A 57185-nucleotide genomic window follows, 5' to 3' on the forward strand; every position below is an offset into this window, starting at 1 on the left:
ACACCCGCAAACACTCCACCCGCACCGAACACGCCCTCGAAGCCCTCGGCGCCACCACCATGGCCCTCATGTTCGCCACCATGACCGCCTAAGCCCACCTACCCAAAAGGGTCGTTTTAAACCATCCCGAATTAGCGTTTCCCCTGCCCGGGAATGACGGGACCATGGAAGTCAAGCCCCTCTCTGGACCATCTCAGGAGCTAGAGCTCACCCAGACCACACCCTTTTGGAAAGGCAGTCCGATGCTACATACCTCAGATTCTTACCTTGATGCGTGGATGGGCCGGGAGGCCCTCGCCGAGGCTATGATTCCGGTGATCGGCCAGCTGTACCGTGAAAACAACGTGGTGACCAGCATCCATGGCCGGACTTTGGTCAACAAGTCCACCATGAGCATCCTGAAGGCCCACCGCTTCGCGCGCCGGATCAGCAAGGACGAGCTGCCGCTGGAGGAGACGGCGCCGCTGCTGAACACGTTGGCGCAGCTGGATCTGGGTGCCGCTGCCATCGATATTGCCCGCCTGAACCAGAAGTTCAAGTCCGACGGCGGAGGCCGGACGCTGGAGGAATTCCTCCGCGCCGAACTGGCCGAGATTGTGGGCAAGCGTGGCGCGGGCGGCCGCGCCAGCACCGACGTCGTGCTCTACGGCTTTGGCCGGATCGGCCGCCTGGTGGCGCGCCTCCTGATTGAACAGGCCGGCGGCGGCCACGGCCTGCGCCTGCGCGCCATCGTGGTGCGGCGCGGCTCCGACAACGACCTCACCAAGCGCGCCAGCCTGCTGCGCCGCGACTCCGTCCACGGCTCCTTCGAAGGAACCATCCGGGTGGACACCGAGGCCAACACGATCACGGCCAACGGCGTCCGGATCCAGGTCATCTACTCGGACAACCCCGCCACCATCGACTACACCGCCTACGGCATCAAGGACGCCCTCGTGGTGGACAACACCGGCCGCTGGCGGGATGCAGACGGCCTGTCCCAGCACCTGCTGAGCAAGGGCGTCGCCAAGGTCCTGCTCACCGCGCCGGGCAAGGGCGAGCTGAAGAACATCGTCCACGGCATCAACCACCGCGACATCACCGAGTCGGACAAGATCGTGACGGCAGCGTCCTGCACCACGAACGCCATCACCCCGGTCCTGCAGGCGCTCAACGACAAGTACGGCGTGGTCCACGGACACGTGGAGACGGTCCACTCCTTCACCAATGACCAGAACCTGATCGACAACTTCCACAAGGGCGACCGCCGCGGACGCTCCGCAGCCCTGAACATGGTGATCACCGAGACCGGCGCCGCCAAGGCCGTGGCCAAGGCGCTGCCGGAACTGCAGGGCAAGCTCACTGGCAGCTCCATCCGGGTCCCCACCCCGGACGTGTCCATGGCCATCCTGAACCTGAACCTGGAACGCGGCACCACAAAGGACGAGGTCAATAACTACCTGCGGGAAATGGCGCTGCACTCGGACCTGCGCCAGCAGATCGACTACATCGACTCCCCCGAGGTGGTCTCCACCGACTTCGTCGGCTCCCGCCACGCAGGCATTGTGGACGGGCTCGCCACCATCTCCAACAACAAGAACCTGGTGCTCTACGTCTGGTACGACAACGAATTCGGCTACAGCTGCCAGGTGGTCCGCGTCATGGAGGAAATGGCCGGCGTGAACCGGCCGTCATTCCCCGCGGCGGATGTCGTTGAGGAGGCCATGTCGGTTCTTGCCGCCATGGAATCCGCCGCTCCCACGATCTGAGCCGCGACATGAAAATTGGAATCCTCACCAGCGGTGGCGACTGCCCCGGGCTGAATGCGGTCATCCGCGGTGCCGTCCTCAAAGGCATCGCCATCCACGGCCACGAATTCGTGGGGTTCCGTGACGGCTGGCGCGGAGTGGTGGAGGGCGACGTCATCGACCTCCCCCGGACCATGGTCCGTGGCATCGCCAAGCAGGGCGGCACGATCCTGGGCACCTCACGCACCAACCCGTTCGAGAACGGCGGCGGCCCGGACGTCATCAAAGCCCATATGGACCGGCTGGGCATCGACGCCATCATCGCCATCGGCGGTGAAGGAACCCTCGCGGCCGCCCAACAGCTCACCGACGCCGGCCTGAAAATCGTGGGCGTCCCCAAGACCGTGGACAACGACCTCGATGCCACCGACTACACCTTCGGCTTCGACACCGCGGTGCAGATCGCCACCGAGGCCATCGACCGGCTCCGCACCACCGGCGAGTCCCACCACCGGTGCATGATCGCCGAGGTCATGGGCCGGCACGTCGGCTGGATCGCCCTGCACGCCGGCATGGCCGCAGGCGCCCACGCCATCCTCATCCCGGAGCAGAAAGTCAGCATCGAGCAGATCACCAAATGGGTGACGGAGGCCCACGACCGTGGCCGTGCCCCGCTGGTGGTGGTGGCCGAGGGCTTCGTCCCGGAGCACATGGAGAGCCCGCACTCCGAGCGCGGCCTGGACACCTTCGGACGTCCCCGGCTCGGCGGCATCGCCGACCAGCTCGCCCCGGAAATCGAAGCCCGGACCGGCATCGAAACCCGCGCCACGATCCTGGGACACATCCAGCGCGGCGGCGTCCCGTCCGCCTTCGACCGCGTCCTGGCCACCCGGCTCGGCATGGCAGCCGTCCACCTGGTGGTGGAGGGCCGCTGGGGCACCATGGTGGCCCAAAAGGGAACGGACATTGAACACGTCGGCTTCCAGGAGGCCCTCGGCAAGCTCAAGACGGTTCCGCAGAAGCGCTACGACGAAGCCGCGGTCCTCTTCGGGTGAGAGTTTTTGTACAGATAATGGGCGTTCGCACCCGTTTTGCGGCCATTATCTGTACAAAAACTCCTTCGGCACGGGATGCTTCACAATGGAAGGCATGACCCTCACGACTTTTGCCCTCATCCGCCACGGCCAGACGGACTGGAACGCGCAGCGCCGGCTGCAGGGATCCAGCGATATTCCGCTGAATGACGTCGGCCGCGGGCAGGCGCGTGCAGCCGTCGCCGCGCTGTCCGGGCAGGAATGGGACACGGTGGTCTCCTCGCCGCTGAGCCGCGCAGCGGAAACCGCGGAACTGATCGCAGCAGGCTTGGGGCTTACGGTGGCACGGCACGTCCCGGAACTCACCGAACGCAGCTTCGGAGACGCGGAAGGGCTGCAGGCAGGACCGGAACTGGAGGCGCTGCGTATCCCCGGCGGTTTCCGCGGTGCGGAGAGCGACGACGAAGCGGGCTCCCGCGGACTGGCCGCCCTGGAGGCACTGGCCGAGGAGTTTCCCGGGCGCCGGGTGTTGGTCGTGGCGCACGGCACGCTCCTGCGCCTGACGCTGAGCCGGGCCACCGGCAGCACGCTGCAGAGCATCGACAATGCCGTGCTTAATCTTGCCCACCACCACGCCGTTGACGGCTGGCAGCTCGAATACTTCAACGGCGAACGGGTGGTGGACGCCGTCCGCAGCTAGCGGATGTTGAAGCTGCCCCTGTCCCCCGCGGCCCGACAGGACTACCTTTTTTATTGGCCGGGCAAGCAACAGGAGCTCCGGCCAATAAAAGGGTTTCTACTCAACAGGTTTCTACTCAATGAGGAGTGGGACGGCCATGAAGGCAAGAACCATCATTTTGGGGATCACCATCCTGTTGCTGGTCGCTGGCGGGGCGGCATTCTTTTTCAACAATTCGCGGAGCAGGGCTGCTGACTACAATCCGCAGATCCAGCCGGCGGACTTCACCACGAAGATAACGAACAAGTACTTCGCCCTTCCGGTCGGCAAGAAGCTGACCTACGGGGCCGGCGACAACAGGATCGAGATAGAGATCCTCGCCGAGACGCGGAAGATCGAGGGCGTCGAGACCGTCATCTATCTGGACAAGGAATTCAAGAACGGGCAGCTGGTCGAGGAGACCAGAGACTACCTGGCGCAGCACAGGAACGGCGACGTCTGGTACTTCGGCGAGGACGTGAACAACTTCAAGGACGGGCAACTGCAGGATCATTCCGGCAGCTTCCTTCACGGGCGGGACGGGGCGAAGGCCGGCATCTGGATGAAGGCCGAACAGCGTGTGGGCGACACATACCGGCAGGAATATTACCTGGGCCATGCCGAGGACATGCGGGACACCATCGCCACCGGCCTGACCGTCACGACGAAGATGCGCACCTACAGGGACTGCGTGAAGGTGGACGACTGGACCCCGCTGGAGTCCAACTCGCGGGAACACAAGTACTACTGCCCCGAGGTGGGTTCGCTGGTCCTTGTCGAAGAACCAAACGGAGCGCGGTCCGAGCTCACAAACATCGACCTGCCCTGAGTCTTCCTTCAGGTGCCGGACGCTCTGGCCGGGCCGGCCCTGCCGGGCCGCCCTGCCGGACGCTCTGGCCGGGCCGCGACGTGAAGCGTATTCTGGAGGCACGCTTTTTTGGGGTGTGAACCGCATGGTACGCAAAGGCTTGGCATCGCGATCCCACTCGGCCCTGGCGAGGATGCTGGGGTTCGTGGCGATCAGTTGCGTCATCGGCGCCCTGATTGCAGCCTACTTCCTTCCCCAGATTGCGGCCGCCGGCGCCGCCGTCAGCGGCTCGGTCAACTTTTATAAGGGCCTCCCGTCCGATTTTGCGGTGCGGCCGCCCGCCCAGACCACAAGGATCCTGACGTCGGACGGGAAACTGATTGCCTCCTTCTATGAGGAAAACCGGGTCCGGGTCCCGCTGAACAAGATGTCGCCGTACATCAAGGACGCCGTGATCGCGATCGAGGACAGCCGGTTCTACGAACACAGCGGCGTTGACCCTGTGGGTGTCCTGCGGGCGCTGGTGACCAACGTTTCCGGCGGTGACCGGCAAGGTGCGTCCACACTGACCCAGCAGTACGTCACCAACGTTGCCAATGAAGCCAAAATCACCTCCGGCCGTGAGGATGAGGTGGTCCTCAGCGGGGAGAAGACGATTGGTGACAAGGTCCGGGAAATGAAGCTCGCCATTGAGCTCGAGAAGAAATTCACCAAGGACCAAATCCTCGAAGGCTACCTGAACATCGTCTTCTTCAACCGCAGCGCCTACGGCATCGAGGCGGCGGCGCAGCACTTCTACAGCGTTCCGGCGAGCAAGCTCAACCTCCCCCAGGCCGCACTGCTGGCCGGGCTGGTCAACAGCCCCAGCCTGTACGACCCCGTCACCAACCCGGAGAACTCACTCAAACGGCGCAACCTGGTGCTGGACGCCATGCTGCAGCAACGCATGATCACCAAAAAGCAGCATGACACCGCAGCCGCCACCGGCGTTGGACTCAAGCTCCGGGTTTCCCGGCAGGGCTGTGCCGCCGCGACCATCGCCCCGTATTTCTGCGACTACGTGTCCCACCTGATCCTCAACAACCGGGCCTATGGGGCAGACACGGAAGCCCGGGAGCAGAAGCTGTTCCGGGGCGGGCTGACCATCACCACCACGCTGGACAGCCGGCTGCAGGCGGCGGCCCAGTCCCAGGTGGACTCCACCGCCGGAGCCAACCCGGCCAAGTGGGGGGCTTCGCTGCTGACGGTCCAGCCGGGCACCGGCAAGATCCTGTCGATGGCCCAGAACACGGTGTTCCTTCCGAAGGCGGGCAAGTTCGATACGCAGCTGAATTTCAACGTGGACGCCAAGGATGCGAACGGCAACGACCTCAACGGCGCGGGCGGGTTCCAGCCCGGGTCCACCATGAAGCCGTTCACGTTCGCCGAGTGGCTGCACCAGGGGCGCAAGATCACCGAGGTGGTGGACGCCACGCGCCGGGAGTACCCGCTGGGATTCCGCTGGCGGGACTCGTGCGCCAAGGTGGTGGGCGGCTACAGCAGCAGGCAGCGCGCGGCCGGCCTTGAAGCCGCCGACGATCTGCAGAACGCCTCCGAGGGCTACTACCGCAAGATGCCGGCAAACTACGGCCTGTACAACTCCATCAACACCGCCACCTTCGCCGAGGTGGCCCAGCTCGACATCTGCGGCATCCAAAAAATGGTGAACAGCCTGGGCCTGCACAGCGGGCTGGACGGGACTGACATCAACATGCACCAGCTGGGCAATGTGCTGGGCGGAACCGCCGTTTCGCCGCTCGTCCTGGCCACCGCCTTCGCCACCTTTGCCGCGGACGGCAAATACTGCGCGCCGATTGCCATCCAGCGCGTCACCAACTTCGCCGGAAAGACACTGGCCAGCCAGCAGCCGTCCTGCCGGACCGCAGTGGAGCCGGAGATCGCCCGCGGCGTGAACTCCGTGCTGCAGGACGTGCTGAAGAAGGGTTCAGGCGTCTACATCAATCCCAAGGTCCAAAGCCGGGTCCCCGTGGCGGCCAAGACCGGCACCAACAACAGCAACGGCGCCACCTGGGTGCTGGGCTATACCAGCGGCATCGCCACGGCATCCTTCTTCGGCGACGCCCTGAACGGCCAGAAACGGCCAGGCCGGAACATCACCGTCAACGGCAAGCACTACGACCGCATAGACGGGTACATGATCGCCGGGCCGCAGTGGGCAAACTACATGCTGAAAGTCGCCAAGCTGTACCCGGCCAAAGCTTTCCCCAAGCCGCCGGCGTCGATGATCGGCAACGGGCCGCCCAAGTAGCACCCGCACCGGCATCCTTAAGGTAGGGGTCACCGGCCTACTCGAAGTGCGTCTCCACGCCTGAGGCCGACAGCCTGCTGAGGAGTTCCCCGGCCACGTCGCGCAGCTTCTGGTTCCGGTTGCTGGAGACCTTGGCCAGGATGTCCATGGCTTCCTTCTGCGAGCACCTGTTCTGCGCCATGATCACCCCGCAGGCGACGTCGATCGCGGTCCGGCTTTGCATGGCGGCCTCAAGGTTCTGCGCCCGGGTCTGGGCGGCGCCGAGACGGACCGACAGGTGCAGGGTGCGGCTGGCCAGCTCGCCAAACTCGACTGCCCTGTCGAAAAGTTCCGGCGTGAAAATGCCGGGCGCCGGTGCGAAAAAGTTCAGCGCCGCGCTGGCCCCCTCCCCGATGTCTAAAGGGACGCCCAGGGTGGAGTACACGCCGTGCCCGGCGAGCCGCTTCTGGTACTCCGGCCACCGGTCGTCTGTATTGACGTCGTTGAGCAGTTCCGGGGCCATAGTCAACAGTGCCCGGATGCAGGGGCCGTCGCCGACACGCTGCTCGATGTGGTCCAGTTCCACGGCGCGGGGGCTGCTGCCGGCGACTGTGGCCGTGTGCCGGTGCCGCTTCAATGTCACGGCACATTCAATGCCGACGCCTGCCAGGCCTGTGAGCGTGGCTGCGGAGAAGCCGGCGAGCCCATCGAGGAAGATGTCAACGCTTTCCGCGCCGATCAGGATGTCCTGCAGCTGCAGAACAGCCGAATCTTCGTTCGCTTCAGTCATTCCACAATGCTAGACGCCAAAAGCCCGTTTTCGGACTGCCCTGCCTGCACCAGCTGCATCCGGACACCGGCATCCCTGAACAGCGTCACCTGGGCGGGGTCTGCGCCGGTGTCCGTGACGAGTGTCCAAGGCAGGGCGAGTTTCGCCCAGGCATGGAACGGCCGCTTGCCCAGCTTGCTCGAGTCGGCCAGGACATAGACCGTTTCGCCGCGCCGGGCCATGAGTTCCTTGAGCCTGGTCTGCGCATGGTCCGCCTCGCACAGACCGTCATCGGCAGTGACGGCGTCGGCGCCCAGGAAGACACGGTCGAAGCTCATGCGTTCCAGGGCTGCCTCCGCCAGCGGACCCACGAACGTCTGGCTGACGCCCCGGAGCCGTCCGCCGAGGCAGTCCACCTGGATCCCCGGCGACTCCGCCAGCTCCTGCAGCGTATTGATGCCGGGGGTGGTGACCGAGAGGTTCTCCCGGGCGCGCAGTGCGTGTGCCAGGGCACCGACGGTGGAGCCGCCGTCGAGCAGGATGTTCTCGCCGTCCTTCACCTCGGCAGCGGCCCAGGCTGCGATCGCGTGCTTCTGCTCAAATGCCTCGCCGGTCCGCTGCCGCAGGGACGACTCCGGGTGCGCACCAAGCGCCACAGCCCCGCCGTAGGTCCGGGCCAGCTTCCCCTCTTCGTTGAGGTGGGCGAGATCCCGCCGGATGGTGGAGGCAGTGACGCGGAAATGCCGCGACAGCTCCTCCACGGACGCCAGCCCTGTGGTGACGGCGAGGTGGTAGATCTCTTCGCGCCTGGCTTTGGCGGTGGTCATCTGTGGCTCTCCTTTGCTGTCACCATCGTAGGGGTCCGGTGGCGGGGCGTCTTAAAGCGGGGCGTCTTACAGCGAGGCGCCGCCGCAGATCACGTAGTTCTGTCCCGTGATGGATTTTCCGTGCGGCCCCAGCAGGAAACCGGCGAGCGCGGCAACGTCCTCGGGGTCCACCAGCCTGCCGAGGGCAGGCAGCCTCGGCGGGGTGGCCGCCCGCCCCGGGTCGGCCAGCATCGGGGTATCCGTGGGCCCAGGCGACAGCACGTTGACCGTGATGCCGCGCGGTGCGAGCTCCTGTGCCCAGGTCCTGCCCATGCCCATCAGCGCCGCCTTCGTGGCGGCATACTGGCTCTTGCCCGCCGCGCCCGTGGAGGTCCGGCTGCCGATCAGCAGCACCCGGCCGCCGTCGGGCATCCGCGGCACCACCTCGTTGGCCAGCGCACTGGCGGCCCCCACGTGGACGGCAAACATTCCGGCGAGTGCCTCCGGGTCCAGCTCGCCCAGCGGCGCGGTGCGCTGGTAGCCGGCAGCGTGGACCAGCGCGTCGGCCGGTTCAATGCCCGCGGCCGTTTCCGCCAGCGACGCCGGGTCGGACAGGTCCGCCTGCAGCCACCGGAAGCCAGGCCCCAGCGAGGCCTCGCTCCGGCTCAGCCCCGTGACGGTCCAGCCGTCGGCCAGCAGCCGTTCAGCGATCGCCTTGCCGATTCCGGAGCTGCACCCGGTGACAACCGCGTGGCGGGTTCCGGTCACTGCGCGCCATTCCCTTCAGCGCCGTCCCCTTCACCTGCGCCACCGGGAGTGGTGCTGCCCTCATACGCCCACTGCGGATCCACGCGGACGTACTTGATGGCCTGCCGGAAGTAGGTGTACGCGATGTTCAGTGCACCGTCCGGGCCCTGGTGGATGGACGGGTAGGAGTACTCCCGGTTCAGGCCGTCGCGGGAGTTGTTGGAGAGGCAGTAGCCGTCCCCCACGTCGAGGTTGCGCCGGATGGGCCAACTGCGGCCCGAATCCTCGGAGATGGCCAGCGTCATGGGCGAGCGGGGCGTCCCCCAGAAGGCGCGCCGTCCGCCGTCGTCCGCTGCGGCGCTGGCAGAGGGTTCCGTGAGCTGGCCCTGTTCGGCGGCCAGGCCGTCGTCGTCGATCTCGTCGTAGAGCGAGAGCCGGCGTTCGGTGTTGGCTTCCGCCCGGCTGTGGTTGTAGACCAGGGCCAGGCGGCCGTCGGCGAGCGCCGTGAACTGGATGGACGAGTTGTTGTTGGGCAGCTCGGTGGGGACGGGCTCGCTCCAGGTGGTGCCGTCGTCGGTGGAACGGGATTCATAGATGGAGTCTGCCCAGCGGCTGCGGAACAGTGCCAGCAGCGAGCCGTCGGCCACCGGCTGGATGTTCATGTGGACGCAGCCCAGGCTGCCGGGCAGGATGCTCTCGCTCCAGCTGGCCCCGCCGTCGTCGGAAATCATGACGGCGCTGTCGTCGCTGTTGCCCACCCACTTCTCCCCCGGCGTGGTGATGCAGCGGAAGATCGGGATGATCAGGCGGCCGGACGGCAGCTGCACCGGCAGCTGCCGGACAAACACGCCGCCTGTTTCGTTGGCCGGGAACAGCGTTTCCACCGGACCCCACGTCCGGCCGCTGTCCGTGGAAGTACGACGGCGGACCTCGGCTGTGTCCTGGTTGCCCGCCTTCTGTGCGGTGTACAGGAGCCAGAGGGAGTCCGGTGCCGTGAACAGGATCGGGTTCTGCTCGGAGCGGGTGGAGTCGTCCGAGAGCTGCTGCGCCGGTGACCACTGGCTGCTGCCCGGTTCCAGGGTGGAGAACCAGATGGAGATGTCCGGCACGCCTTCCTGGGTGCCGCCGAACCACACGCAGCCGAGGCGGCCGTCGGGCAGGGTCAGGAGGTTTGCGGCGTGGCTTTGCACTGTGGGCGCCGGGAGGTAGGCGAAGTCGGCCCCGTCCGCGCGCTTTACGGCGCCGTCGGGGGTGATGCTGCTGTACCCGGTGTTGGTGGTCTGCATGGCCTCAGCCCTCCTTGGTGCCGGCATCGGCGCGGGCCGCGGCCAGGTGCGCCTTGGCGGCCAGCTCGAGGTGGGTCAGGTCAGAGGCGACGGTGGTGAAGGTGTAGCCTTGGCACAGCCGCTGGGCCGCGATCTCCCCGGCGGCCGTGTGGATGCCGGCCGCGATGCCGGCGGAGGCAGCCGCATCCGCGATGGTCTCCAGCGCCGCGTTGAACTCGGCCTCGATGGCGGGATCGCCGGGAAAGGCACCGCCGACGGCGATGGCCAGGTCCGACGGGCCGACGTAGATGCCGTCCAGGCCGGGCGTCGCGCAGATCTCCTTGACGTTGGCCAGCCCCTCGGGCGTCTCGATCATCGCGAAAACCATGGTGGCCGCGTTGGAGTCGCCCGGCACGGGGCCGATCCGCAGGGCCGAGCGCATGGGTCCGTAGGACCGTCCGCCCAGCGGCGGGTACTTGGCGGCGGCCACTGCAGCCGCGGCGTCCGCGGCGTTGTTGACCAGCGGGACGATGACACCGACGGCTCCGGCGTCGAGCGCCTTGCCGATCGCGGTGAAGTCGTTTGCCTCCACCCGGACCATGCCGACGGCGGTGTGCCCGGCGTCGATGGCCATCAGGCCGTTCAGCACGCCCGAGTACCCGAGCAGGCCGTGCTGGGCGTCCAGGGCCACATAGTCATAGCCGAGCCGGCCGATGCGTTCCGTTGCCACGGGCGCATCCAGCACCGCCCAGTAGCCAACGGCCTGCTCCCGGGCGCGGATCTTGCGGGCGAATTCAATGGCCAGGTCCGATGTCATCTGTATCTTCTACCTTCAGTTCGTGGGTGGTCTTGGCGTTGTCCGGGGATTCAGCGGTTGTAGGCGGGCATGGGGCCGCGGAGACCGGAGCCGACGGCGTCGCAGGCGGCGGCGGCGTCCTCGGGCAGCGGTCCCTTGGCCACCGCCGCGATGTTGGCACTCAGCTGCTCCACCTTGGAGCCGCCCAGCAGCATCGAGCCGACGCCCTTCCGGTAGGCGAGCCAGCGCAGCGAGAGCTCGGCGAGGGTGATGCCTGCCTGCTCCGCGATGCCGGCAAGGGCGGAGACGGCGTCAAACAGCTGCTTGTCCCAGTAGCGCTGGGTGTACATGGCAGCCAGCTTGGAGTCACCGAAGCGGCCCTCGGAGGGCGTGTCCTCGAAGCTGTGCTTGCCGGTGAGCAGGCCGCCGCCCAGCGGGTTGTAGACCATGGTGTGGACGTTGTGGGTGGCGGCGAATTCGAGGTACTCCTCTTCGACCCGCCGGGCCACCAGGTTGTAGAGCTGCTGCGCCACCACCGGCCGGGGTGCGCCGACTTCACGGGCCACATGGATCACGTCGGCGATCTGCCAGGCCGCGAAGTTGGAGACACCCAGCGCTCCGATCTTCCCTTCATCCGCGAGCTCGGCCACGGTGCGCAGGGTGTCCTGCAGCGGGGTGGCCCGGTCCGGCTGGTGCAGGTAAAAAAGGTCGATGCTGTCCACGCCGAGCCGGCGCAGGCTCCCCTCCACGCTGTTGCGCAGCCCTTGCGGGGAGAGCGGTGAGTGCTGGCCGTGGTCTGCATGCGGCATGCCGACCTTGGAGGCAAGGATGACCTCGTCGCGGCGGCCCTTGAGAAGACGGGCGAGCATTTCCTCCGTCACACCGCCCACGTAGGCGTTGGCGGTGTCGATGGTGGTGATGCCGGCGTCCAGCGCCTCGTCCACCATGCGCCCGGCGGTTGCTTCGTCGGCGGTGTCGCCGAACGTCATGGTGCCCAGGACCAGGCGCGAAATGGGAAGCTTGAGTCCTTCCACCGGGGTGCCTTCTGGCTGCTTGCTCATGCGTGATTCTCCGTGGTTGCAGTGTGGGTCGGGTTCAGGTTTTCGTGGACAGGTTCCGGGCTGCGGGCTCAGGCGCCTTTCAGCGCCAGCGACCGGACGACGTGGCGCGGTTTCAGGCCGCGCATGGTGGACGGGTCCAGCGCGGCGCGGCGGAGCTTGCGGGTGTAGTCCTCCTTCGGCGCGGTCAGCACGGATGCGGTGCTGCCGGACTCCACCAGCCTGCCGCGCTGCATGACCATGACGCTATCGCTGATCTCCTGCACCACACCAAGGTTGTGCGAGATGAACACGTAGGTGATGCCCGTTTCGTCCTGGATGGACTTCAGCAGCCGGAGCACCTGGGCCTGGACGGACACATCGAGTGCGCTCGTGGCCTCGTCGCAGACCAGCAGTTGCGGCTTGGAGGCGAGCGCCCGGGCAATGCCGATGCGCTGCCGCTGGCCGCCGGAGAATTCGGCCGGGTGGCGGTCCAGGGACCTGGCCGGCAGGCCCACCTGGTCAATCAGCTTCGCCGCTTCCTTGTGCCGCTCGGCCTTGGACCGGACGCCCTGCAGCTTCAGCGGTTCGGCCACGATCTCCTGCGCGGTGAGGTGCGGATCGAGGGAGCCGTAGGGATCCTGGAAAACCATCTGGAACTTCGAGCGCAGCGGCCGCAGTTTGGCTTCGCTGAGCGCCGCCAGGTCGGTGCCGTCCAGCTCAATCCGGCCGCCGGCAGGTGTCACCAGCCGCATCAGTGCCTTGGCCACCGTGGACTTTCCGCAGCCGGATTCACCCACGACGGCGATCGTCTTGCCTTTGTCCACCGAGAAGGAGACGTCATCCACGGCACGGAACGTTCCGCCCGGCACGTGGTAATCCACCACGAGGTTCTCGACGGAGAGGAACGGCTTAGTCATGCTGGCCTCCGGTGCTGGTCAATGCTGCTGGGGACTGGGATGCGGCTGGGGACTGGGAAGGGGTGCCGTCCGGGGTTTCGTCCCACGGCCCCAGGACCGGGACTGCGGCCAGCAGGCTTCGGGTGTACTCCGTGGCCGGGTGCTCCACGATCTGCTGGACCTCGCCGGACTCCACGAAGGAGCCGTCCTTCATCACGTGGATGCGGTCCGAGATGAGCCGTGCCACGCCGAGGTCGTGGGTGATCATCAGGATGCCGATGCCGCGCTGCTCCTGAAGCTCCAGGAGCAGGTCCAGGATGCCGGCCTGCACCGTGACGTCCAGCGCGGAGGTGGGTTCGTCGGCCACCAGGAGCTGGGGTTCGCTGGCCAGCGCTATGGCGATCAGCACGCGCTGGAGCATGCCGCCCGAGAGCTGGTGCGGGTACTTCTTCAGCTGCACGTCCGGCGTCGGGATGTGCACCTGTTCCAGCAGCCGGATGGCGCGGGCCCGGACGGCGTCCTTGTCCTTGGAGGCGGCGCCGGCGATCCGGATGGCCTCCGACAGCTGGCTGCCGATCGAATGCACCGGGCTCAGGGCCGTCATCGGGTCCTGCGGGATGAGCGCGAGCGTCCGGCCACGGACCTTGTCGATGGCCTTGGGCTCGGCCACCACGTCCACGCCGTCGATCAGCACGGTGCCGGAAAGCACGGCCAGATCATCCGGGAGCAGGCGGAGGATGCCCATCGCCGTCGTCGATTTGCCGGAACCGGACTCACCGATGATGGTGACCGTTTCGCCGCGGTGGATGCTGAAGTTCACCGAATCAACGGCCCGGATGATTCCGGCGTCGGTGATCAGCTCCACCTGGAAGTCGCGGACCTCGAGGAGGGCCTGCTCCTTATGGGCGGAGCCGGCCCCGGCTGCAGTGGCAGGTTGTGCGTTCATGTCAGGCACCCTTCTTCTTGCGGCGGGGACGGTCGCGGAGGCCGTCGCCCAGCAGATTCACGCCCACCACCATCAGCACGATCACCAGGCCGGGCAGGGTGACCATCCACCAGGAGGTGGTGATGTAGTCCTGGCCGTCGGAGATGATGCGTCCCCAGGTGGCGAACGGCCGCTGCGGACCGGCGCCGAGGAAGCTGAGGGCGCTCTCGAGCAGGACGGCCTGGGCCAGGAGCAGCAGCACCACGAGGGTTGCCTGCTTAATGACGTTCGGGATGATGTGCTGGATCAGGATCTGGATGCGGTGCAGGCCCAGGATCCGCGCCGCTGAAACATAGGGTTTTTCGCGTTCCACCAGCACCATGGATCTGGTCAGCCTGGCCACTTCCGGCCATTGGGCGATGGCGATGACGAAGGTGATCACCGGGATGGACGGGCCGAAGAGCGCCACCACCAGGAGCAGCATCATGAGGAGCGGCAGGGACATCTGGGCTTCGAGGAGGCGGGAGACCACCGTGTCCACCCAGCCGCCGAAGTAGCCGGCGGCCGCACCGAGGATGATGCCGATGGCACCGGAGACCACCACGGCCAGGATGCCGATGGTCAGGGACACCTGGCCGCCGTGCAGGACGCGGGAGAGCAGGTCACGGCCCAGCTGGTCGGTGCCGAAGAGGTGGCCGTCCACCAGCGGGGCGAGCCGGCGGGCCGAGAGGTCCTGGTGGTTGGCGTCGGGCAGGGGCAGCACCTGGGCCAGCAGGATGGGAATGATCACGATCAGCGTGCAGACAGCGCCGATGCGCAGTTTCCACTTGGCCGCGTTGCGGCGGCGGGTGGCTCCGGCCTTCGCAACCAGTTCCTTGGTGACGGCGCTCGGGGACGGGGTGCGTGTTGAGGTGTCGCTGAGGCTCATGCTGCTGCCGCCTTTCCAAGACGAACGCGGGGATCAAGAAGCGGGTAGGCGAGGTCGATGACCAGCTGCACGGCTACCGCCAGCAGCGCCGTCAGCAGGACGGTTGCCTGGATGAGGGGGTAGTCGCGGGTTTCCAGTGCACGGACGATCAAAGAGCCGACGCCCGGCCAGGCGAACACCACTTCCACCACCACCACGCCGTTGAGCATGGCCGCGAAGCGCGTGCCCAGGGCGGTGAAGACCGGGATGGCGGAGTTGCCCATGGCGTAGCGCCAGGTCAGCGCCGGGCTGCCCACTCCCCTGGACCGTGCCACGGTCAGGTACGGTGCGGCGAAGTTCGCGGTCATTTCGCGCCGCACCATCCGGGAGATCAGCGCGATCTGCAGGATGGCGATGGTGACGGTGGGAAGGACGAGGCCGCCCCAGGTGGCGAAGCCGGAGGCCGGGAACAGCGGGATCAGGACGGCGAAGCCGGTGAGGAGCATGATGCCGGTCCAGAAGTCCGGCATGGACTGCCCGGCAATGGTAAGGACGTTGACGCCGAGTTCCCGGTTGGTGTCCGGGCGGCGGGCCATCCACACGCCCAGCGGAATGGCGATCACAGCGGTGAGGAGGATGGAGGCGGTGGCGAGGGTCAGCGTGTACGGCATCCGTTCCGCCACGACCTGCATGGCCGGCGCCTGGAAGGAGTAGGACGTGCCGAGGTTGCCGGTGAACAGCTGCTGCAGGAAGATCCAGTACTGCTCCAGCACGGGGCGGTCCAGGCCGAACTGTTCACGGACCTTGGCCAGCTGCTCGGTGGTGGCGAGCGGGCCGGCGTAGGATACGGCCGGATCACCGGGGGCCAGGCGGATCAGGATGAAGACCGTGGAGACCGTCAGGAACACGGTCAGCAGGCCCTGGCCGAGCCGCTTGAGGATGTACTTGGTCATGGCTCAGGCCTCCAGCCGGACGTCAACAAGGGGGTAGGAGTTGGTGGGCGCAAGAGCCAGGCCTGCCACGCGCTTCTGGTGGGCCAGCACCGACTTCGGCACGAAGGCCCAGGCACACGGCCAGGTGTCCCAGATGGCCTTCTGCGCCGTGGCGAGCAGCTGCTGGCGGCGGACCGGATCCACCTCGGAGGAGGCGGCCTGGATCTTGGCCTGCACATCCGGCACCACGTAGCCCTGGTAGGTGTCGCGGGTCTTTTCCTTTTCGGCGGTTCCGGCGTACATGCCCTGCATCATGGTGATGGCCAGGCCGGTGGGGCTGCTGAAGCCGTTGCCCAGCAGGTCCCAGTCGCCCTGCTTGCCCTGGCGCCAGGCCAGGATGTTGCCGCCGGGCTCGAACTGCTGCAGCTGGGTCTTTACACCGATGTTGCCGAACATCTCCACGAGCGCCTCCATCACGGAGGTGTCGGACGCGAACTCGCCGGTTTCCCAGATGATCTTGAGGTTAAGGTCGGTGACGCCGAGGCTCTTCAGTGTGGCCTTGGCCTTGTCCGGGTCAAAGGTGTAGTTGCCGGTCTTGGCGAAGCCGGTGAGGCTGGACGGGACCACGCCTTCGGCCTCGCTGACCGAATCGACGAGGACATCCTTGACCAACGACTCCCCGTCGACCGCCCAGCTGAGCGCCTGGCGGACCCGGACGTCGGACAGCGGGTGGCTGTTCGGCTTGCGGAAGTTGTAGAAGATCTGGTTCAGGCGGAGGCTTGACGCCTCGGCCAGGACGACGCCGGGAAGTCCGGCGAGCTGTTCGCGCGAGTCGGGCGTGATCGAGTCAATGACGTCCACCTCGCCGCTGCGCAGCGCAATGACACGGCTGGATTCTTCCGGCAGGAACCGGACCTCGACGTTGTCCACCTTGGGGGCGGGGCCCCAGTAGTTCTCGTTGCGCTTGAGGCTGTAGGTCCCTGCGCCGCGGTTGAACCTGGTCACGACGTACGGGCCGGTGCCCACACCTTCCTGCAGTTCCTCCGGCTTGTTCTTGGCTGCCGGGCTGATCAGGATCATGCTCATGAGCGAGTCGAGGATGGGGATGGGGTTCTTGGATTCCATCCGGAACGTCCGGTCATCCACGGGGACAACGGTGGGGAATTCGGGGAAGAACCCGGCCACGAAGGAACCCTGCACCTGCTGGTACATCTTTAGGGCCGTGGCGACGTCCTCGATCTGCAGGGGCGTGCCGTCCGAATACTTGACACCTTCGCGCAGCCGCACGGTCCAGACCGTGGGGGAAGTCATCTCAAAGCGGTCCGCCAGGACCAGGATCGGCTTGGTTTCGGGGCCGATGGCCGTCAGCCCCTGGCGTACGGCGCGCTGGACGGTGACGGCGGCGTCGAACTGGTTCAGCTTGTTGTCCAGACTGACGAGGGACCTGTTGAGGGCCAGCGTCAGGGTGCTGGGTCCCGGCAGGCCCGTGGGGCCGGCACACCCGGCCAGGGAGCCTGTGCCCAGGAGAAACCCGGCGGCTGCGCCAAACTGCAGGAGGCGGCGCCGTGAGATCTCACTTCCTTGAGGAAGAACGGTCATCGTTGACCTCTCGGTTGAATGGGACGGCTGGCGGCCGGTTGGCCTGCGCCGTGTTACATGCATCACTCTGCCATCTCTGCGCGAAATGCGCAACCGCTCTAGCGCAATTCGCGCAGTCATGTCATCATGGTGCTACCGATCCGGAAGAGAACCTTCCAGACAAGAAAGGAGGACAACGTGACTGCCGTCCTGATCCAGGCCGATGACTTTTCCGGCGCAGCGGAAGTGGGGCAATGCTTTGCAGCCCAGGGGCTGGACACGCGCCTCCTCCTGTCCGCCCCCCAGGAAGGTACGGGCAACGGCGAAGAAGTCGTGGTGGTCGACACCCACTCGCGCGCCATGGCTCCGGTGGCTGCCGCCGTTGCTTCCGCTGCCGTTTTCGGCGGCCCTGCCGCAGCGGGTGCGGATGTTCTGTTCAAGAAGATCGATTCGCTGTGGCGGGGCAATATCGGCCCCGAACTCACGGCACTCTCGGCGCTGGGCCACCATGTAGTTGTTGCGGGCGCACTCCCCCAGCTGAACCGGACCGTCGTTGGCGGCCGGCCCTTTGCCGACGGCGTCCAACTGGACCGCACGGACCTGTGGCGGGCAGAAGCGGCAGCCCCGCCCGCGGAGATCGCACAACTGGTGAGGGGCGGCACCGCGGTGCGGCTCGTGGAGCTGTCCACTGTGCGGACTGAAGGCCTTGGCGCCGTCCTTGCCGCGGCACTGCATGAAACGTCAGCCGCCACCGTCATCGTCGACGGCGAGACATCCGCCGATCTGGAACAGGTCGCCGACGTGTTGCTGGGCCTGAAGTTCAGGGCCGGCGGGCGCCGCATCGTGCTCGCCGGGACCGGCGGCATGGCCCTGCTGCTGGCGTCGAAGCTGCACCAGCCAACTGCGCGAAACGCGCAGAATCGGACCTCAAGCATGGCGGCAGCGGCGGCGGGCGCCCAGCCGCCGGTCCTGGCCGCCGTCGGCTCCGCCTCCGGCAAGGCCGCCGCGCAGCTGCGCAAACTGGAAGCCGGCGGCTTTACCACCCTGGGCATCGCCCCCGGCGAACTGCAGCGTCCCGAAAATTTCCGCCCGCGGCTCGCGGAAGCCCGGCGGCTCCTGGCGGCCGGTGAGCCCACAGCCCTGACCGTCAGCGCCGCCGTCGTCAATCCTCAGGAGTCCGGCAGGATCGTGCGGAACCTGGCACAACTGGCTGCCAGTGCGGCAGCCGGTCCCGCCGCATCCGCTGACCTGATCCTCACCGGGGGCGAAACCGCGCGGGAGGTACTCGACGCCCTCGGGATCCGGTCCCTGGCCCCGCTGGCATCCGTACAGCACGGCGCCGTGGTCAGCATCTCCGACGACGGACGGCTGGTGGGCACCAAGCCCGGCAGCTTCGGTGACGACGACGCCCTCATCCAGCTTCACTCCGCCATCAAAGACCTTCGGTCTTCCACCAGCACTTCCCATCCCTCCCACACACCTGGAGCTCCAATGACATCAGCAGTGAACGCAACCGAACAGGACACCCGGCCCTTCATCGCCGTGACCATGGGCGACGGCGCCGGCGTCGGGCCCGAGGTGACCGTGGGTGCCCTTCTCGATGCCAACGCGTACCGTGACTGCCGCCCGGTGGTCATCGGCGACGTCCACCGCCTGCAGCTCGGCGCCAAGGCACTGGGCGTCGAGGCCAACATCGTGGAGGTGGAGACCGTGGGTGACGCCGTTTTCGAGGCCGGACGGATCAACGTCATCGACCCGAAGCTGCTGTCCGCCGACCTGCCCTGGGGCCAAGAGTCCGCCGAGGCCGGCAACGCGGCCTACCACTACATCCGGATCGCCTGCGAGCTCGGCATGAGCGGCCAGGTCCAGGGCATCTGCACGGCTCCCCTGAACAAGGCGGCGCTGCACAAGGCCGGGCACATCTACCCCGGACACACCGAACTGCTGGCGCACTTCATGGGCATCGAGGAAGTGTCCATGATGCTCTCCACGCCCAAGGTCAAGGTCATTCACGTCACCACCCACATCGGCCTCATTGACGCGATCAACAAGATCGAGCCGGGCCTGGTGGAGCGGACCGTGCGCCGCGGCCACAGCGCCATGCAGCGCGCCGGGATCGCCAACCCCAAGATCGGCGTCTGTGCCATCAACCCGCACGCCGGCGAGAACGGGCTCTTCGGCTACGGCGAGGAAGCGGAGAAAATTACCCCGGCCATCGAGAAGCTGCAGGCCGACGGCATCAACGCAGTCGGCCCGCTCCCGGCCGACACCGCGTTCTTCCTGGCCGGCCGCGGGGATTACGACCTCATCGTGGCCATGTACCACGACCAGGGCCACGGGCCGGTCAAGGTCCTCGGCATCGAAGCGGGTGTCAACATCACGGTCGGCCTGCCCGTCATCCGGACGTCCGTGGACCACGGCACCGCGTTCGACATTGCGGGCAAGGGCATCGTGGACGTGCGCAGCATGATCGAGGCGCTGCGGCAGGCGGCTGAGATGTCGCCCAGCCCCGCGGCAGCCTAGGCACTGGCAGCACAGGCACTAGGAGATCTGCAGTCCACCGTTGATGTCGTACGTGGCGGCTGTGATGTAGCCGGCGTCCTCCCCCATCAGGAACACCATGAGGGCTGCGATGTCGCGGACCGTGCCCACCCGGCCCACCAGGATGTCCCTGGACATGTCCGCCTTGCGTTCATCGGTCAGGGTGCCGCCCATGATGTCGGTGTCCACGGGACCGGGGGCGATGCAGTTGACCGTGATGTTGTGCTGGCCCATCTCCCGCGCGAGCGCCCGGGTGAACCCGATAATGGCCGCCTTTGAGGCGCTGTATGCCACCTTGGAGTAGGTGCCGCCGCCGCGCTGGGCCGAGATGGAAGACACGCTGACCACGCGGCCAAGCCGGCGTTCGATCATTCCGCGGAGCACGCGCTGGGTGACCAGGAACGTGCCCGTCATGTTGATCCGGAAGACCCGCTCCCAGGCCTCGAGCGTCTCGTCCATGAACTCCGTGGGAGAACTGATGCCGGCGAGGTTGGCAAGCGCCACGATGGGCGGCATGTTCGCCTCCACCTCATCGATGGCTGCGTTCACGGTGGCCTGGTCCGAGACATCGGCGCCCACGCCCCTGGCCGGCACGCCGTACACGGAGGAGATGTCTTCCGCCGCCCGTCTGGCCGCGTCGCCGTCGATATCGAGGATGGCCACCGACCAGCCCTCGCTGGCGAGCATTTCCGCCGTCGCCCGGCCAATGCCCCGTGCGGAGGCGGCCCCGGTCAGCACCGCGGTGCGTTCGGCCGGGAACGTGTCGTGGTGCGTCATGTCTTTTAACCCCTCCGGTACCTGGTTCGGTTAATACTTGGTGTCGTCGAACTCGTCAGCGGCCACTGCCTCTTCACCCACGGCAGCGTGCGTGCCCGGCTTCACGTGCCCCTCGGGACGCTTACGCGCGTAGAGGTAGGTGGCGACGGCGGTGACGGCAAGGCAGGCGGACAGGAAGAGCAGGCCTGAGCGGTTGTCGCCGCTGGCATCATTCAGCACGCCCACGATGTATGGCGCCACGAAGCCGCCCAGGTTGCCGAGTGAATTCACCATGGCCAGGCCGGCGGCCGCCGCAGCTCCCACCAGAGCGGTGGACGGCATGGCCAGGAAGGGGGCGATTGCGGAGTAGATGCCCATGGCCGCGAGGGTCAGGGCAATCATGGCCAGAACGGCGTTGACCTGTACCAGGCTGCCGGCAGCCACCAGGCCAACGGCGGCCATCACCATGCTGATGCTGGCGTGCAGCACGCGGTTGCCGGTGCGGTCGGACCGCCGGCCCCAGTAGTAAACGAACACGGCCGCGATCGTGTACGGGATGGCGACGATGAAGCCCACCTCTGTGGTGTTGAACTTGCCCAGCGCGGCGACGATGGTGGGCATCCACAGGCCGAGGCCATAGATGCCGCAGACCAGGCCGAAATACAGCGCCGAGTAGGCGATGGTGCGGGAGTCCTTCAGGCCGGCCAGGAAGTGGTGCGGCTGGCCCTTTTGCTTGTGGGCGAGTTCCTCGTCCATGGTCCGGGTGAGCCATTCCCGTTCGTCCGCGGCGAGCCAGTGGGCGTGGCTTGGCTTGTCCGTCATGAGCACCGGCGTGAGCAGGCCGAGGAGGATGGCCGGGACGCCTTCAATGATGTACAGCCACTGCCATCCGTGCAGGCCGGCGACGCCCTCCATCTGGAGCAGCAGGCCGGAAACCGGGGCGCCGAGGGCGTTGGAGACGGGCTGGGCGAGGATGAAGATGCCCAGCACCAGCACGCGCTGGCGGGCGGGGAACCACAGGGTCAGGTAGAAGAGGATGGCCGGGAAGAAGCCGGCCTCAGCCGCGCCAAGCAGGAAGCGGATGATGTAGAAGGAGGTCTCGCCGTTCACCAGCGCCATGGCTGTGGCGAAGATGCCCCAGGAGATCAGGATGCGGGCGATCCATTTTCGGGCGCCGAACCGGTACATGCCGGCGTTGCTGGGGATTTCCAGCAGCGCGTAGCCGATGAAGAACATTCCCGCCCCGAGGCCGTAGGCTGCGGCGCTCAGGCCGATGTCCTCGCTCATGGTCAGCTTGGCGAAGCCGACGTTGTTCCGGTCCAGATATGCGATGAAGTACAGCAGGACAATGAGCGGCATGAGGCGGCCGCGCACTTTTCGAAGGGTCCGGTGGCCCAGTTCGTCCAGGTGGTTCGCCGGATTCATAGCGGTCATGGTGCACCTCGCAGGGAGAGACGGATCCGCCCGGGTTCCGCGACGGAACAGTTAATGTGTACCACTCGCAGGAAAAATAGTCACCCTGCTTACTAAATTCTTGAGCTACGGCTCTCGGCTAGTTTCTGCTGGTCAGCCACTCAAGGAGACGCTCGAGCGGCCAGGTGGTGATGATCCGCTCGGCCGGAATGCCGTTGCGTTCGGCCCGTTCGGCGCCGTACTGCAGGAAGTCGAGTTGGCCCGGGGCGTGGGCGTCGCTGTCGATGCTGAAGAGGCAGCCGGCCTCGAGTGCCAGCTGCATCAAGTTGTCTGGCGGGTCCTGCCGCTCCGGCCGGGAATTGATTTCGACGGCGACATTGGCTTCGGCGCAGGCGGCAAAGACCCGCTCGGCGTCGAATTCGGACTGGGGCCTGGTTCCCCGCGATCCCTGCATCAGGCGCCCGGTGCAGTGTCCCAGCACATTGGTGTGGGGATCAGAGATACCGCCCAGCATGCGCTCCGTCATGGTGCGCCGGTCGGAGCGGAGCTTGGAGTGCACGCTGGCCACCACCACGTCCAGCCGGTCCAGCATCTCCGGCGTCTGGTCCAGCTCGCCGTTTTCGAGGATGTCCACCTCGATGCCGGACAGCAGCCGGAAGCCCCCGTCGGCGTCGCTGTTTAGCCCGGCCACCACGTCCAGCTGTTCGCTGAGCCGCTCGGCGCTGAGTCCGTTGGCGATCTTGAGGTTTGGTGAGTGGTCCGTCAGGGCAAGGTATTCGCGGCCCAGCGAGCGGGCGGCGTCAGCCATGAGTTGCGGAGGAGAACCGCCGTCGGACCAGTCGCTGTGGCTGTGCAGGTCGCCGCGGAGCAGCGGGCGCAGCCCGTCTCCCCCGGCGGCGAGCGGTTCGGCGCCGCCCTGCCGCAGCTTGTCCAGGTAGTCCGGCACGCCGCCGTCCACAGCCTGCCGGATGACGTTGAAGGTGGTGTCGCCGATACCCTTCGTCCGCTTGAGCCGGCCGTCGCGGGCCCGCTCCGCCACCTCGTCCGGTGTCAGCGCGCTGATGACGCCGGCAGCCTTCCGGAAGGCCTGTACCTTGAAGGTCGGCGCGGCGCTGCGCTCAAGCCAGAAGGCAATCTCGTTCAGGGCGTCGGCGGCGTCCATACAGTGCTAGTCCTGGTGCAGCTGGATGAAGTTGCCGCAGCCGTCGTCGAACACCGCGGAGATCCCGGACGGGTCCTCGGCGGGTTCGCCCCGGAACCGGACGCCTGCGGCGGACAGCCGCTCATACTCAGCCTTTACGTCCGGCGAGCCGAAGACGATGGCGGGGATCCCGGCGTCGTACAGCCCCTTGCTGTAGGCAGACGCGATGGGGTTGTCGCTGGGCTCCAGCAGCAGCCCCACGCTGCCGGCCGCTCCCGGGTCCTTGATGATGAAAAGGTTGTGCTCGGGCATGGCCATGAGCGTGTCGAAGCCGAGGGTCTCAGTGTAGAACGAGTGCGCCGCGGCGGGGTCCTGGACGTGGATGCTGCACATTTTGAGTCGCATGGCGCCTACGCTACGCCATTGACCGGGGCGCCCACAGGGGCTGCAATTTAAGTGCAGCCCGAAACGCCCGGGCCGCGCCCGTCCTAGGGAGGTGCAGTGGTGCCCGCAGTTTCCGAAGCCGCCCCCCTGGGGCTGCTGCAGCTGGTCCTCTGGAGCGCGGTGCTGGTGGCCGCCGTCGCCTGCACGGTTTTTGTGGTGCGGCACCATTTAAGGACGTCCGACGGCGACAGTTCAGACCTGCTCTTCTGGGACCTTTTCGGCGGCGCCGTGGTGATAGCCCCGGCCCTGCTCATCCCGGCAGTGGCATCGCCCGCGGCGGGGCTGGCACTGGCCGCCGTGGCGGGGGCCAGCGGCATAGCCGCCTACCGCAGCAGTCCCGCGGTGCTGTCCTGGTATGAAACGCGGCGGCGCCGGCGGGTGGAGGCCCCGCGGGGCCGGGAGGCCGCCGTCGTCCACGCGGAGATCGTGGGCCGCTGGGCGCAGTACGAACTGGACCCGGCCCTGGCAATCAGCTACCCCGAGCTGGCCGACGTCAGACGGCCCGAAACGGCCGCCTTTGTCAAAGTGCTGCGGGAAGCCGAAACCCTGAAAGCCCTCGCGGATCCGGGGTATCCGAATGCCGTCGGGCGTCTGCGCGAGGCGCTGGACCGGGCCGAAACAGCAGCGGGGGTTCCGGCGGGCCTGCGGCCGGCACCGTAACCGGGACGAAACGCTGACCGGACTCATTCAGGGTGCCTGCGCCCGGCCCTAGGATGGGGCCATGTCAACGTACTCAGTCACGCGCAGCACAGTCATCCCCGCGCCCGCGAAGGACGTGTTTCCGCTGGTCAATGACTTCCGCGAATGGCCCAAGTGGTCGCCGTGGGAGGCCCTGGACCCGGACATGAAGCGGACCTACTCGGGCGCGGAATCCGGCACTGGTGCCAGGTATGCCTGGAGCGGCGACCGCAAGGCCGGCGCCGGGAACATGGAGATCACTGAATCGCGGGAACCGGAGGTCATCCGGATCCGGCTGGAATTTACCAAGCCGTTCCCCGGCGTGAACCCCACAACCTTCACGTTCGAACCGGAGGGCGGCGGCACCCGCGTCACCTGGAGCATGGCAGGCGAGCACAAGGGCATCGGCAAGCTCTTCGGCCTGTTCATGAACCTGGACAAGATGGTGGGCCGCGACTACGAGAAGGGCCTGGCATCGCTGGCTTCCGTCGTGGCAAGCCGCAGGGCCTAAACCCCGCTGCGGCGCGCGGTTCTGCACCGGCACTTGTCCGGAGGACCTTTTTCCGGAAAGGTGGTAAGCACCCTTAGCAGTTCCGGAAGTCGCAAAGGAGAACGCCATGCAGATCGACAAGTCCCAGATCCTCGAATTCCTCAGGTCCCAGGGCGACAACGACAAAGCCGCCCGCGCCGACTCGGAGCTGCCCGACCAGGTGGACACCGACCAGCACGCGGGCCTGCTCTCCCAGCTCGGCATCAATCCCGCGGACCTGCTGGGCAAGCTCCCCGGCGGGCTGGGGGACAAGCTGGGCGGCCTCGGACTGTAGCCGGGCTGCAGTACGCAGCGGTTTTACAGAGAGGGCGGGTTCGCACGGAATCCGCCCTCTCTGCGTGCCCGGACTCTTGTGTGGGCTTGGCCTCACCTGTCCGGCAGCACGCCTCCCGAAATATAGGCTTAGACGTCGGCCCAGTAGCGGAATGATGTGAGGACAACGGTTTGGACGGAGTCTTAAAGGGATTCTTTGTGGTGGGCGTCGTTCTCCTCGTCGGCTACATCCTGGCCAGGACGAACGCCCTTGGTCCCCACGGGACGAAGGTGCTCTCCACCCTGACGTTCATGGTGGGGCTGCCGAGCCTGATGTTCTCCACCATCGCCTCCCGGCACATCTCCGAGATCCTTAGCCAGACAGGCCTGATTTCCGTGGTCACGGCGCTGTGCGTCATGGCCCTGTTCACCCTGGGCGGGCTCATCGGCAGGTGGGGAGTCAGACGGACCACCATCGGCGCGCTGTCCACGGGAATCGTCAATTCCACCAACCTCGGCGTCCCGCTGTCGCTCTACATCCTGGGCAGCGCCACCTTCGTCACCCCCATCATGCTGTTCCAGCTGGCCCTGTTGACCCCGGTGGCGCTGACCATCCTGGACCTGACCGACCCCGAAGGGAAGCGGGCGTCGGTGTGGAGCATCCTGTCCACTCCCCTGCGCAACCCGGTCACGGTGGCGGCCATCCTCGGCGTCATCGTCAGCGCGGCCGGCATTGAGCTTCCCGCCCTGGTGCTGGATCCCTTGAAGCTGGTCGCCCAGCTGACCGTCCCCCTCATGCTGATCATCTTCGGCATGTCACTCCACGGCCTCTCAGCCCGCCAGGGCACAGCGGACCGCGTCCCCACCCTGTTCGCCGTCGTCCTCAAGTCCGGCGTCCAGCCACTGCTCGCCTGGCTGCTGGCCGTCCTGGTATTCCACCTGGACACGTTCAGCACCTTCGTGGTCACGGCCTGCGCCATCCTCCCAACCGGCCAGAACGTGGTCCTCTACGCGGTCCGCTATGGCGTGGGCCAGAACCTCGCACAAACAACGGCGGTGGTGACGTCGGCCCTGGCCGTCCCGCTGCTGCTGGGGGCGGCCTGGCTGTTCGGTTGAGTTCGGGCCGGAGATGATCCGCCCGCACTACTGACGGCGGGCGCCGCTGCGGAATAGACTCGGCTCCTACGGGCCAGTTGTCCCAGAGAGGCCAGCCATGGACTTGCGACGCGACGATGAGTCACCCCTGAACCCCTTCCCGCACTACGAACGGATGCGGGAATCCGCTCCCGTCTTCCACGACGGGCAATCCGGAAGCTGGCACGTTTTCCGGTACGAGGACGTCGAGCGGGTGCTGTCCGAACACGGCACCTTCTCCTCAAGGATGGGAGGGGACGAGCCGTCCGAAACAGGCCAGCTCTTCGCGGCGAGCCTGATCACGGCCGATCCGCCCCGGCACCGCCAGTTGCGTTCCCTGGTGACCCAGGCCTTCACTCCCCGGGCCGTGGATGCGCTGGCTCCCCGCATCACGGCACTGGCACAGGAGCTGCTGGACGGCGTCGCGCCCCGGGGATCGGCGGACCTCATCGAGGAGCTTGCCTATCCGCTGCCCGTGATCGTCATTGCGGAGCTCATGGGCATTCCGGCGGAGGACCGCGACCGGTTCAAGCTCTGGTCAGACGTCATCGTCAGCCAGACCCAGAGCGGAACCCCGACCGCCGACCACAGCGCCACCAACCGGGAGATGACCGAATACTTCCTGGCGCTCATCGAACACCGCAGGCGCAGCCCCGGAAACGACCTGATCAGCAACCTGCTGTCGGCGGAGATCGACGGGCAGAAACTCAGCGTGCCGGAACTGCTCGGTTTCTGCGCCCTGCTGCTCGTGGCCGGCAATGAAACCACCACCAACCTGATCGGCAACGCGGTCCTTTGCTTCACTGAAGCACCCGAAACCATGGAGCGGCTCCGCAGCGATCCCGCGCTGCTCCCCCAAGCCATTGAGGAAGTGCTGCGGTACCGCTCTCCCGTCCAGTCGATGTACCGGGTGACGGCCGGCGAAACCACGTTGGGCGGACTCCAGGTGCCGGCGGGCGCTCCGCTGGTGGCCTGGATCGGCTCGGCCAACCGCGACGGGCGCCAGTTCGACCGGCCTGGGCAGTTCGATATCGGCCGCACATCAAACCGGCATCTGGCCTTCGGCCATGGCATCCACTTCTGCCTCGGCGCCCCTTTGGCCCGGCTCGAAGCCCGGATCGCCCTGCAGGGCGTCCTGGACCGGCTCCCGGGACTGGCCCTCGCCCCGGGAGCCCACCTCGAACGGATGGACAGCACCATCGTTTACGGGGTCAAGGAGCTGCCCGTCACCTGGCAGGGGGCCTCCCCACCCGCGCCCTGATCTCGCCAGCTCGGCCAGCCGGCCGAACTACAGCTCGACGGTGCCGCTCTCGCCGACGCTCATCCGGCTGTGGGTGACCTTCGACTTGACCCACTGGAGCACCGTCGCCGCGGTGCCGCCTGGGCTGGTCCAGTACTCGGCGGAATCCGAGTCCACGCGCAGCAGGACCACCTCGGGGGTATCGGGACCATCCGGGAACCAGGCCTCGACCGACTGGTTCCACAGTTCACGGATCTTGGCGCGGTCCCGCACCACCTCGGCGGTGCCGGCCACCGACACCCACTCGGTGCCCTTGCCGAAGGACACGTTGACCCTGGCATCGGCGGAGACGTGGGCCACCTGGGATGTTCCCTCCCCCGTGAAGAACCACATGTCGCCGTCATCCTTGACGTCCTGGACTGCCAGCGGCCGGCTGACCAGGGCGCCTTCCTCGTTGAGAGTGGTGAACATTCCGATGTGGGAATGGTTGATGATGTCCGTGACCTTGCTGATGCTTTCCGTGCCCGTCATGCTGTCACCTCGTTCTGCTCGAGTACGTTCTCTTGAACCGGGTCAGTGCCCTGCACCCACCCTATTGGTAAGTGTGCTTAGTTTCCAGTCAGCCAACACAGCGCAGCGCGGGTCAGCCGACGGCGGCCGTTGCGCTGGTGAGTTCAGGCACCGCTGCTGCGGCGGCTTCGGCGATGCGGGCCGCGGTGGACTGGCCCATCCGGACGGCTCCGTCCACGTGCTGGTAGCCTTCGGCGGCGAGGTCGGAGGAGCACCAGTAGATGGGGCCGACGGCTGCGTGCTGGTCCTTGCCGTAGCGGTGCAGGCCACCGAGGTCGTAGCTGGCGGCGTACGCCCCGCGGGTCCATTCCTCGGAACCCCAGTCGGATTCGTAGTACACCTCAGGCTCCAGTGCCTTCTTCCCGAGGAAGCCGGCAATCGATTCCAGGATGACCCTCTTACGGTCTGCGGCATCCAGTTCGAAGACGGCGTCGGCCTTTTCGTCGGAAACAAAGCCGACCAGCGTTCCGCGGGTATCGCCGTGGTTGGTGTTGTCGTAGACCTCCTGGACGAGGGAGCCGGCGCCAAACCCGGTGCCGGAGAGCCCGTCCTCGCGCCAGAACGGCGTGCTGTAGACGGCGTGGACCTTGATGACCAGTCCCAGCGACTGGTGCTGGTGCATCTGGTGCTGGCGGCGCGGCAGCGGCGGGTTGAAGGAAACGCGGGAGTACAGGTTGGGTGGGACGGCCATGATCACAAAGCGCGCGTTCACGGTGGCCCGGTCGGAGACGGCGGTGACGCGGTGGCCATTGTCGCCGTCGGCCTCCCAGTGAATGGTGCGCACCGGGCTGTTGAGGACGACGTCGTCGCCCAGCTCCGCTGCCTGCAGCAGCGAAACCTGCTGCATCCCGCCGACAACCCGCTTGTCCAGGATGAAGTCCTCATCCGTCAGGTGGGTGAAGGACCCCGCGGAGGCGGCCATCAGGACGGCCTGAAGGGCGGAGAAGGCGTGGGCGGGCTTGGTGAGCATGCCGCCGGCGATGAACAGCCCGATGTTGTTGCAGGCTTCCTCGTCCGGGGAGTTCTGGCGCAGCCAGTGGTGGAAGGAAATGGTGTCCAGCTCCCGCGCTTTGGGGTGCGCCCAGGGTTCGGTGGGCCCGACCTCGGCCGCCAGTCCGTCCAGCAGGGTTGTGAGCCTGTCCATCTCGGCGGCGGTGGTGGCGCTGACCGGGAACATGTCCCCGGTGTAGCGGACCGGAGCGCCGTCCTCGCCGATATAGACAGATGCCCCGTCGCGGTAGCGGGAGTAGGTCTCCAGTCCGAGCTCCTCCAGCAGGGCCAGCAGCGCGGCCTGGTCCGGCGACACCCATTGGCCGCCGATCTCGAGCATGGCACCGTCCACGGTGTCGGTCCACGTCCGGCCACCCACGCGGTCACGGGCCTCGAGCACGGTGACGGTCAGGCCCGCCTTTTTCAGTTCGCGCGCAGCGGTGAGGCCGGAGGGGCCGGCACCGACGATCACTACGTCGCGGTCAAGATTCAGCATGATGTCCTTTCTCTGTGGCCGCGTAAGTGATGCGAACCACTAAATGAATGCCATTCATTTATAAGAACTATAGGGCCTTTGGTGCGGGAGCGGAAGAGCCTGATGGAATAATGCGAAAGGACGTTATCCGCAGGAAGGGCAGCCATGCCGGCATCACCAGCCGTAGCAACAGCCGGTTCAGCAACGGCTGGTTCAGCAGCAGATCGCCAGGGCACCCGGCGCCGTGCCGGGCGTCCCGTGGGCGGCCTGCTGGACAAGGGCGGCATCACCGAGGCCGCCCTGCGGCTCATCGAGAAAAAAGGCTACGACGGCCTGACCATGGCGGCCCTGGCCCGCTCACTGAACGTGGCGCCGTCGGCCCTCTATAACCACGTGAAGTCCAAGGGGGACGTTCTCCTGCTGGTGGAGGACCACCTTGCCTCGCTGGTGGATGTCTCAGCCTTCGGTGCCGGCCCCTGGGAGGATGCCGTGCGGAGGTGGGCATGGAGCTACCGCGACGTGTTCTCCCGGCACACGCCGCTCATTCCCGTCATTGCAGTGCTGCCGGTCACCGACGCGCCGCAGACCCTGGCCATGTATGAAGCGGTCAGCGCCGGCTTCCGCGATGCAGGTTTTCCCGAGGAACGGATCGTCTCATCGATCGTCGCACTGGAGTCCTTCATCTTCGGCTCGGCCTACGATGTCACGGCGCCGGCGGACATCTTCGATCCCGGAACCATGGCGGAGGCAACGCCCAGTTTCACCGCGGCGGTCCGGAGCCTGGCCGAGCAGGGGCACGAACGGCCCGCCGACGTCGCCTTCAGCCTTGGCCTTGAGGCGCTGATCGGCGGGCTCGGCGCGCTGCGTGGCTGATCCCATCCCTCATGCGGCCGAACGCGCCTAAAATTCCTTAACACGCAACGTTGCGAGCCCAAGGACGGCGCCATGACCGTAATCGATCCGGAATCGCTGTTCTTTGAGTACAAGCTCCGCTACCGCGGAACGCCGGGGCTCGGGCATGACCCGGGGGACTATCCGCTGCGCTGGGAAGTTGCCGTGAGCTGCCCCCTTCCCACCCCCGGTGGTGACCAGGAACGGCAACTCGGCAGCGCCGTCGTCCAGGTTGTTCCCAAGGCCGGCATGATCAATCTCTTCCTCACCACCGGCAAGGCCGACCAGGAGATGGCGAAGGCCGTCGAGATGCTGACCATGGACCGGCCCGACCTGATCAGGGAGTACCTGCAGGACGGCGGTGATCTGATGATCGTCTCGTCGCTCGAGATCTTCCCGGAATACCGCGGCGGCAGGACGGGCTATTCCGTGCTGAACGCCATCGTCGAGACCGTGGGCCGGTCCGTGAACCTGGTCGTGGTCCATGCGGCTCCGGCAGACGGTGAGGGCTCCCCGCCGGCGGACTCGCCGGAGTATGAGGAGGCCAAAGCGGCATTGCGGGCCTACTGGCAGGACTTCGGCTTCGAGGATGCCACGGGCGACTACCTCGTGTTCTTCCACAAAAAGATCCTCGCCTGACCGCCGCGGCGGGCATCACCGCTGATCCGCCGGGAAGATGCCCGTCAGGCCGACGGCAGCCCGCTGTCCAGCCGTGACGAGGTGAACCAGTCGTCCAGCTCGGCAGCCGGTACGGGACGAAGGATGTGGAATCCCTGCACCTGGTCGCAGCCGTAACGGCTCAGCTGGTCCACGGCATCTCCGTCCTCCACCCCCTCGGCGACCACCGTCAGGCCGAGGCTGTGCGCGAGGTTGATGGTGGACGCCACCAGGGCGGCAGCCCGCGGACAGTGGGTCATCGGCACTATGAAGGAGCGGTCAAGCTTCAATTCGTTGATGGGCAGGTCCCGGAGGTAGGCCAGCGAACTGTAGCCCGTGCCGAAATCGTCGATGGCCACCCGGATGCCGCGGTCCTGCAGCCCGGACAGGATATCCCGGGCGCGGACACGGTCCGGCATCATAAAATCCTCGGTGATCTCGACCATCAGCGCTGACTCCTTGAGGCCACGCTCCTCGATCATGGCCGCGATCCTGCCCGGCAGTTCCGCGTCGATGAGTGAGCTGGCAGAGGGGTTGGCAGCCACGGTCAGCGTCCTGCCGCGCGCATGCCAGCTGGCCGCCTGGTCCAGCGCCAGGGTGAGCACGCGGTGGTTCAGGGCGTTCATGAGCCCGCCCTCCTCCGCCAGCAAAAGGAAGGAGCCCGGAGCCAGCAGCCCGTGCCTCGGGTGGTTCCAGCGGACCAGGGCCTCCACCCCCTTCGTTTCGCCGGTGACCGCGTCCACCTTGGGTTGGTAATGCAGCACGAGCTCATCGTTGGCCAATGCGGCGCGGAGCTCCTGGAGCATCCGCAGCCGCTCCTCGCCCGGGCTGTGGTCCTCGCTGGCATAGACGTGCCTGCCGCTGCGCGAGGCTTTGGCCCGGTACATGGCCGTGTCGGCCTTTCGCAGCAGCGTCTTCAGGTCTTCCCCCTGTTCCGGGAACAGGGCGATGCCCACGCTGACGCCGACCTGGAGGGCAATTCCCCGCAGAGTAAGGGGCTCACTCAGCGCGGCCCGCAGCCGGTCTGCGAGCTGAAGGGCCTCGTGCTCGCCCGCTTCAAGGAGGAGGATGGCGAACTCGTCCCCGCCCAGCCGGGCGATCAGGTCGCGCGGTCCCAGACAGCGGCGGAGCCGCTCGCTGATCTGGATCAGCAGCCGGTCCCCCACGTCGTGGCCCAGGCTGTCGTTGATTTCCTTGAACCTGTCCGCATCCAGCAGCAGGAAGGCGCACGGCGTGCCCTGCTGCGCGTCGAGCACCGCCGGAGCGTCGGTGTAGAGCGCCCGGCGGTTCGGCAGGCCCGTCAGTTCATCCGTCCTGGACTGCCGGCGCACCTCGGCAAGCGTGACCAGCTGGCGGAAGGCCAGCTGGGTCCGGATGCCCGCCGCCACCAGGGTTATCGCCGCCAGCCCGACGGCCAGTTCCGGCACCGGGATGCGGGTGCCCACGATCAGGACCCCCAGCCCGGCGGCCGTGGCCACCATCGGAACCGCCGGGGTCCACGCCCCTTCGCTGGCACCATCGGCCGCCGCACCCTGCCGGGTGAAGCCGTTGGCCCAGGCGGCGATGAGGCACATACCCGCTGTCCAGCCGGCATCCAGGGGTGTGCCAAGGGAGTATGTGCCATTTTCAAGCCGGAACGCGTAGGCAACATCTGCCGCGGCGAACACCATCAGGCCAAGCATCAGGGTCATCCCGCTGCGGCCGGTGGCCAGGCCCGGTACCGCCGCCATGCCGGCAGTCACGGCGAGGACCACCAGATCCAGCAAGGGGTAGGCGACTGCAACGGACGTGGCGAAGGAGGGGAACCCGCTGGACGCGGACAGCAGCGGGCTGAGCAGGACCACCAGGACGGAGGCGGCACCGAGCGAGCCAACGACGGAGTCGAGCAGGACTGAGCGCGCGAGCCGTCGCCGCATCGGGAGCAGATAGACGAACAGGCCGCTGAGAACCAGCGGGTAGAACAGCAGGTAACCGACATCCGCGGGCGACGGAAACGGCAGCGAACTCGCCCCTGCCAGCGAGGAGACGTAGACGGTGCTCCCCGCCGCGAAAGCGGACAGCGCCATCGCCACGAAGGCAACGGCGAGGTGGTTCCTGGCGCGGTAGGCGGCGAGCCATGCCACGGCTGCCGGCGCCCACGATGCGGGCATGCCCAGCCAAAGGTCCACCAACGGATTGAACCCCGTACCGTGCACCATCAGGCCCGCCAGGTACAGGCCCAGGAAGATCCACATGAGCCAGAGCAGCCAGGGCCGCGGCTCCTTCCCCGCGCCGGACCGAAGCAGTCTTCCGATCACGCCTGTTTCCATCCGCCCCCCAGCATCAGATGCGCCCAGCAACTCCTTTAACCCCGGGGATAAAGACGGCGTGACAGCAATATTCGGCGGGCCCTCCCTGCGGGAACACGGCAACCGCACCTGACTCGTATCGTATGTCACATCGCCGGACCATCCGATAGCAGCCTCGTGATTGTGACCGCCTCTTGACTTTTAGTTACTGACGGGTAGCTTTAGGGGAGCACTCCGGAACCCCAGACCGGAGGATTCGCCAAAGAAGCCCCGCATCGCCCAGCCCATGAGGGCGGTGCGGGGCTTCCGCTTGCGGCCTTTCTTTAGGAGAACCGCGCCGGGCGGAACGTGGCCAGCATGGGGTGCTTGTCGCCGGTCAGGATCTCGCCCGCGAGGAGTTCGCCGACGACGAGCCCCAGCGTGGCACCGGAATGGGTGAATGCCACGAAGCAGCCGGGCACCTGACCGAGCTCTCCCAGAACCGGCTCGCCGTCACCGGGAATCGGCTTGTAACCGATCTTCCAGCTGGCGGGCTTCAGCTCCGGGTTTCCGGCGATGAGCTTGCTGGCTTCGTCAGCGAGCTCGTTGACCACGTCGTCCGGGATGCTGAACGATCCGTCCCCATGCTCCGTGATGCTCTCCTCATACCAGTCGTGATCCAGGGCGAACGTGCTGCCCGGGTTGGGGCGGACGGCTGCCCGCGGGGTGTTCATGACAGCCCGGACATCATGCTCCACCGGCTTGGTCAGCACCAGCATGGACACCGGGGACCCGTTGGGGATCTCCACGCCAAGGGGTGCGACGACGGCGGGCGTCGCCGCCCCGCACGCCACCAGCACCGCGTCGGCATCGTACGTCTCACCCGCCGCCGTCTCGACCCCCACCGCCCGGCCGTCGGCAACGACCACCGACGACTTGCCGGCGTTAAGGACCAGCTTGCCGCCGAGCCCGTGGAACTCCTCCATCAGGAAATCCACCAGATCCGGCAGGCTGACCCAGCCCTCGCCCGGATTGAAGATGGCGTTCTCCGGAACGGCGCCAGCATCAATGCCGGACGTAACCCCGGCGATCTCCCCAGGCATGAGCAGCTTTGAGTCGTAACCTATGGACTTCTCGTAGGCGTGCCGTGCCTCGGTGGCCTCCTGCTGCCCGGCGGCGTTCCACATCAGCCCGCCGGCGAACTGCAGCCACTCCCGGCTGGGGTCGGAGGCGAAGAGCGTGCGGTACCTGTCGACGCCGGCGAGGCGGAGCTGGTGGTAGGGGGTAGAGCGTTCGCCGGCAGAGTTGAGCCAGGAGAGCGAACGGCCGGTGGCTTCGCTGGCCAGGCCACGTTCGGTCAGCAGCGTGACGGATGCGCCTTCGCGGAGCAGATGGACAGCGGTGGAGACGCCCAGGATACCGCCGCCGATAATGGCGACGTGCTTGGTGGCGGTGGAGGACATGAGTTCTCCCTTTCTGTGGATTTTGGACATGGTGGAGCAGGGACGCGGGCTTTTCAGGCACAGCGGCGCCCGGAAAGGATGGTCGGCAGGTCGCCGTAAGCGTGTGGTGATAGGCGTTGCGGTCAGGCCAGCGCGTGGATGCCCTCGATGATCCTGAGGACCTCAAGCGGTTCCGCGGGATCGACGGGAAGAGGGCCCTCCCCGCGCAGGGCGGTGGCGAGTTGCGTGTAGAACTCGGGGTATGCGCCGCACTCCGCCGGAACAGGGCTGCTGGCGCCGTCCACGCCAACGAGCCCCCACCTCTCCTCGGGTTCGACACCGTAGGCGGGATCGGACGGCCTCATGCCGGCGGCCAGCGCGGGCTCCTGCCCGTCGAGGCCCCACTTTGTATACCCGGCTTCGGAGCCGAGGACGTGGAAGCGCGCGCCCACCTGGGCTGCCATGCCGTTCATCCACAGTCTGCTGCGGACGCCGGATTCGTGCAGCAGGGAGACGAAGGCTTCCGTGTCGGCGGCGTCCGCGTCCGGCCCCCGGTTGGCGGTGTCACCGTAGCTCTGCCGCACCGGGCCGAACAGCTGGATGGCCTGATCGATGAGGTGCGCGCCGAGGTCGTGGAGGATCCCGCCGCCCTGGGCAAGGGAGACGCTGTCACGCCAGTTCCCGAATCCCTCCGGCCGCCACCATTCGAACCGTGACTCGAAGGTGCGCACGTCTCCCAGTATCTGCCGCTGAAGCACCTTCCGGAGGGTGAGGAAGTCGGCGTCCCACCGGCGGTTCTGGAACACCGTAAGCTGCACCCCGGCGTCGGATGCCAGGGCAATCAGCTCCGCCCCCTGGGTGGAGGTGGGCACGAAGGGCTTGTCCACCACAACGTGGAGTCCGTGCGCAATCGCAGCTGCAGCGAGGTCGAAGTGGGTGTGCGGCGGGGTGCCCAGGACCACGAGGTCCAGGTCCGCGGACAGCGCAAACATGTCCTCCGGCGTCGGAACGACCTGTGCCTGGGGGTAGAGCCGGGCCGCCTCGGCGGCCCGCGCGGTGTCCGCAGTGACGATCACGTCAAGCGAGTACCGCGGGTCCGCGGCAATCAAGGGCGCGTGGAAGACCTTGCCCGAGATCCCAAAGCCGACGACGGCGGTCCGGATGCGTGCCGGTGCCGTTTCCATCACAGCACCTCCGAGAGGAAGCGCTGCAGGCGTTCGCTGCGCGGGTTGTCGAACAGGTCGGCGGGGGTTCCGGACTCGACGACTTCGCCCTCGTCCATGAAGACGACCTGGTCGGCGACCTTGCGGGCGAAGCCCATCTCGTGGGTCACCACCAGCATGGTCATCCCGCGGCGGCCGAGACCGGCCATCAGGTTCAGGACGCCCTTGACCAGTTCGGGGTCCAGGGCGCTGGTGGCTTCGTCAAACAGCATCACTTCCGGTTCCATGGCCAGCGCGCGGGCGATTGCCACCCGCTGCTGCTGGCCGCCGGACAGGTCGCGGGGCCGGTGGTCGGCGCGCTCGGCCAGCCCCACCTCGGCCAGCCGGCGGCGGGCGCGTTCCATGGCCTCGGTTTTGGGCATGCCCTTGACGCTCCAGAGGGCAAGGGCAACGTTTTCGAGCGCGGTGTGGTCGGGGAACAGATTGAAGTGCTGGAACACCATGCCGATGCGACGCCGGAGGGTGTCCGGCTTGACCTGCAGGGCGCTCTCCCCGGCCAGCAGAACGTCGCCGCTCTTGGGTTCATGCAGCCGGTTGACGCCGCGCAGCAGCGTGGACTTGCCGGAACCGGACGGGCCGATGATGCAGGTGGTGGTGCCAGGGGCCACGGAGAGGCTGACGTTGCGGAGCACGTCGATGTCGCCGTAGGCCATGGTCAGGTTCCGCAGTTCCAGGCTGGAGCCGTGGAACGTTTCGGAGGCAGGGGCGGCCTGGCTCCCGCTCTTGCTGGTGCTTGGGCTGGTGAGGTTCATGTGTTGCTCCCGGTGGTGAGCGGCGAGGCCGCGTCGAGTTCCTTGACTTCCTTCAGGCCGGATGTGGGCGCGGTGGGCCGGCGCCGGCCGGTGCGGAACCTGTTGTCGAAGTAATTGACCAGGTGGGTCAGGGGCACGGTGATCACAAGGTAGAAGATGCCGGCCATTACCAGGGGCGAGAGGTTTCCCGACAGCACGGCGGCGTCCTGGCTGACGCGGAACAGCTCGCGTTCGCTGACCAGCAGGCCCAGGAAGTACACCAGGGAGGAGTCCTTGACGATGGCGATGAACTGGTTGACCAGGGCCGGCAGGACCCGGCGGACGCCCTGGGGAACCACCACGAGGGCCATGGATTTGGCGTAGCTCATCCCCAGGGCGCGGCAGGCCTCACCCTGGCCCTTGTCCACGCTGAGGATGCCGGCACGGAAGATTTCACCGATGTAGGCGCTGGCGATCAGGCTCAGCGCGATGATGCCCAGGGGGTAGGGCGAGGGCCCGAAGACCGACTGGCTGAACCGGGCGAAGCCCTGGCCGATCAGGAGGATGGTCAGGATGGCGGGCAGGCCACGGAAGAGGTCGGTGTAGATACGGGCCGGAATACGCAGCCAGCGGGAACGGGAGATGCCCATGACCGCAACCACCATGCCCAGCACGACGCCAAGGATGGTGGCGGCGACGGAGATGATCAGCGTGTTGAGAAGGCCAACCCCGAGGAGTTGGGGCAGCACCTCGAGCATTGCTTCAAAGTCGAAGAAGGTGCGGCCGATGATGTTGAGCCAGTCCATTGATTGCTCTCAGACGTTAGTTGTTGTTCGTGCGCCGGGTTGGATGTGTTGCCTGCCGGGCGGGCGGCCTGTAGGCGGCCCGCCCGGCAGAGATCCGTTGCCGGACCTGACTTCGCTTACTTGCTTGCGGTGGGAGCCGGCGTGGCGGTCTGCTCGGCCTTGGGCAGGTACTGTTCCGGCATCGGGGAGCCCGGGAACCACTTCTGGTAGAGCTTCTTCCACGTGCCGTCTTCCATTGCTTCGGCGAGGCCCTTATTCAGCGCTTCCTTGAAAGCGGGCTTGTCCTTAGCGATGGCGAAGCCCGCGGGGGCGTCAAAGGACGGAATGTCCGCAGCGCTGACCAGTCCGTACTGCTCCTGGTAGGCCTTGGCTGCCTCGTAGTCGAGGAAGTGGGCGTCCACGGAGCCGCTGTTGACGGCGGCGATGGCGGTGTTGTTGTCCGGGAAACGGACCAGGTTGGCGGAGGTGAAGTTCTTGACGGCATACGCTTCCTGGAGCGTTCCCTGCACCACGCCCAGGCGCTTTCCGTTCAGGCTGTCCGCGTCCTTGACACCGGAGGTCTTGGTGGTGATGACCGTCAGGTAACCGGCGAGGTAGCCGTTGGAGAAGTCGACGGTTTCCTTGCGCTTGTCCGTGATGCCAATGGCAGCGACCCCGACGTCGAACTGCCCGTTGGCTACGGCGGCGAGGAGTCCGGAGAAGTCCTGTCCGGTGAAGACCACTTTGTCTACGCCGGCACGGTGGGCCACGTCCTTGAACAGTTCGACATCGAAGCCGGTGAAGTTACCCTGCGCGTCGGTGAAGGTGTACGGCTTGGAGTCACCCAGGCTGGCCACCCGGATGGTGCCCGGTTCAATCAGTCCGTACGGGTTGTCGGCCGGACTTGAGGTGGCGGAGGATGATCCGCCGCAGCCGGAGAGGGCGAGGATGGCTGCCAGGGCTGCCGCAGCCACGGCTGCCGGACGGAAGTTCAGTTTGATCACAGCATTGTCCAATCGTGGGAGGGAGGCGGTGCTGTCAGGGCCGCCGAAGGATTTGGTCGATGAAAGCTCTTGCTGAGTCCGGTCTCAGTCCCTACGATTGAGACCGGACTCACATCGATTGCTAGAAATGTAGCGGAACTCACAAGCGGCGTCAACAGCCCCCGGAAGGTGAACATGAGCAGTGACGGAGCAAGGCGGCGGGACGTTACGGTTGCCGACGTCGCCAAAGCTGCGCAGGTATCCAAGGCCCAGGCCGCCCGCGCGCTGGGGAATTATGGCGCCGTCAGCGACGACGTCCGCGAGCGGGTGCTTGCCGCCGCTGAAGAGCTGGACTACCGGCCCAACGAGCTGGCGCGCAGCATGAACACCGGGAAATCACACACCATCGGCGTTGTGGTGGGCGACATCGAAAACCCGCATTTTGGCCTCGCCACGAGGGGCATCACGGACACGGCGAAGAAGAGCGGGTACAACGTCATCCTGATCAATACCGACGAGAACACCGCGGCGGAAGTCGACGCTGTCCGCGTGCTGCTGGACAAAAGGGTCGACGGCTTGATCGTCGCGCCGGCATCGTCGGTGGAGACGGGGCACCTGCGGCGGGTCAAGGAATCAAACCGACCGCTGGTGCTCCTGGACCGCTCGGCCGACGGACTGGCAGTGGAGACCGTCGCCGTCGACATGGCCGCAATCTCCTACGAATCCACCAATTACCTGCTCGACGCCGGACACCGGAGGGTGGCCTTCATCTCGACACTGCGCTCCGATACCGGTTTTTCCGCCGGAATGCGGCTGGATTCATCCCAGATTTCTGATCGTTTGGAAGGGATGCGGCGCGCGTTTGCTGACTCGGGGCACAACTTCCCGGAGGATCTCGTGCGGCTCAATGCCGGTGATGCCGGGTCCATTCGGAAGCTTACGCGCGAGGTGCTGCTGGGCGCAGATCCGGCCACCGCCGTCGTCGCTTCCGATGGCCTGATCGCTCTCAGCGTGGTGGAAGCCATCCAGGAAATGGGACTGCGCATCCCGGAGGACGTGTCATTCCTGATGTATGACGACTTCGCGTGGACGCGCCTGACCACGCCCCCGCTGACCGTCGTGTCCCAGCCCGTTTACGAGATGGGGGCCGCGGCGGCGGCCGCCCTGATCCGGCAGATCGAGGGCCGCCCGCCGCTGGTGCCGGCACCTGAGTTCAATGCCGCCCTGGTCCGCCGGGGCTCGGTGGGGGCGGTGCCGGCCACCTCCGGTGCCGGTCCCGCTCACTCCGTATCGCCGTCGGACTCCTTCTCGCCCTCCTTGAGGAGCAGTGCCGTGCCCTGATAGGCGCCGAGTTCCAGGAAGAAGCTGTGCAGGTCATCGACGTGTCCCACGGTCTCGCCGCTGAAGAGGTCGTGGACACTGCTGCCGGGAACGAGGTGCGTGGACTGGATGCTGCCTGCGATGTCCTGGCCGGAGAAGTTGAGCACCGTGGCCTGCAGGTTTCCGTCCCCCAGCCGGTTGACCAGAACGAGCAGCCCGCGGTGGGAAACCTCCGGCACATCGAGCAGCGTGCTGGTGGCGATCCCGCTCTGCTCCCGCACTGCAAGGATTTTCTGCAGCCGCCGGGCGAAGGAGTTCGGATCCTTGAGCTGTTCCGGCAGCGGACCGTAGAGGCTGCGGGCCCGCGGCATCCCGGCGGACGAGGCTTCCGCCTCCGGGCTGGTGCCCATGATGTCGTGCGCGCCCCGGTTGATCCAGCGGGTGTCGCCCTGCGCCGTGAGCTCCCCGACTTTCTGGCGGTCCAGGGCGGTGACGCCGGTGAGGTCCCAGCCGGACAGGGCGAAGACACCCGGCTGGAGGGCGTTGTACATGGACAGCAGGATGTGGGCGTCCAGGACCTGGGCCTGCTGCTCGTCGCTGAGGTTCTCGGGGTCCTGGATTCCCAGAGCCGCCATGATGAAGCTCGCTGTGGTGCAGGCGATTCCGTTGGTGGTGAACAGCGCATTGTACGGGGTTTCCGGGCCCGTCAGCCGTTCCCGCAGGGTCTGCTGGACATGCTCGGCAACTTCGGCGCCGGTGAGTTCCTGGCCGTTGAGTTCGAACACGTCGTCCTTGTGGCCGGCGGCGAAATGGACCAGTTCGTAGGTCAGTTCATCGTGATTCTGCAGGGCGTGGACCAGGGACGCCTGGTCCACGCCGATCTCCATGGCAAGCCGGAGCGTCAGCCGCAAAAACTCAGTGTCCGCAGTCACCAGGGCGTAGTGGTAGGCAGGCCTGGTTACGAAGTCGTAGGACAGGTCCGGACCCGACTCCGACGTGGCCTTGATGTCGTCGATGGTCAGGTTGAGTTCCTGGAACGAGAACCCGCCGACCTTGCGGATCATCGATCCGATCAACTGGTTGGCCGCCTCGGAAAGCGGATGCCCTTCGGACCAGCCCGGCTGCTCCTCGGCGCTCTTCTCCACTCCCAGGAAACCGTTGGCATCCAGTCGGAGGGCGCCCGTGCCGAGGTCCAGCAGTGAGTGCAGGGCGTCCCCCACCACCAGGCGCATGCCGGCAAAGGTCGGGTCCAGCCAGTTGATGGACGGCTGGCCGGCTTTGAAGTAGTGCAGGTACACCCACCGGCGGGTCTTCCCCGCCGTGTCCACAATGGGCCGCGTGGCACTCCAGTTGGTTTCCTTGACGCCCGGCTCGTAGAAGATCACGCGCTGGAGCCGGCCGATGATGTACCCGGCCTTCTGCAGGGCCTGCTCCGCATCCGGGCTAATGTTGACCGAATCTTCGCCGGCGGGCACATCCGGCAGCAGGTGCCAGTCCTCTTCCGGGATGTCGATCATGTGGTAGATGCCGGGATAGTCCCGGAAGTTCATCTCGGCCAGCCGGAAGTCGGCCCCCTTGCCAGTGTGGCCGGGAACGATGTCGTCGATCACCGTGCCGTCATGGTCCGCGGCGACCTCGCACATCCGTCGGAATTCGTCCTCCGTACCGAACACCGGGTCGATCGCCATGCTGATGCGGTCGAAGTGGCCGTCAACGCTTGGCGTCTGGGACCAGCCGCTGATGCCGCCGGCAAGCTTGACGGGGCCGGTGTGCAGGCCCCTGATGCCGATCTCCCGGAATGCGTCCCACAGTTCCGGGTCTCCGAGGGCGGAAAGGAACGACTGGCCCGGGCGGGTGATGAAGGACAAGGGATAGGCGGTGAACCAGACGGGTGCTCGTTCCACAGCGGCCCGCGGGTTCGGATGGGCGTACGAGTTCTGCCACATGCTGGCCTGGCCGGAGAGCTGCCGTGCCATCACGTTCGCGTCCCCCAGCATGGCCTGGTTCCGCAGCCATTCGACGTAGGCAGCGTTGCGCCCGTCGAACTCGAGTGAGGGCCGGTCCGCGAAGAACTGGCGGCGGCGGGCGATCGGCCGCAGCGCCTTGGGACGGGCCGGATAGAACTGCTCGTCGTAGGTGATGTCGGCGGCCTCGGCCTGTTCCGGCGCTTCGGCAGCCTCGGTCGTGTCAGGCCCCTCCGCCTGCGGCACTTCGGCTGCTGAGCCAGCCGGAGCCGCTTCCCCCGGCAGCGCTTCTGCACCGGGCCCGAATCCGTTGCTCCCCCCGTCGAACTCGTCGGCTGCTGAACCGCTCTTGCTGAAGCTTGCTTCCCGCACAGACTTCTCCTTTGTCGGTGGTTCCTGCGTGGCACCTCCCCCCGGGGGTGTTCTTCAAGTCCTTCCGTACCCCGGCATCTCGAGAGTATTCACGCTTGTCCGCTCCGCCCACCCTATGCCGACGGCGAAGGGAAACACGAGTGTTTTACGACAGCGGCACGGCGGACGCCCAGGTGATACACGTCTCCCGTTACGGATTGGAGCTCGCCGCTATCTGGACAAAACTCCTGCTGGCGGGGACGGCTGAGGCGGGCGCGGGATCCTGTCCGGATCCCGGCCCGCCTCCTGCCAAGCGGTGCTTTGGTACTAAAACTGGCCGCCGTCGGCCTTCACGGCCAGAACCGGGCGGTCCGCCTGCATGAGGATGCGCTGGGCGTGGCTGCCCAGGATGAACTTGCCCACCTGTGTCCGGTGCCGCAGCCCGATGACGATCAGCGAGGCGTTGGCTTCGCGGGCGACATCGAGGAACTCATCCGCCAGGTCGTGCTGGTACGGCGGCTGGATCACTCGCGCCGTGACGCCTGCCTCCTCGGCCCGTTTGGAGGCCCTGGCCAGGACGTCGTCGGGTGCCACCGACTTGTCCACCAGGGCGCCTTCGCGGGCGGAGTTGACGATCACCAGGTCCTGGCTTCGGAGCCGTGCCTCCGCAATGCCTGCCGTCAGGGCAGCCTCCCCTGCCGGGGTGGGGACGAATCCAACGATGATGCTCATACCTTCTCCTTGATTTCAGTGGCGGAGGGTCCCGCGGGGACGGCGGCCTTGCGCTTGGCCAGGGCCGAGCGGATGCCCGGAAGCACGGCCACCAGGACGAACACGATGAGGAGCGTGGCGGAGATGGGCCGGCCGAGGAAGCCCAGCGGATCGCCGCCGAACACCAGCAGTGAACGCCGCAGGGAGCTTTCGAGCAGTTCGCCCAGGACGAAGGCCAGGACCAGCGGGCCGGGCTCGAAGCCGAACTTCTTCATCAGGTAGCCCACGATGCCGAAGACCACCACGAGGGTGACATCGAACATGCTGTTGTTGATCGTGTACGCGCCGAGCAGCGTGATCAGCGCCGTGATGGGCGCCAGGATGGCCGCGCGGACGCGGAGGATCCTTACGAAGATCCCCACCAGCGGCAGGCTCATGATCAGCAGCAGGATGTTGCCGATGTACATGGAGTTCACCACGCCCCAGAACAGCCCCGGGTTCTCCTCCACAAGCTGCGGGCCCGGCGTGACGCCCTGGATCAGCAGCGCGCCGAACATCAGGGCCATGGTGGCGTTGGCGGGGATGCCCAGGGTCAGCAGCGGAATGAACGACGACGTCGCTGCCGCATTGTTGGCCGTTTCCGGGCCGGCAACGCCTTCCGGGGCGCCCTTGCCGAAGCGCTCGGGCTGCTTGGCCCGCTTTTTCTCCATGGCGTAGGAGGCCATCGAGGCGATGGTGGCGCCGCCGCCGGGCAGGATGCCCAGGAAGAAACCGAGGATTGAGCCGCGCCCGATCGCGCCGGACGCCTGCTTGAGGTCGCCGCGGGAGGGCCATACATTTGCGACGGCGGAGGGCGCCTTTGCGGCGCGGTGACGCTCCTCGAGGTTGTACAGGATCTCGCCGAGACCGAAGATTCCCATGGCGATCGGGACGAAGTCGATGCCGTCGGCGAGCTCCAGGCTGCCGAAGGTGAAGCGGTTTTCGCCGGTGAAGAGGTCCCGGCCGACGGTCGCCAGGAGAAGGCCGAGCGCCGCCGCGATGAGGGCTTTGGTCTTCGCGCCGCTGCTGATGGTGGCCACCAGCAGGATGCCCAGCAGTGCCAGGGCGGTGTACTCGGCGGGACCGAAGTCGAGGGCGAAGCTGGCCACGATTGGAGCCAGGAACGTCAGGCCCACGATGGCGGCCGTGCCGCCGACGAACGAGCCGATGGATGCCAGGCCCAGGGCTGTGCCGGCCCGTCCCTGCTTGGCCATCTGGTAGCCGTCAAAGACGGTGACCACCGAGGACGCCTCGCCGGGAAGGCGCAGGAGCACGGAGGTGATGGTGCCGCCGTACTGGGCCCCGTAGAAGATGCCGGCCAGCATGATGATGGCGGTGACGGGCTCAACGTTGTAGGTGAGCGGAAGCAGGATGGCGATGGTTGCCGCGGGCCCCAGACCGGGCAACACTCCGATCAGCATGCCGATAACGACGCCGATCAGGCAGTACAGGAGGTTCATGGGCTCCAGGACGACTGCAAATCCGTTGATCACGGGATTCAGGAAATCCACGGTGGTCTCCTAGAAGAGGTGGGGAATGGAAGTGTTGAGCGCAGTCACGAAGATCCCGTAGAAAGCGGCCACCACGATGGCGCTCACCAGGAGCGTGGAGCGCCATGTCTCGCCGCCGAGGAAGCGCATCCAGATGATGCACAGCACCAGGGCCGGCAGTTCAAAGCCAGCGATCGGCATGAGGGCGACCATCGCGGCAAGGGTGACGAGCCCGGTCAGCGGGGCGACGGACAGGCGGGTGAACTTTTCGGCGTCGCGGTTGTGCCGACCCATGATCAGCTGGAACAGCCCCAGGGCCACCATGACGCAGCTGATCATGAACGGCCACAGGCCCGGCTGCGGTGCGGACGGTGTGCCCAGGCCCATCGCAACGGACAGGGCCACCGCGCCGGCACCGACGCCGATGACCACGAGGGAGGACGCCGCGTTCGCCAGCGCCCCGGCGGCCGGCGGCTTTTCTTCCTCCCATTGGGCCGCCAGCTGTTCCGGGGTCAGGTCGTCAAGCTCTTCGGCGGGAAGGTTGTCCGCGCCGTTCCCGGCGGGGGGAACAGCGCTGGCGCTGTTCCCTCCGCCGGTTACCGGTGATGCTGCCTGCACTGGAATCACTTGTTCCCGGCGAGGCTGATGTCGTACTTCTCCACCAGGGCCTTGTACTTGGCTGCGTAGTCCTTCCACTGGGTGACTACTTCTTCACCGGAGATTTCCTTCGGCGTCAGCATGTTCTTCTTGTTGAACTCCTTGTACTCATCCGACTTCAGGGTGTCCTGGACGGCGGAGAGGAGCTTGTCCTTGACCTCCTGCGGGGTTCCCTTGGGGGCGGCAACCGCACGGTACTGGGCAACCGGAACGTCGTAGCCGGATTCCTTGGCGGTGGGCGTGTCCGGGAGGAAGGAGTTGCGCTCCTCCGAGAAGACCAGCAGCGGGGACACCTTGCCGGCCTGGATCTGCGGCATCGCCTCGCCGAGCTGGATGGTGGCCAGTTCAACCTGGTTGCCCAGGACGGCGGTCAGGGCGGGCTTGCCGCTGTCGAAGGGAACGTCCGTGCCCTTCACGTTGGCCTGCTTGAAGAGGACCGTCTGGGCGAGCTGGCTGCCGGTGCCCACGCCGGTGGTGCCGTAGGTGATGTTGCGGCCCGCCGAAGTCACGTCCTTGATGGACTTGAAACCGGACTTTTCGCTGGCGACCAGAACGTAGTCGTCCTGGGAAAGGCCCGTGATGATGTCGAAGTCGTCGATGTTGACGGCTTCCTCCGGGGTCACGGCCAGCGGGGTGATGGTGATCAGGGAAGCGGTGAGCAGCAGCAGGTTCTGGCCGTCGGCCGGCTTTCCCGCCACCTCCTTGCTGGCCAGTGCGCCGTTGGCGCCTGGCTTGTTGACCACCGGCATCGGGGCCCCGAGGGTTTTGGCTGCACCTTCGGAGACGGCGCGCGCGATGAGGTCGGTGCTTCCGCCGGGTGCCTGGCCGACGGTCAGCGTGACCGGGCCGTTCGGGTACTTCGATGAATCGCTGCTGCCGCCGGCAACGTTGCCGCATGCGGTCATGGCCAGCAGGGTGATGGCCGACGCAGCGCCGAGAACGGCGCGGCGGGTGGGGAAGTGCATCATTGAAACTCCTCGTTTGCACTGCGGGCTGCCTCAGCCCGTCGGTGTATGTGAACCGGGTCACTGCCGGTCCGCTAGTCGAGTGTAGGGAGGCGTTATGATGCATGTCTAAGCCCAAATATGCATCGAGTAATGCCGGGAGAGCATCATGTTTACCTTCGACCAGCTGACCGGGTTTATCGCCGTCGCCGAGGAACTGCACTTCGGCCGGGCTGCGGAGCGCCTCAATATGACCCAGCCGCCGCTCAGCCGCCAGATCCAGAAGCTGGAGAAGACCGTCGGCGCCGAACTGCTCGAGCGGGACAACCGCCGCGTCGAGCTGACGGCCGCCGGCCGGGCCTTCCTCGACGAGGCCCGCCGGCTCATGGCCCTGGCCACCAGGGCACCCGTGACGGCACGGCGGATCGCCTCCGGCCGCCAGGGCCATCTGCGCATCGGCTTCACGGCCGCCAGCGGTTTCAGCATCCTCGGGCCCCTGCTCGAGGAGATCGGCGCGATTGTGCCCGAGGTGGACATCGACCTCCAGGAGCTGGTCACGGGCGAACAGATCCAGGGACTTCTCACCGGCGAACTCGACCTCGGCCTGGCCCGCCCGCCCTTCGACACGGAAGTGTTCGACTCCCACCTGCTGTACCGCGAATCGATGGTCCTCGCGGTTCCCGCATCACATCCGCTGGCCGGCCTGAAACGGGATCTTCGCAATGAGGACTTCAAGGACGAGCCGCTCATCATGCACTCGCCCACCGAGGCCCGGTACTTTTACGACCTCGTGGTCCGCCTGCACGATATCCGTCACGAAAATGTGGTGCACACCGTCAGCCAGATTCTGACCATGGTCTCGCTCGTGGCTGCCAAGCGCGGCGTGGCTTTCGTGCCGCACTCGGCCACGGCCCTGGGCATTCGCGGTGTGTCGTTCCTGCGCCTGGAAAGCGTGGAAGAAGAGCCCGTAGAGCTCCATGCCATCTGGAACCGGGACGCGAAGAACCCGGCCCTGGTGCGGTTGCTGCGCGACCTGGAGTTTGCGGCGGGCTAGCGTGCAGCGGCCCGGGGACTCAATGCGCGGAGGGTATCAATAGATACAAAAATGCACTTAGACAGGCATGGACGGCGGTCCCTAGTCTGAAAGGGAACCACCCCACCTCCGCCGCCTCCGGCACCGACTCCAAGGACATCCCGTGGCCAAACTTTCACCTCAGGAACTCGCCAGCACCCTCAAGGACGGGCTGCTGTCCTTCCCCGTGACCTCCTTCGATGCAGAGCTGCAGTTTGACGAGGAAAACTACCGCAAGCACCTGGCATGGCAGGCCAGCTACCCCGTCGCCGGCCTCTTCGCCGCAGGCGGCACGGGTGAGGGCTTCTCCCTGACCCCCGCCGAGTCCGCCCGCGTGGTCCGTGCCGCCGTCGAGGAAGTCGGCAGCACCGTCCCCGTCCTGGCATCCGCCGGCGGTTCCACCGCCCAGGCCATCGAAAATGCCAAAGCTGCCGAGGCCGCCGGCGCCGAGGGCATCCTGCTCCTGCCGCCCTACCTGACGGAAGCCGACCAGGGCGGCCTGATCGACCACGTCAGCGCCGTCTGCAGTGCCACGTCGCTCGGCGTGATCATCTACAACCGCGCCAATGCCATTTACAAGGACACCACGGTGGCCACCCTGGCCGACCGCCACGAGAACCTGATCGGCTTCAAGGATGGCGTGGGAGACCTCGAGCACGATGCCCGCGTCTACGCCAAGCTCGGCGACCGCCTTTTCTACCTGGGCGGCCTTCCCACAGCTGAGACCTTCGCACTGCCACTGCTGCAGCTGGGCATGAGCACGTACTCCAGCGCGATGTACAACTTCGTTCCGCAGTTCGCACTCGACTTCTACCAGGACGTCCGCAACAACGACCGCGTCGCCGTCAACCAGAAGCTCAACGACTTCGTCATCCCCTACCTGGACATCCGCGACCGCGTGAAGGGCTACGCTGTCTCCATCGTCAAGGGTGGCCTCGACGCGGTCGGCCGCTCCGCCGGCGGCGTCCGCCCCCCGCTGCAGAACATGGCGGAAAAGGACCTCGCCGACCTCAAGGCCCTCATCGCCAAGGTTTCCTAACGGCCCACACCACCCGTATTTAGGAGGAACAACCGTGACCCTTACCGGACACTCCCTGATCGCCGGACAGACCGTTGCCGGCGAAGGCAAGACCACCTTCGCCTTCAACCCGGCCAGCAACGAACAGCTCGAGCCCGCCTACACCCTGCTCACCGAGGAGCAGCTCAAGGCCGCCACCGCCGCAGCCGCCGAGGCCTTCGCGTCCTTCAGCACGCTGGACCCGGAAACCCACGCCGCGTTCCTGGACGCGATCGCGGACAACATCGAAGCGATCGGCGATGAACTGATCATCCGCGCCGGCCAGGAAACCGGCCTGCCCGCCGCCCGCCTGACCGGTGAACGCGCCCGCACCACCGGCCAGCTGCGGCTCTTCGCCAACGTGGTCCGCCAGGGCGACTTCCGCGGCGTGCGCATCGACCCGGCACTGCCGGACCGCGCGCCCCTGCCGCGCGCCGACATCCGCCAGCGCCAGATCCCGCTGGGACCCGTCGCCGTCTTCGGGGCCAGCAACTTCCCGCTGGCCTTCTCGACGGCGGGCGGCGACACCGCCTCCGCCCTCGCCGCCGGCTGCCCCGTGGTTTTCAAGGCGCACAACGCCCACCCCGGCACCAGTGAACTGGTGGGCCAGGCGATCGCCAAGGCCGTCCGCGACGCAGGGCTGCACCCGGGCGTGTTCTCCCTGATCTACGGCCCCGGCTCCAGCATCGGCCAGGCCCTCGTGGCCGACCCGGCCATCAAGGCCGTGGGCTTCACCGGTTCCCAGTCCGCCGGCATCGCGCTGATGCGTACCGCCGCCGCCCGCCCGGAGCCCATCCCCGTGTACGCGGAAATGTCCTCCCTCAACCCGGTGTTCGTCTTCCCCGGCGCCCTCAAAGGCTCCGCCGGACAGACCGAAACCGCACAGATCGACGCTCTGGCGCAGCAGTACATCACCGCCGTCACCGGCAGCTCGGGCCAGCTCTGCACTTCCCCCGGCCTGCTGTTCGCCCCCGCCGGCGAGGCGGGCGACAAACTCGCTGCCGCCGTCGGCCGCGCAGTTGCCGCCTGCGCCGGCCAGACGATGCTCACCGCAGGGATCGCCGACTCCTGGAACACCGGAACCCAGGCGCTGGGCGCCGCGCAGAACGTGACCGTCGTCGGGACCGGAACACCCGGCCCCACCCAGAACGCCCCGGCACCGGCCATCTACGGCACCGAAGTCCGCGACTTCATCACCAACGAGGTCCTGCACACCGAAATCTTCGGCGCCGCGTCCCTGGTGATCCGCTACTCCACCACCGACGAACTCATTGAGGCCGCCAACCGGATCGAGGGCCAGCTCACCGCGTCCCTGCAGCTCACCGAGGAGGACTACCCGACGGCGGCACAACTGATCCCGGTGCTCGAGCAGAAGGTGGGGCGCATCATCGTCAACGGCTGGCCCACCGGCGTCGAAGTCGGCCACGCCATGGTCCACGGCGGCCCCTTCCCCGCCACCTCCGACACCCGCACCACCTCCGTCGGAACCCTCGCCATCAACCGCTTCCTCCGGCCCGTCGCCTACCAGAACCTGCCCCAGGAACTCCTCCCGGCACCCCTCCAGGACACCAACCCCTGGCACCTCAACCGCCGCATCGACGGCACCGTCGTGGCCGCTGAAGAGAAAGAGGAGGTCAACGCATGACCGCCCAGCCCACCATTGCCCGCGTGGAGGTCGTTCCGGTTGCGGGCTACGACAGCATGCTGATGAACCTCAGCGGCGCCCACGGGCCGTTCTTCACGCGGAACGTCGTCATCGTGACGGACTCCGACGGCCGGACCGGCCTCGGCGAGGTTCCCGGCGGCGAAAAGATCCGTACCACCATCGAGGAAGCCGGCGCCCTGATCGCCGGCAAGCCGGTGGCCCGCTACCGCTCGCTGCTGCGCGAAATCGCCGCCGAGTTCGCCGACCGCGACGCCGGCGGCCGCGGCCTGCAGACCTTCGACCTGCGCACCACAGTCCACGCCGTCACCGCCGTCGAGTCCGCACTGCTGGACCTGCACGGCCGGTTCCTGGGCGTCCCGGTGGCGGAACTGCTGGGCGACGGGCAGCAGCGCACGTCCGTGCCCATGCTGGGGTACCTGTTCTTTGTCGGTGACCACAAGCGGACGGACCTGCCGTACCTGGTGGAGGAATCGCCGTCGGACCGCTGGGAAGAACTGCGCCGCCAGGAGGCAATGACTCCCGAGGCCGTCGTGGCGCTGGCGGAAGCCGCACAGGAGCGCTACGGCTTCAGCGACTTCAAGCTCAAGGGCGGCGTGCTGTCCGGCGACGACGAGGTGGACGTGGTCACGGCGCTGGCCAAGCGCTTCCCCGATGCCCGCGTCACCCTGGACCCCAACGGCGGCTGGCTGCTCGAGGAGGCCGTCCGGCTGGGCAAGCGGATGCAGGGCGTGGTGGCCTACGCCGAGGACCCGTGCGGTGCCGAAGGCCGCTTCTCCGGCCGCGAGGTCATGGCCGAATTCCGCCGGGCCACCGGGCTGAAGACCGCCACCAACATGATCGCCACCGACTGGCGGGAAATGTCCCACGCCATCCGCAGCAACGCCGTGGACATCCCGCTGGCGGACCCGCACTTCTGGACCATGCACGGTTCGGTCCGGGTGGCGCAGCTGTGCAACGAGTTCGGCTTGACCTGGGGTTCGCACTCGAACAACCACTTCGACATCTCGCTGGCCATGTTTACGCACACCGGTGCCGCGGCGCCGGGCGAGATCACGGCGCTGGACACGCACTGGATCTGGCAGGACGGGCAGGGCCTGACCAAGGACCCGCTGCAGATCAAGGGCGGCGCAATCGAGGTTCCTGCTGCGCCCGGGCTTGGCATCGAACTGGACCGCGAGGCCCTGGACAAGGCACACCAGCTGTACCTGGAGCACGGCCTGGATGCCCGCGACGACAGCATCGGCATGCAGTACTACATCGACGGCTGGTCCTTCGACCCGAAACGGCCCTGCCTGGTTCGCTAGTTAAAGCTTCCGCACGGCCGGCTTCACGCAACAGGAGGCGGCCGTGCGGAACCCAACATACCTAAATAGAAGGGCAGAATGTGGGCGGCGTCGTCTCCGGAATCCTCATCGTTTCTGCAGTCATCGCCGTCGGCTACCTCGCTGCCAGGTTCCGCATCCTGGGTCCCGAGGTCCAGGGGACGCTGACCCGCACAGCCTTCCACATCACCAACCCTGCCCTGCTTTACACCGTGGTGGCCGGCTCGGATATCCGGGCCGCACTCGGGACTGACGCCCCGCTGGCGCTGCTTTCAGCAGCGGCAGTGGGGCTTCTTTACTGGCTGCTGAGCTTCCTGTTCTTCCGCCGCCCGGCTGCGGAGACCGCCGTCGGCGCGATGGCCAGCAGCTACGCCAACGCCAACAACATCGGCATTCCCGTCTCGCTGTACGCCGTCGGCACGGCGCAGCACGTCGCCCCGGTGCTGCTGGTGCAGCTCCTGGTCCTGGCCCCCTTCTACCTCACGCTTCTGGGGGTGTTCTCGGGCGCCCGGATCTCGTGGAAGAAGGTGCTGCTCCAGCCGCTGTCCAATCCCATGATCATCGCCTCAGCCCTCGGCGTCCTCGTTGCGCTGACGGGCTGGCAGGAGCCGGAGCTGCTGCAGAAGCCCATCGACATGCTGGCCGGCGGGGCCGTTCCGATGGTCCTGCTCGCCTTCGGGCTGTCACTGGCCGGCCGCGCGCCGCTGCAGAAGGATGACGGCCGCACGGAGACCCTCGTGGCCACGTTCCTGAAGATTGCCGGCATGCCCATGATCGTCTGGCTGCTGGGGCGTTTTGTCTTTGGTCTCGACGGGCAGCACCTCCTGGCCAGCGTGATCATGGCGGCCCTGCCCACCGCACAGAACGTCTTCCTGTTCGCCTCCCCCTATGGCCGCGGCATGACCGTGGCCCGGGACGTAATCCTCTGCACCACCATCCTGTGCGTGGGCGCTCTCCTGGTGGTGGCCTGGGCGGCGGGGTAGGCGCCGGGAGCAGGGTTTTCACAAGGTGCAGGAGCCAGTCTGTATGTGTCCTTGAAGGGAGGTAGCTTCGGCACCTTCGCGCAGGACTGCCGGGTCCGGCCTCCCTGGAGTGCTGGACCCGGCCACACTGGTGCCGTCGGAGTGGGCCTTGGACTTGGCACCGGTACTTACTTGTATTACAAGTGCTCTACTTGTATCCTAGGTGTGCGGGCGATGCTGCCCCCACTTCCCAAGGAGAATCCATGAGCACCGTCGATCTCATCCGGCATGTCAAACTTTCCACCGCACGCCTTCCGCTGGCCATCCCGATTAGCGACGCCAAGGTCTTCACCGGACGGCAGAAGCCCATGACCGAGGTCGTTTTCCTCTTTGCGGAGATCACCACGGAGCAGGGCCACACCGGGCTGGGCTTCAGCTACTCCAAGCGCGCGGGCGGTCCGGCCCAGTACGCCCACGCCAAGGAAGTTGCCGAAGGAATCATCGGCGAGGACCCCAACGACATCGGCAAGCTGTACACCAAGCTGCTTTGGGCCGGCGCCTCGGTGGGCCGTTCCGGCGTCGCCACCCAGGCCCTGGCCGCCATCGACATCGCCCTGTACGACCTCAAGGCCAAGCGTGCCGGGCTGCCCCTCGCCAAGCTGCTGGGTTCCTACCGCGACTCCGTCCAGACCTACAACACGTCGGGCGGCTTCCTGAACGCCACCCTCGACGAGGTCAGGGCCCGTGCCACGCAGTCCATCGAAGAGGGCATCGGCGGCATCAAGATCAAGGTGGGACTCCCGGACACCAAGGAGGACCTGCGCCGCGTCGCCGGCATCCGTGAACACATCGGCTGGGACGTGCCGCTCATGGTGGACGCCAACCAGCAGTGGGACCGCGCCACGGCACTGCGCATGGGCCGCCAGCTGGAGGAGTTCAACCTGATCTGGATCGAAGAGCCGCTGGACGCCTACGACTTCGAGGGCCACGCCCACCTTGCCCAGGTCCTGGACACCCCCATCGCCACCGGCGAAATGCTCGCCTCCGTGGCCGAGCACAAGGGCCTGATCGCGGCCAACGGCTGTGACATCATCCAGCCCGACGCCCCGCGCGTGGGAGGCATCACCCAGTTCCTCCGCCTCGCCGCCCTGGCTGACGAACGCGGCCTGGGCCTGGCCCCGCACTTCGCGATGGAAATCCACCTGCACCTGGCCGCGGCCTACCCGCGTGAGCCGTGGGTGGAGCACTTCGACTGGCTGGACCCGCTGTTCAACGAGCGCCTTGAGACCAAGGACGGCCGCATGATCGTTCCGGACCGCCCGGGACTCGGCGTGAGCCTCAGCGACCAGGCCCGCGCGTGGACCACCGAGACGGTGGAATTCGGCGCGTAACCTTGAATCCATGAGCCGGAACCTGACCGCTGACCTCACCGCCGACCTTCGCTCCCGGATTGTCGACGGCGTCATCCAGCCCGGTGAGAAGCTCCCGAGCGAAAACACCCTTATTGGCGAGTACGGAGTCAGCCGGACGGTGGTCCGGTCTGCACTCACGAGGCTTCAGGCTGAGGGTCTGGTGGAAACCGAACGTGGGCGGGGCAGCTTTGCGCTGACCCCGCCCACGCCGGGTTCGACGTCGGGCCAGTCCGCCAGGGCCGTGGTCACCGCCGAAGACCGGCTGCACCTGCTGGAATTCCGGATCGGCGTCGAGACCGAAGCGGCAGCCCTGGCTGCCGGAAACCGCACAGAACGGCAACTGGGTGCCATGCGGCAGGCACTGGCGGAGTTCACCGACAGCGTCGAGCATCCCGCCCACGCCATGAAGGCGGACTTTGAGTTCCACAAAGCCGTCGCCGCCGCCTCAGGCAACCCTTTCTACACCGACTGCCTGGCCTCCCTGGGCCAGACCATGATCGCCATGCCCCGCACCCGGCTGATGACCGGCGTCGAACATTATGCGCGGGACCACTTTGAACAGGTGGTCCATGAGCACAAGTCCATTTTTGCCGCCATCGCAGACAGTGACGGCGCCGCAGCGTCCGCAGCGATGCGCAACCATCTGGCCAACTCGCGTCGCCGGCTGCGGGCCGGACGCGAATAGGCCGGAGTCACGTCGCTCCGGACCCGGCCGGGCCGACTGATTCAGGCGACCCAATGAGTTCCAGGAGCCTGAGCACCGCAGGATTGGCTGTTTCCTCATTCCAGGCGAGCTCCAATTCCACGCGGTTCAGCTCCTGCACGCCGTTACGCCCGTCGATCTCATGGAATTCCACACCCTCGGGGGCAAAGGCCATGGCGGAGGCGGGAACCAGTGTCACTCCCAGCCCTGCCTGCACGAAGGCGAGGAGAGCCGGAACCTGGCTGGCGTACTGGGTGATGTTGGCGTGCGCACCGGCGCTGGCGAACAGCCGCAGCACCAGGTCGTGAAAGTAGCGGGCTTCCTTCGTTGAGTACATGAGCAGCGGCAGCCTGTCCAGATAGCCGAGCGGCAGCGGCTCACCGTTGCGCCCCGCCATGCTGCCCAGCAACGAACCACCTTCAGGCACCGCCACCACCAGGCGGTCCTGCATCAGCGGCCGCGACACCACCCCGGGGCGGGCCACGATGGGCCGCAGCAGGCCGATATCCACGCTGCCTTTCACCAGGCCGTCCATTTGGTCCGTTGAAACCAGTTCCCGGAGCACGAAGGACACCTGCGGCATGTTCTCGGCAGCGCGGCGCAGCATCAGCGGCAGCGCGCTGTGCCCCGCTATGGCGGTGTATCCCACCGTGATGGTGCCGGCTTGGCCGGAGGAGACCCGCCGGACGTCCAGATCCGTCTTGATGCACATGTCCAGGATCTGGCGAGCCCTCGGCAGCAGCGTCGCACCGGCAGCGGTGAGCTCCACCTTCCGGCTGGTCCGGCCGAAGAGCTGGGCGCCCAGCTTCTTCTCGAGCATCTGGATCTGACGGCTCAATGGTGGCTGCGTCATGTTCAGCCGCTCGGCGGCAGCACCAAAATGCAGTTCTTCAGCAACGGCTACAAACGCTTCTAACTGAGGCAGCGAAAACATCCATACCCTTACTGAATTGTCGAGTGCAGAAATTAGCTTGGACGTGAATTGATGACTCCCCTTATGGTCGTGAACAAAGCAGCTTTTATCAAGACCCGCGGCCAAATTGCACGGCCAATCCAAGGAGCACAGCGCAGTGAACCAGGCATACAACCCCGTCCAGCACGTTAACAATCTCAATCAGGCCAGGATCACCGGCGTCTCCATCACCCCTGTGGCATTCAAGGATCCGCCGCTCCTGAACACCGTCGGCGTTCACGAGCCATTTGCCCTGCGGGCCATTGTCGAGGTCCAGACGGACGCCGGCGTCTCGGGCTTCGGCGAGACCTACGGCGATGCCGGCCACCTCGCCCGCCTGCGGTTGGCCGCAAGTGTCCTGCCCGGGACGGACGTGTTCAACATCAACGGGCTGCGCAGCCGGATCGCCCGGGCACTCGAGAAGGACACCATCCAGGGCGGGCACGGCATGAGCGGCATGGTCACTGGCTCAAGCACCGCCGACCGCGTGCTGTCCCCGTTCGACGTCGCCGCCCTGGACGTCCAGGGCAAGCTGCTGGGCCGGCCCGTCAGCGACCTCCTTGGTGGCGCCGTCCGCGAGTCGGTCCAGTTCAGCGGCTACCTGTTCTACAAGTGGGCAAGCCACCCCGGCCAGGCAGACGACACCTGGGGCCCCGCCCTTGATCCGGAAGGGATCGTCAGGCAGGCCCGGACCATGGTGGACAACTTTGGTTTCAGTGCACTCAAGCTGAAGGCCGGTGTGTTCCCGCCCGAGGAGGAGATCGCCGCCATCCAGGCCCTCCGTGCCGAATTCCCCGACCTGCCCCTGCGGATCGACCCCAACGGTGCCTGGACCGTGGAGACCTCCATCCGCGTTGGAAAGGAACTGCACGGGGTCCTTGAGTACCTCGAGGACCCGACGCCGGGGATTGAAGGCATGGCCGCCGTCCGCCGCGAGGTGGGCATGCCGCTGGCGACGAACATGTGCGTGGTCAGCTTCGCGGATATGGCACCCGCCGTGGCCGCCGGGGCAGTGGACGTCATCCTTTCCGACCACCATTTCTGGGGCGGCCTGCGCCGCAGCCAGTTCCTGGCGGGCATCACCGAAACATTCGGGCTGGGGCTGTCCATGCACTCCAACTCCCACCTGGGCATCAGCCTCGCCGCCATGGTCCACCTCGCCGCGGCAACCCCCAACCTCGACTACGCCTGCGACACGCACTGGCCTTGGAAAGACCCGTCCGAGGACGTCATCGCCGGCGGGGTCTTCACGTTCACGGACGGCGCTGTCAAGGTCCCCACCGCGCCCGGACTCGGTGTGGAGATCGACCGTAACGCCCTGGCACGCCTGCACCGCCAGTACCTCGACTGCGGGATCCGCAGCAGGGATGACACCGGCTACATGCAACGGCTCCACCCGTCGTACGAACTGCAGAGCCCCCGGTGGTAGCGGCAGAGTCCGGCTCGCCGGCCTTGGAATCCCTGAGGATTGTGGTCACTGACCCCATCATCAGCCGGTTTGCTGACCAGCTGAAGGCCGACGGCGGCACTCACCGCTGGGACATGGCGGCGGCTTGGACCCCGGAACGCCGGCTTGACGCACTGGCGGGGGCCGACGTCGTCGTCTGTTCCTCCCTCAGCCCGGCCGAGGCCGGGGCGGCCTCCCGTGTGCGCCTGGTCCACGTCACCGGCGCCGGGTACGACAAGATCTCCTTCACCCAACTGGCACCACCGGCGCTGGTGGCCAACACATTCCACCATGCGCGGCCCATCGCAGAGCATGTCCTCATGGTCACCATGATGCTGTCGCGCAACGTTGCCGCGGCGGAGCGCGCACTCCGCCAGGGAGAGTGGCGCACCATCGCCACCGATCCCGGGGTGACCTTCCACCCCGTCCTTGCCGACCTGACGCTGGGACTGGTGGGCCTGGGTTCCATAGGTGCCGAGGTGGCGCGGGTTGCCGGGGCGCTCGGCATGACGGTCCGGGCTGTCCGCCGGAACCCGGCTGCTCCGCTTCCCGACGGCGTCCACCCCGACTGGGTGGGCGGAAACGGGCAGCTCCATGAGCTCCTCGCCGCGTCCGACGTCGTGGTGGTCACGGTGCCGCTGGACGCCGGCACAAAAGGGATGATCGGTGCAGCCGAACTGTCCGCCATGAAGGCCACCGGCCTGCTGATCAACGTCGC

The 57185-nt window shown here is 66.7% G+C and carries 51 protein-coding genes and 1 pseudogene (1 of these 52 running past the window's edge); 23 read left to right on the forward strand and 29 right to left on the reverse strand.

All coding sequences use genetic code 11. The features are described from left to right. Positions 1–242: 242 nt before the first annotated feature. The 5 genes from ACFUTU_RS01925 to ACFUTU_RS01945 all read left to right on the forward strand — a co-directional run bounded on the left by ACFUTU_RS01925 (position 243) and on the right by ACFUTU_RS01945 (position 6595). Positions 243–1748, forward strand: a complete 1506-nt coding sequence (locus ACFUTU_RS01925) for a glyceraldehyde-3-phosphate dehydrogenase (protein ID WP_377960096.1) — start codon at positions 243–245, stop codon at positions 1746–1748. 8 nt (positions 1749–1756) lie between these two features. After that, entirely contained in the window at positions 1757–2782 is a 1026-nt protein-coding gene (locus ACFUTU_RS01930; protein WP_377960097.1) for an ATP-dependent 6-phosphofructokinase, read from the forward strand. 85 nt (positions 2783–2867) lie between these two features. Next, positions 2868–3461: a histidine phosphatase family protein gene (locus ACFUTU_RS01935; protein WP_377960098.1), complete on the forward strand. Its 594-nt coding sequence runs from the start codon at positions 2868–2870 to the stop codon at positions 3459–3461. Positions 3462–3597: 136 nt separating this feature from the next. After that, entirely contained in the window at positions 3598–4308 is a 711-nt protein-coding gene (locus ACFUTU_RS01940; RefSeq protein ID WP_377960099.1) for a hypothetical protein, read from the forward strand. A 124-nt stretch (positions 4309–4432) separates the two neighbouring features. Beyond that, the gene (locus tag ACFUTU_RS01945) at positions 4433–6595 is read left to right on the forward strand and encodes a transglycosylase domain-containing protein (protein WP_377960100.1); all 2163 of its coding nucleotides are present in this window, start codon (positions 4433–4435) and stop codon (positions 6593–6595) included. Between the two features lie 37 nt (positions 6596–6632). Here the strand turns inward: ACFUTU_RS01945 and ACFUTU_RS01950 are convergent, their stop codons facing one another. The 11 genes from ACFUTU_RS01950 to ACFUTU_RS02000 form a co-directional block, all read right to left on the reverse strand. After that, a complete protein-coding gene (locus tag ACFUTU_RS01950; RefSeq protein WP_377960101.1) occupies positions 6633–7364 on the reverse strand; it encodes an ANTAR domain-containing protein in 732 nt (243 codons plus the stop codon). Beyond that, positions 7361–8170 carry a DeoR/GlpR family DNA-binding transcription regulator gene (locus tag ACFUTU_RS01955; RefSeq protein WP_377960102.1) on the reverse strand — a complete coding sequence of 270 codons (810 nt, stop codon included), beginning with the start codon at positions 8168–8170 and terminating at the stop codon, positions 7361–7363. Before ACFUTU_RS01955 ends, ACFUTU_RS01950 begins: the two co-directional genes overlap by 4 nt. 66 nt (positions 8171–8236) lie before the next feature. Beyond that, positions 8237–8917 (reverse strand): SDR family NAD(P)-dependent oxidoreductase, encoded by a 681-nt coding sequence (locus ACFUTU_RS01960; protein ID WP_377960103.1) that lies wholly within the window; start codon positions 8915–8917, stop codon positions 8237–8239. Continuing rightward, positions 8914–10182: an exo-alpha-sialidase gene (locus ACFUTU_RS01965; protein ID WP_377960104.1), complete on the reverse strand. Its 1269-nt coding sequence runs from the start codon at positions 10180–10182 to the stop codon at positions 8914–8916. Before ACFUTU_RS01965 ends, ACFUTU_RS01960 begins: the two co-directional genes overlap by 4 nt. 4 nt (positions 10183–10186) lie before the next feature. Further along, on the reverse strand, positions 10187–10978 hold the full coding sequence (locus tag ACFUTU_RS01970; protein WP_377960106.1) for an HpcH/HpaI aldolase/citrate lyase family protein: 792 nt from the start codon (positions 10976–10978) through the stop codon (positions 10187–10189). Positions 10979–11028: 50 nt separating this feature from the next. Then, positions 11029–12018: an aldo/keto reductase gene (locus ACFUTU_RS01975; protein ID WP_377960108.1), complete on the reverse strand. Its 990-nt coding sequence runs from the start codon at positions 12016–12018 to the stop codon at positions 11029–11031. A gap of 68 nt (positions 12019–12086) precedes the next feature. Next, positions 12087–12914 (reverse strand): ATP-binding cassette domain-containing protein, encoded by an 828-nt coding sequence (locus ACFUTU_RS01980; protein ID WP_377960110.1) that lies wholly within the window; start codon positions 12912–12914, stop codon positions 12087–12089. After that, positions 12907–13839: an ABC transporter ATP-binding protein gene (locus ACFUTU_RS01985; RefSeq protein ID WP_377960112.1), complete on the reverse strand. Its 933-nt coding sequence runs from the start codon at positions 13837–13839 to the stop codon at positions 12907–12909. Before ACFUTU_RS01985 ends, ACFUTU_RS01980 begins: the two co-directional genes overlap by 8 nt. A gap of 1 nt (position 13840) precedes the next feature. Next, positions 13841–14746 (reverse strand): ABC transporter permease, encoded by a 906-nt coding sequence (locus ACFUTU_RS01990; protein ID WP_377960114.1) that lies wholly within the window; start codon positions 14744–14746, stop codon positions 13841–13843. Continuing rightward, entirely contained in the window at positions 14743–15678 is a 936-nt protein-coding gene (locus ACFUTU_RS01995; protein ID WP_377960116.1) for an ABC transporter permease, read from the reverse strand. Before ACFUTU_RS01995 ends, ACFUTU_RS01990 begins: the two co-directional genes overlap by 4 nt. 3 nt (positions 15679–15681) lie before the next feature. Beyond that, positions 15682–17256, reverse strand: coding sequence for an ABC transporter substrate-binding protein (locus ACFUTU_RS02000; protein WP_377960118.1), 1575 nt, complete (start codon positions 17254–17256; stop codon positions 15682–15684). A 177-nt stretch (positions 17257–17433) separates the two neighbouring features. Here ACFUTU_RS02000 and pdxA point away from each other — a divergent pair, with 177 nt between their 5' ends. Further along, entirely contained in the window at positions 17434–19758 is a 2325-nt protein-coding gene (gene pdxA, locus ACFUTU_RS02005; protein ID WP_377960120.1) for a 4-hydroxythreonine-4-phosphate dehydrogenase PdxA, read from the forward strand. An 18-nt stretch (positions 19759–19776) separates the two neighbouring features. On the opposite strand, the gene ACFUTU_RS02010 is transcribed toward pdxA, so the two are convergent. From ACFUTU_RS02010 to ACFUTU_RS02025, 4 genes are all read right to left on the reverse strand, one after another. Further along, entirely contained in the window at positions 19777–20553 is a 777-nt protein-coding gene (locus ACFUTU_RS02010; RefSeq protein ID WP_377960122.1) for an SDR family NAD(P)-dependent oxidoreductase, read from the reverse strand. Between the two features lie 30 nt (positions 20554–20583). Next, positions 20584–21966: an MFS transporter gene (locus ACFUTU_RS02015; RefSeq protein ID WP_377960124.1), complete on the reverse strand. Its 1383-nt coding sequence runs from the start codon at positions 21964–21966 to the stop codon at positions 20584–20586. Positions 21967–22084: 118 nt separating this feature from the next. After that, positions 22085–23107, reverse strand: coding sequence for a PHP domain-containing protein (locus ACFUTU_RS02020; RefSeq protein WP_377960126.1), 1023 nt, complete (start codon positions 23105–23107; stop codon positions 22085–22087). Between the two features lie 6 nt (positions 23108–23113). Then, positions 23114–23491, reverse strand: coding sequence for a VOC family protein (locus tag ACFUTU_RS02025; RefSeq protein WP_377960128.1), 378 nt, complete (start codon positions 23489–23491; stop codon positions 23114–23116). Positions 23492–23590: 99 nt separating this feature from the next. Here ACFUTU_RS02025 and ACFUTU_RS02030 point away from each other — a divergent pair, with 99 nt between their 5' ends. The 5 genes from ACFUTU_RS02030 (at position 23591) to ACFUTU_RS02050 (ending at position 27405) form a co-directional block, all read left to right on the forward strand. Beyond that, complete coding sequence (locus ACFUTU_RS02030) at positions 23591–24190, forward strand: hypothetical protein (protein ID WP_377960130.1); 600 nt, start codon at positions 23591–23593, stop codon at positions 24188–24190. 61 nt (positions 24191–24251) lie between these two features. Further along, a complete protein-coding gene (locus tag ACFUTU_RS02035; RefSeq protein ID WP_377960132.1) occupies positions 24252–24719 on the forward strand; it encodes an SRPBCC family protein in 468 nt (155 codons plus the stop codon). Positions 24720–24825: 106 nt separating this feature from the next. Beyond that, positions 24826–25032 carry a hypothetical protein gene (locus tag ACFUTU_RS02040; protein WP_377960134.1) on the forward strand — a complete coding sequence of 69 codons (207 nt, stop codon included), beginning with the start codon at positions 24826–24828 and terminating at the stop codon, positions 25030–25032. A gap of 170 nt (positions 25033–25202) precedes the next feature. After that, positions 25203–26126, forward strand: a complete 924-nt coding sequence (locus ACFUTU_RS02045; protein WP_377960136.1) for an AEC family transporter — start codon at positions 25203–25205, stop codon at positions 26124–26126. 97 nt (positions 26127–26223) lie between these two features. Further along, entirely contained in the window at positions 26224–27405 is a 1182-nt protein-coding gene (locus ACFUTU_RS02050; protein WP_377960138.1) for a cytochrome P450, read from the forward strand. 27 nt (positions 27406–27432) lie between these two features. On the opposite strand, the gene ACFUTU_RS02055 is transcribed toward ACFUTU_RS02050, so the two are convergent. Together ACFUTU_RS02055 and ACFUTU_RS02060 are read right to left on the reverse strand one after the other, a co-directional pair. Next, positions 27433–27915: a pyridoxamine 5'-phosphate oxidase family protein gene (locus ACFUTU_RS02055; protein ID WP_377960140.1), complete on the reverse strand. Its 483-nt coding sequence runs from the start codon at positions 27913–27915 to the stop codon at positions 27433–27435. Between the two features lie 112 nt (positions 27916–28027). Beyond that, positions 28028–29452: pseudogene (locus ACFUTU_RS02060) on the reverse strand (flavin monoamine oxidase family protein); the annotation flags it as partial. 132 nt (positions 29453–29584) lie between these two features. Here ACFUTU_RS02060 and ACFUTU_RS02065 point away from each other — a divergent pair. Continuing rightward, complete coding sequence (locus ACFUTU_RS02065) at positions 29585–30292, forward strand: TetR/AcrR family transcriptional regulator (protein ID WP_377960142.1); 708 nt, start codon at positions 29585–29587, stop codon at positions 30290–30292. Positions 30293–30364: 72 nt separating this feature from the next. Further along, positions 30365–30949 carry a hypothetical protein gene (locus ACFUTU_RS02070; RefSeq protein WP_377960144.1) on the forward strand — a complete coding sequence of 195 codons (585 nt, stop codon included), beginning with the start codon at positions 30365–30367 and terminating at the stop codon, positions 30947–30949. A gap of 44 nt (positions 30950–30993) precedes the next feature. Here ACFUTU_RS02070 and ACFUTU_RS02075 read toward each other — a convergent pair whose 3' ends face one another. From ACFUTU_RS02075 to ACFUTU_RS02100, 6 genes are all read right to left on the reverse strand, one after another. Then, a complete protein-coding gene (locus ACFUTU_RS02075; RefSeq protein ID WP_377960146.1) occupies positions 30994–33264 on the reverse strand; it encodes a putative bifunctional diguanylate cyclase/phosphodiesterase in 2271 nt (756 codons plus the stop codon). A 314-nt stretch (positions 33265–33578) separates the two neighbouring features. Continuing rightward, entirely contained in the window at positions 33579–34697 is a 1119-nt protein-coding gene (locus tag ACFUTU_RS02080; RefSeq protein WP_377960148.1) for an NAD(P)/FAD-dependent oxidoreductase, read from the reverse strand. 122 nt (positions 34698–34819) lie between these two features. Continuing rightward, positions 34820–35860, reverse strand: a complete 1041-nt coding sequence (locus ACFUTU_RS02085; protein WP_377960150.1) for a Gfo/Idh/MocA family oxidoreductase — start codon at positions 35858–35860, stop codon at positions 34820–34822. Further along, complete coding sequence (locus ACFUTU_RS02090) at positions 35860–36651, reverse strand: amino acid ABC transporter ATP-binding protein (RefSeq protein ID WP_377960152.1); 792 nt, start codon at positions 36649–36651, stop codon at positions 35860–35862. Before ACFUTU_RS02090 ends, ACFUTU_RS02085 begins: the two co-directional genes overlap by 1 nt. Further along, the gene (locus tag ACFUTU_RS02095; protein WP_377960154.1) at positions 36648–37436 is read right to left on the reverse strand and encodes an amino acid ABC transporter permease; all 789 of its coding nucleotides are present in this window, start codon (positions 37434–37436) and stop codon (positions 36648–36650) included. The genes ACFUTU_RS02090 and ACFUTU_RS02095 overlap by 4 nt, the downstream gene beginning before the upstream one ends. A 116-nt stretch (positions 37437–37552) precedes the next feature. Continuing rightward, on the reverse strand, positions 37553–38419 hold the full coding sequence (locus tag ACFUTU_RS02100; protein ID WP_377960156.1) for an ABC transporter substrate-binding protein: 867 nt from the start codon (positions 38417–38419) through the stop codon (positions 37553–37555). A gap of 174 nt (positions 38420–38593) precedes the next feature. Between ACFUTU_RS02100 and ACFUTU_RS02105 the strand changes: the two genes are divergently transcribed. Then, entirely contained in the window at positions 38594–39739 is a 1146-nt protein-coding gene (locus tag ACFUTU_RS02105; protein ID WP_377960158.1) for a LacI family DNA-binding transcriptional regulator, read from the forward strand. Here the strand turns inward: ACFUTU_RS02105 and treS are convergent. The 5 genes from treS to ACFUTU_RS02130 all read right to left on the reverse strand — a co-directional run bounded on the left by treS (position 39679) and on the right by ACFUTU_RS02130 (position 45898). Then, the gene (treS, locus tag ACFUTU_RS02110; protein ID WP_377960417.1) at positions 39679–41928 is read right to left on the reverse strand and encodes a maltose alpha-D-glucosyltransferase; all 2250 of its coding nucleotides are present in this window, start codon (positions 41926–41928) and stop codon (positions 39679–39681) included. The two genes, ACFUTU_RS02105 and treS, sit on opposite strands and share 61 nt — an antisense overlap. A 432-nt stretch (positions 41929–42360) precedes the next feature. Further along, a complete protein-coding gene (locus tag ACFUTU_RS02115; RefSeq protein WP_377960160.1) occupies positions 42361–42765 on the reverse strand; it encodes a universal stress protein in 405 nt (134 codons plus the stop codon). Then, positions 42762–44294, reverse strand: coding sequence for a tripartite tricarboxylate transporter permease (locus tag ACFUTU_RS02120; protein WP_377960162.1), 1533 nt, complete (start codon positions 44292–44294; stop codon positions 42762–42764). The genes ACFUTU_RS02115 and ACFUTU_RS02120 overlap by 4 nt, the downstream gene beginning before the upstream one ends. Before the next feature lie 9 nt (positions 44295–44303). Continuing rightward, positions 44304–44891, reverse strand: coding sequence for a tripartite tricarboxylate transporter TctB family protein (locus ACFUTU_RS02125; protein WP_377960164.1), 588 nt, complete (start codon positions 44889–44891; stop codon positions 44304–44306). Between the two features lie 5 nt (positions 44892–44896). Beyond that, entirely contained in the window at positions 44897–45898 is a 1002-nt protein-coding gene (locus ACFUTU_RS02130; RefSeq protein WP_377960166.1) for a Bug family tripartite tricarboxylate transporter substrate binding protein, read from the reverse strand. Between the two features lie 145 nt (positions 45899–46043). On the opposite strand from ACFUTU_RS02130, the gene ACFUTU_RS02135 reads away from it, so the two are divergent. From ACFUTU_RS02135 to ACFUTU_RS02165, 7 genes are all read left to right on the forward strand, one after another. After that, entirely contained in the window at positions 46044–46928 is an 885-nt protein-coding gene (locus ACFUTU_RS02135; protein ID WP_377960168.1) for a LysR family transcriptional regulator, read from the forward strand. Between the two features lie 142 nt (positions 46929–47070). After that, positions 47071–47985 (forward strand): 5-dehydro-4-deoxyglucarate dehydratase, encoded by a 915-nt coding sequence (gene kdgD / locus ACFUTU_RS02140; RefSeq protein ID WP_377960170.1) that lies wholly within the window; start codon positions 47071–47073, stop codon positions 47983–47985. A 34-nt stretch (positions 47986–48019) separates the two neighbouring features. Next, positions 48020–49648, forward strand: coding sequence for an aldehyde dehydrogenase (NADP(+)) (locus tag ACFUTU_RS02145; protein ID WP_377960172.1), 1629 nt, complete (start codon positions 48020–48022; stop codon positions 49646–49648). Further along, complete coding sequence (locus tag ACFUTU_RS02150) at positions 49645–50973, forward strand: enolase C-terminal domain-like protein (RefSeq protein ID WP_377960174.1); 1329 nt, start codon at positions 49645–49647, stop codon at positions 50971–50973. The genes ACFUTU_RS02145 and ACFUTU_RS02150 overlap by 4 nt, the downstream gene beginning before the upstream one ends. A gap of 80 nt (positions 50974–51053) precedes the next feature. Then, a complete protein-coding gene (locus ACFUTU_RS02155; protein ID WP_377960176.1) occupies positions 51054–51974 on the forward strand; it encodes an AEC family transporter in 921 nt (306 codons plus the stop codon). Between the two features lie 242 nt (positions 51975–52216). Beyond that, positions 52217–53344 (forward strand): mandelate racemase/muconate lactonizing enzyme family protein, encoded by a 1128-nt coding sequence (locus tag ACFUTU_RS02160; RefSeq protein WP_377960178.1) that lies wholly within the window; start codon positions 52217–52219, stop codon positions 53342–53344. Between the two features lie 10 nt (positions 53345–53354). Further along, positions 53355–54050: a FadR/GntR family transcriptional regulator gene (locus ACFUTU_RS02165; protein ID WP_377960180.1), complete on the forward strand. Its 696-nt coding sequence runs from the start codon at positions 53355–53357 to the stop codon at positions 54048–54050. Between the two features lie 7 nt (positions 54051–54057). Here the strand turns inward: ACFUTU_RS02165 and ACFUTU_RS02170 are convergent, their stop codons facing one another. Beyond that, positions 54058–55002 carry a LysR substrate-binding domain-containing protein gene (locus tag ACFUTU_RS02170; protein ID WP_377960182.1) on the reverse strand — a complete coding sequence of 315 codons (945 nt, stop codon included), beginning with the start codon at positions 55000–55002 and terminating at the stop codon, positions 54058–54060. Positions 55003–55138: 136 nt separating this feature from the next. On the opposite strand from ACFUTU_RS02170, the gene ACFUTU_RS02175 reads away from it, so the two are divergent. Both ACFUTU_RS02175 and ACFUTU_RS02180 read left to right on the forward strand, forming a co-directional pair. Further along, on the forward strand, positions 55139–56449 hold the full coding sequence (locus ACFUTU_RS02175) for a glucarate dehydratase family protein (protein ID WP_377960184.1): 1311 nt from the start codon (positions 55139–55141) through the stop codon (positions 56447–56449). Between the two features lie 41 nt (positions 56450–56490). Further along, positions 56491–57185, forward strand: partial view of a 2-hydroxyacid dehydrogenase gene (locus ACFUTU_RS02180; protein ID WP_377960186.1) — the 5' portion only. Its footprint extends 283 nt past the window's final position; the window shows 695 of its 978 coding nt (coding positions 1–695); the start codon lies at positions 56491–56493; the stop codon falls past the right edge of the window.

The organism is Arthrobacter sp. NPDC057388, assembly GCF_042668165.1.
Taxonomy (GTDB): Bacteria; Actinomycetota; Actinomycetes; order Actinomycetales; family Micrococcaceae; genus Arthrobacter.

Bases quoted from the DNA above. Each gene is read 5' to 3' on its own strand.
- ACFUTU_RS02070 (WP_377960144.1), top strand. From the start codon at position 30,365: ATGACCGTAATCGATCCGGAATCGCTGTTCTTTGAGTACAAGCTCCGC.
- ACFUTU_RS02010 (WP_377960122.1), bottom strand. From the start codon at position 20,553: ATGACGCACCACGACACGTTCCCGGCCGAACGCACCGCGGTGCTGACC.
- ACFUTU_RS01995 (WP_377960116.1), bottom strand. From the start codon at position 15,678: ATGACCAAGTACATCCTCAAGCGGCTCGGCCAGGGCCTGCTGACCGTG.
- ACFUTU_RS01975 (WP_377960108.1), bottom strand. From the start codon at position 12,018: ATGAGCAAGCAGCCAGAAGGCACCCCGGTGGAAGGACTCAAGCTTCCC.
- ACFUTU_RS01935 (WP_377960098.1), top strand. From the start codon at position 2,868: ATGGAAGGCATGACCCTCACGACTTTTGCCCTCATCCGCCACGGCCAG.
- ACFUTU_RS02050 (WP_377960138.1), top strand. From the start codon at position 26,224: ATGGACTTGCGACGCGACGATGAGTCACCCCTGAACCCCTTCCCGCAC.
- ACFUTU_RS02000 (WP_377960118.1), bottom strand. From the start codon at position 17,256: ATGACCGTTCTTCCTCAAGGAAGTGAGATCTCACGGCGCCGCCTCCTG.
- ACFUTU_RS01925 (WP_377960096.1), top strand. From the start codon at position 243: ATGCTACATACCTCAGATTCTTACCTTGATGCGTGGATGGGCCGGGAG.
- ACFUTU_RS02020 (WP_377960126.1), bottom strand. From the start codon at position 23,107: ATGGACGCCGCCGACGCCCTGAACGAGATTGCCTTCTGGCTTGAGCGC.
- ACFUTU_RS02055 (WP_377960140.1), bottom strand. From the start codon at position 27,915: ATGACGGGCACGGAAAGCATCAGCAAGGTCACGGACATCATCAACCAT.
- ACFUTU_RS02165 (WP_377960180.1), top strand. From the start codon at position 53,355: ATGAGCCGGAACCTGACCGCTGACCTCACCGCCGACCTTCGCTCCCGG.
- ACFUTU_RS01965 (WP_377960104.1), bottom strand. From the start codon at position 10,182: ATGCAGACCACCAACACCGGGTACAGCAGCATCACCCCCGACGGCGCC.
- ACFUTU_RS01980 (WP_377960110.1), bottom strand. From the start codon at position 12,914: ATGACTAAGCCGTTCCTCTCCGTCGAGAACCTCGTGGTGGATTACCAC.
- ACFUTU_RS02015 (WP_377960124.1), bottom strand. From the start codon at position 21,966: ATGACCGCTATGAATCCGGCGAACCACCTGGACGAACTGGGCCACCGG.
- ACFUTU_RS02170 (WP_377960182.1), bottom strand. From the start codon at position 55,002: ATGTTTTCGCTGCCTCAGTTAGAAGCGTTTGTAGCCGTTGCTGAAGAA.
- ACFUTU_RS02035 (WP_377960132.1), top strand. From the start codon at position 24,252: ATGTCAACGTACTCAGTCACGCGCAGCACAGTCATCCCCGCGCCCGCG.
- ACFUTU_RS02115 (WP_377960160.1), bottom strand. From the start codon at position 42,765: ATGAGCATCATCGTTGGATTCGTCCCCACCCCGGCAGGGGAGGCTGCC.
- ACFUTU_RS01940 (WP_377960099.1), top strand. From the start codon at position 3,598: ATGAAGGCAAGAACCATCATTTTGGGGATCACCATCCTGTTGCTGGTC.
- ACFUTU_RS02080 (WP_377960148.1), bottom strand. From the start codon at position 34,697: ATGTCCTCCACCGCCACCAAGCACGTCGCCATTATCGGCGGCGGTATC.
- ACFUTU_RS02095 (WP_377960154.1), bottom strand. From the start codon at position 37,436: ATGGACTGGCTCAACATCATCGGCCGCACCTTCTTCGACTTTGAAGCA.
- ACFUTU_RS02040 (WP_377960134.1), top strand. From the start codon at position 24,826: ATGCAGATCGACAAGTCCCAGATCCTCGAATTCCTCAGGTCCCAGGGC.
- ACFUTU_RS01955 (WP_377960102.1), bottom strand. From the start codon at position 8,170: ATGACCACCGCCAAAGCCAGGCGCGAAGAGATCTACCACCTCGCCGTC.
- ACFUTU_RS02025 (WP_377960128.1), bottom strand. From the start codon at position 23,491: ATGCGACTCAAAATGTGCAGCATCCACGTCCAGGACCCCGCCGCGGCG.
- ACFUTU_RS01945 (WP_377960100.1), top strand. From the start codon at position 4,433: ATGGTACGCAAAGGCTTGGCATCGCGATCCCACTCGGCCCTGGCGAGG.
- ACFUTU_RS02150 (WP_377960174.1), top strand. From the start codon at position 49,645: ATGACCGCCCAGCCCACCATTGCCCGCGTGGAGGTCGTTCCGGTTGCG.
- ACFUTU_RS02130 (WP_377960166.1), bottom strand. From the start codon at position 45,898: ATGATGCACTTCCCCACCCGCCGCGCCGTTCTCGGCGCTGCGTCGGCC.
- ACFUTU_RS01950 (WP_377960101.1), bottom strand. From the start codon at position 7,364: ATGACTGAAGCGAACGAAGATTCGGCTGTTCTGCAGCTGCAGGACATC.
- ACFUTU_RS01990 (WP_377960114.1), bottom strand. From the start codon at position 14,746: ATGAGCCTCAGCGACACCTCAACACGCACCCCGTCCCCGAGCGCCGTC.
- ACFUTU_RS01970 (WP_377960106.1), bottom strand. From the start codon at position 10,978: ATGACATCGGACCTGGCCATTGAATTCGCCCGCAAGATCCGCGCCCGG.
- ACFUTU_RS01985 (WP_377960112.1), bottom strand. From the start codon at position 13,839: ATGAACGCACAACCTGCCACTGCAGCCGGGGCCGGCTCCGCCCATAAG.
- ACFUTU_RS02090 (WP_377960152.1), bottom strand. From the start codon at position 36,651: ATGAACCTCACCAGCCCAAGCACCAGCAAGAGCGGGAGCCAGGCCGCC.
- ACFUTU_RS02085 (WP_377960150.1), bottom strand. From the start codon at position 35,860: ATGGAAACGGCACCGGCACGCATCCGGACCGCCGTCGTCGGCTTTGGG.
- ACFUTU_RS02065 (WP_377960142.1), top strand. From the start codon at position 29,585: ATGCCGGCATCACCAGCCGTAGCAACAGCCGGTTCAGCAACGGCTGGT.
- ACFUTU_RS01930 (WP_377960097.1), top strand. From the start codon at position 1,757: ATGAAAATTGGAATCCTCACCAGCGGTGGCGACTGCCCCGGGCTGAAT.
- ACFUTU_RS02160 (WP_377960178.1), top strand. From the start codon at position 52,217: ATGAGCACCGTCGATCTCATCCGGCATGTCAAACTTTCCACCGCACGC.
- ACFUTU_RS02105 (WP_377960158.1), top strand. From the start codon at position 38,594: ATGAGCAGTGACGGAGCAAGGCGGCGGGACGTTACGGTTGCCGACGTC.
- ACFUTU_RS02135 (WP_377960168.1), top strand. From the start codon at position 46,044: ATGTTTACCTTCGACCAGCTGACCGGGTTTATCGCCGTCGCCGAGGAA.